Origin of the sequence: Micromonospora sp. NRRL B-16802, from assembly GCF_001279555.1 — a bacterium.
Lineage (GTDB): Bacteria > Actinomycetota > Actinomycetes > Mycobacteriales > Micromonosporaceae > Micromonospora > Micromonospora profundi.
In genome coordinates, this window is the sequence record NZ_LGEB01000110.1 from 115,344 (window position 1) to 171,986 (window position 56,643).

The 56,643-nt window shown below is 70.7% G+C and carries 54 protein-coding genes (2 of these 54 running past the window's edge); 26 read left to right on the forward strand and 28 right to left on the reverse strand.

Features of this window, described 5'->3' with window-relative positions; all coding sequences use genetic code 11:
- A protein-coding gene (locus ADK66_RS27480) for a pitrilysin family protein (RefSeq protein ID WP_082377700.1) crosses the window boundary here: on the reverse strand, nt 1–241 show its beginning. It extends 1,067 nt beyond the left edge of the window; 241 of the gene's 1,308 nt are visible here — the first part of the coding sequence; it begins with the start codon at nt 239–241; the stop codon falls past the left edge of the window.
- Nucleotides 242–482: 241 nt separating this feature from the next.
- Between ADK66_RS27480 and ADK66_RS27485 the strand changes: the two genes are divergently transcribed.
- The 4 genes from ADK66_RS27485 to ADK66_RS27500 are packed head-to-tail and all read left to right on the forward strand — an operon-like array spanning nt 483 to nt 3,663.
- A complete protein-coding gene (locus tag ADK66_RS27485; RefSeq protein ID WP_053660361.1) occupies nt 483–1,547 on the forward strand; it encodes an ABC transporter substrate-binding protein in 1,065 nt (354 codons plus the stop codon).
- Nucleotides 1,544–2,323, forward strand: a complete 780-nt coding sequence (locus ADK66_RS27490) for an ABC transporter ATP-binding protein (RefSeq protein WP_053660362.1) — start codon at nt 1,544–1,546, stop codon at nt 2,321–2,323. The genes ADK66_RS27485 and ADK66_RS27490 overlap by 4 nt, the downstream gene beginning before the upstream one ends.
- Nucleotides 2,313–3,197: an ABC transporter permease gene (locus ADK66_RS27495; protein ID WP_053660364.1), complete on the forward strand. Its 885-nt coding sequence runs from the start codon at nt 2,313–2,315 to the stop codon at nt 3,195–3,197. Before ADK66_RS27490 ends, ADK66_RS27495 begins: the two co-directional genes overlap by 11 nt.
- Before the next feature lies 1 nt (nt 3,198).
- Nucleotides 3,199–3,663, forward strand: coding sequence for an Rrf2 family transcriptional regulator (locus ADK66_RS27500; protein WP_053660366.1), 465 nt, complete (start codon nt 3,199–3,201; stop codon nt 3,661–3,663).
- Between the two features lie 125 nt (nt 3,664–3,788).
- Here the strand turns inward: ADK66_RS27500 and ADK66_RS27505 are convergent, their stop codons facing one another.
- The 7 genes from ADK66_RS27505 to ADK66_RS27535 all read right to left on the reverse strand — a co-directional run bounded on the left by ADK66_RS27505 (nt 3,789) and on the right by ADK66_RS27535 (nt 14,920).
- Entirely contained in the window at nt 3,789–3,989 is a 201-nt protein-coding gene (locus ADK66_RS27505; RefSeq protein WP_053660369.1) for a hypothetical protein, read from the reverse strand.
- Between the two features lie 336 nt (nt 3,990–4,325).
- A complete protein-coding gene (locus tag ADK66_RS27510; RefSeq protein ID WP_053660371.1) occupies nt 4,326–5,639 on the reverse strand; it encodes a DEAD/DEAH box helicase in 1,314 nt (437 codons plus the stop codon).
- 222 nt (nt 5,640–5,861) lie between these two features.
- On the reverse strand, nt 5,862–6,065 hold the full coding sequence (locus ADK66_RS27515; protein ID WP_007464836.1) for a cold-shock protein: 204 nt from the start codon (nt 6,063–6,065) through the stop codon (nt 5,862–5,864).
- Between the two features lie 227 nt (nt 6,066–6,292).
- Nucleotides 6,293–9,658: an ATP-dependent DNA helicase gene (locus ADK66_RS27520; RefSeq protein ID WP_053660373.1), complete on the reverse strand. Its 3,366-nt coding sequence runs from the start codon at nt 9,656–9,658 to the stop codon at nt 6,293–6,295.
- A gap of 28 nt (nt 9,659–9,686) precedes the next feature.
- Nucleotides 9,687–13,361: an ATP-dependent DNA helicase gene (locus ADK66_RS27525; protein WP_053660375.1), complete on the reverse strand. Its 3,675-nt coding sequence runs from the start codon at nt 13,359–13,361 to the stop codon at nt 9,687–9,689.
- A gap of 132 nt (nt 13,362–13,493) precedes the next feature.
- A complete protein-coding gene (locus ADK66_RS27530; RefSeq protein WP_053660377.1) occupies nt 13,494–14,039 on the reverse strand; it encodes a TIGR00730 family Rossman fold protein in 546 nt (181 codons plus the stop codon).
- Nucleotides 14,039–14,920 (reverse strand): TIGR00730 family Rossman fold protein, encoded by an 882-nt coding sequence (locus ADK66_RS27535; protein ID WP_053660379.1) that lies wholly within the window; start codon nt 14,918–14,920, stop codon nt 14,039–14,041. The genes ADK66_RS27530 and ADK66_RS27535 overlap by 1 nt, the downstream gene beginning before the upstream one ends.
- Nucleotides 14,921–15,074: 154 nt before the next feature.
- On the opposite strand from ADK66_RS27535, the gene ADK66_RS31700 reads away from it, so the two are divergent.
- Complete coding sequence (locus ADK66_RS31700; protein ID WP_157552980.1) at nt 15,075–15,239, forward strand: hypothetical protein; 165 nt, start codon at nt 15,075–15,077, stop codon at nt 15,237–15,239.
- Between the two features lie 35 nt (nt 15,240–15,274).
- On the opposite strand, the gene dapE is transcribed toward ADK66_RS31700, so the two are convergent.
- Nucleotides 15,275–16,348: a succinyl-diaminopimelate desuccinylase gene (gene dapE, locus ADK66_RS27540; protein WP_053660381.1), complete on the reverse strand. Its 1,074-nt coding sequence runs from the start codon at nt 16,346–16,348 to the stop codon at nt 15,275–15,277.
- A gap of 122 nt (nt 16,349–16,470) precedes the next feature.
- On the opposite strand from dapE, the gene dapD reads away from it, so the two are divergent.
- Nucleotides 16,471–17,430 carry a 2,3,4,5-tetrahydropyridine-2,6-dicarboxylate N-succinyltransferase gene (dapD, locus tag ADK66_RS27545; RefSeq protein ID WP_053660382.1) on the forward strand — a complete coding sequence of 320 codons (960 nt, stop codon included), beginning with the start codon at nt 16,471–16,473 and terminating at the stop codon, nt 17,428–17,430.
- Nucleotides 17,431–17,481: 51 nt separating this feature from the next.
- On the opposite strand, the gene ADK66_RS27550 is transcribed toward dapD, so the two are convergent.
- Nucleotides 17,482–20,847, reverse strand: a complete 3,366-nt coding sequence (locus ADK66_RS27550; protein WP_053660384.1) for a S8 family serine peptidase — start codon at nt 20,845–20,847, stop codon at nt 17,482–17,484.
- Between the two features lie 140 nt (nt 20,848–20,987).
- Here ADK66_RS27550 and ADK66_RS27555 point away from each other — a divergent pair, with 140 nt between their 5' ends.
- On the forward strand, nt 20,988–21,545 hold the full coding sequence (locus ADK66_RS27555; protein ID WP_053660385.1) for a sugar O-acetyltransferase: 558 nt from the start codon (nt 20,988–20,990) through the stop codon (nt 21,543–21,545).
- A 16-nt stretch (nt 21,546–21,561) separates the two neighbouring features.
- Here the strand turns inward: ADK66_RS27555 and ADK66_RS27560 are convergent, their stop codons facing one another.
- The 5 genes from ADK66_RS27560 to fdxA are packed head-to-tail and all read right to left on the reverse strand — an operon-like array spanning nt 21,562 to nt 25,344.
- Entirely contained in the window at nt 21,562–22,209 is a 648-nt protein-coding gene (locus tag ADK66_RS27560; RefSeq protein ID WP_053660387.1) for a nucleoside/nucleotide kinase family protein, read from the reverse strand.
- On the reverse strand, nt 22,209–22,859 hold the full coding sequence (locus ADK66_RS27565; protein WP_053660389.1) for an SIMPL domain-containing protein: 651 nt from the start codon (nt 22,857–22,859) through the stop codon (nt 22,209–22,211). The genes ADK66_RS27560 and ADK66_RS27565 overlap by 1 nt, the downstream gene beginning before the upstream one ends.
- 10 nt (nt 22,860–22,869) lie before the next feature.
- Nucleotides 22,870–23,898 (reverse strand): prephenate dehydrogenase/arogenate dehydrogenase family protein, encoded by a 1,029-nt coding sequence (locus tag ADK66_RS27570; protein ID WP_053660391.1) that lies wholly within the window; start codon nt 23,896–23,898, stop codon nt 22,870–22,872.
- A gap of 16 nt (nt 23,899–23,914) precedes the next feature.
- On the reverse strand, nt 23,915–25,021 hold the full coding sequence (dapC, locus tag ADK66_RS27575; protein ID WP_053660618.1) for a succinyldiaminopimelate transaminase: 1,107 nt from the start codon (nt 25,019–25,021) through the stop codon (nt 23,915–23,917).
- Nucleotides 25,018–25,344, reverse strand: coding sequence for a ferredoxin (fdxA, locus tag ADK66_RS32505; RefSeq protein WP_030490464.1), 327 nt, complete (start codon nt 25,342–25,344; stop codon nt 25,018–25,020). The genes dapC and fdxA overlap by 4 nt, the downstream gene beginning before the upstream one ends.
- Nucleotides 25,345–25,423: 79 nt before the next feature.
- Here fdxA and ADK66_RS27585 point away from each other — a divergent pair, with 79 nt between their 5' ends.
- Entirely contained in the window at nt 25,424–26,527 is a 1,104-nt protein-coding gene (locus tag ADK66_RS27585) for an N-acetyltransferase (RefSeq protein WP_053660393.1), read from the forward strand.
- A 22-nt stretch (nt 26,528–26,549) separates the two neighbouring features.
- On the opposite strand, the gene ADK66_RS27590 is transcribed toward ADK66_RS27585, so the two are convergent.
- The 3 genes from ADK66_RS27590 to mshB form a co-directional block, all read right to left on the reverse strand.
- Nucleotides 26,550–27,014, reverse strand: coding sequence for a hypothetical protein (locus tag ADK66_RS27590; RefSeq protein WP_053660396.1), 465 nt, complete (start codon nt 27,012–27,014; stop codon nt 26,550–26,552).
- An 81-nt stretch (nt 27,015–27,095) separates the two neighbouring features.
- Nucleotides 27,096–27,551, reverse strand: a complete 456-nt coding sequence (locus tag ADK66_RS27595; RefSeq protein ID WP_369814839.1) for a hypothetical protein — start codon at nt 27,549–27,551, stop codon at nt 27,096–27,098.
- A complete protein-coding gene (mshB, locus tag ADK66_RS27600; RefSeq protein WP_053660398.1) occupies nt 27,548–28,465 on the reverse strand; it encodes an N-acetyl-1-D-myo-inositol-2-amino-2-deoxy-alpha-D-glucopyranoside deacetylase in 918 nt (305 codons plus the stop codon). Before mshB ends, ADK66_RS27595 begins: the two co-directional genes overlap by 4 nt.
- A gap of 94 nt (nt 28,466–28,559) precedes the next feature.
- Between mshB and ADK66_RS27605 the strand changes: the two genes are divergently transcribed.
- The gene (locus ADK66_RS27605; protein ID WP_053660400.1) at nt 28,560–30,704 is read left to right on the forward strand and encodes a prolyl oligopeptidase family serine peptidase; all 2,145 of its coding nucleotides are present in this window, start codon (nt 28,560–28,562) and stop codon (nt 30,702–30,704) included.
- 287 nt (nt 30,705–30,991) lie between these two features.
- On the opposite strand, the gene ADK66_RS27610 is transcribed toward ADK66_RS27605, so the two are convergent.
- The gene (locus tag ADK66_RS27610) at nt 30,992–31,555 is read right to left on the reverse strand and encodes a TetR/AcrR family transcriptional regulator (RefSeq protein ID WP_053660402.1); all 564 of its coding nucleotides are present in this window, start codon (nt 31,553–31,555) and stop codon (nt 30,992–30,994) included.
- An 81-nt stretch (nt 31,556–31,636) separates the two neighbouring features.
- Between ADK66_RS27610 and ADK66_RS27615 the strand changes: the two genes are divergently transcribed.
- The 3 genes from ADK66_RS27615 to ADK66_RS27625 all read left to right on the forward strand — a co-directional run bounded on the left by ADK66_RS27615 (nt 31,637) and on the right by ADK66_RS27625 (nt 34,371).
- Nucleotides 31,637–32,521, forward strand: coding sequence for an NAD(P)H-binding protein (locus ADK66_RS27615; protein WP_053660404.1), 885 nt, complete (start codon nt 31,637–31,639; stop codon nt 32,519–32,521).
- Nucleotides 32,522–32,677: 156 nt separating this feature from the next.
- On the forward strand, nt 32,678–33,085 hold the full coding sequence (locus ADK66_RS27620) for a nitroreductase family deazaflavin-dependent oxidoreductase (RefSeq protein WP_053660406.1): 408 nt from the start codon (nt 32,678–32,680) through the stop codon (nt 33,083–33,085).
- 428 nt (nt 33,086–33,513) lie between these two features.
- Complete coding sequence (locus tag ADK66_RS27625; protein ID WP_157552982.1) at nt 33,514–34,371, forward strand: ATP-grasp domain-containing protein; 858 nt, start codon at nt 33,514–33,516, stop codon at nt 34,369–34,371.
- A 6-nt stretch (nt 34,372–34,377) separates the two neighbouring features.
- Here ADK66_RS27625 and ADK66_RS27630 read toward each other — a convergent pair whose 3' ends face one another.
- Nucleotides 34,378–34,902 carry a YfbM family protein gene (locus ADK66_RS27630; protein WP_053660410.1) on the reverse strand — a complete coding sequence of 175 codons (525 nt, stop codon included), beginning with the start codon at nt 34,900–34,902 and terminating at the stop codon, nt 34,378–34,380.
- A 281-nt stretch (nt 34,903–35,183) separates the two neighbouring features.
- On the opposite strand from ADK66_RS27630, the gene ADK66_RS27635 reads away from it, so the two are divergent.
- Together ADK66_RS27635 and ADK66_RS27640 are read left to right on the forward strand one after the other, a co-directional pair.
- Entirely contained in the window at nt 35,184–36,047 is an 864-nt protein-coding gene (locus tag ADK66_RS27635) for an alpha/beta fold hydrolase (protein WP_053660411.1), read from the forward strand.
- A gap of 80 nt (nt 36,048–36,127) precedes the next feature.
- Entirely contained in the window at nt 36,128–36,706 is a 579-nt protein-coding gene (locus tag ADK66_RS27640; RefSeq protein ID WP_053660413.1) for a DinB family protein, read from the forward strand.
- Nucleotides 36,707–36,859: 153 nt separating this feature from the next.
- Here ADK66_RS27640 and ADK66_RS27645 read toward each other — a convergent pair whose 3' ends face one another.
- From ADK66_RS27645 to ADK66_RS27670, 6 genes are all read right to left on the reverse strand, one after another.
- Nucleotides 36,860–37,546, reverse strand: a complete 687-nt coding sequence (locus tag ADK66_RS27645; protein WP_053660415.1) for a uridylate kinase — start codon at nt 37,544–37,546, stop codon at nt 36,860–36,862.
- 388 nt (nt 37,547–37,934) lie between these two features.
- Nucleotides 37,935–39,677, reverse strand: coding sequence for an ABC transporter substrate-binding protein (locus tag ADK66_RS27650; protein ID WP_053660417.1), 1,743 nt, complete (start codon nt 39,675–39,677; stop codon nt 37,935–37,937).
- Nucleotides 39,678–39,823: 146 nt separating this feature from the next.
- Nucleotides 39,824–40,810 (reverse strand): ABC transporter permease, encoded by a 987-nt coding sequence (locus tag ADK66_RS27655; RefSeq protein ID WP_053660419.1) that lies wholly within the window; start codon nt 40,808–40,810, stop codon nt 39,824–39,826.
- 8 nt (nt 40,811–40,818) lie between these two features.
- Entirely contained in the window at nt 40,819–41,826 is a 1,008-nt protein-coding gene (locus ADK66_RS27660; protein ID WP_053660421.1) for an ABC transporter permease, read from the reverse strand.
- Complete coding sequence (locus tag ADK66_RS27665) at nt 41,823–42,929, reverse strand: ABC transporter ATP-binding protein (protein ID WP_231640219.1); 1,107 nt, start codon at nt 42,927–42,929, stop codon at nt 41,823–41,825. Before ADK66_RS27665 ends, ADK66_RS27660 begins: the two co-directional genes overlap by 4 nt.
- Nucleotides 42,926–43,981 carry an ABC transporter ATP-binding protein gene (locus ADK66_RS27670; RefSeq protein WP_053660423.1) on the reverse strand — a complete coding sequence of 352 codons (1,056 nt, stop codon included), beginning with the start codon at nt 43,979–43,981 and terminating at the stop codon, nt 42,926–42,928. Before ADK66_RS27670 ends, ADK66_RS27665 begins: the two co-directional genes overlap by 4 nt.
- 276 nt (nt 43,982–44,257) lie before the next feature.
- Between ADK66_RS27670 and ADK66_RS27675 the strand changes: the two genes are divergently transcribed.
- From ADK66_RS27675 to ADK66_RS27700, 6 genes are all read left to right on the forward strand, one after another.
- Nucleotides 44,258–44,806, forward strand: coding sequence for a Uma2 family endonuclease (locus ADK66_RS27675; protein WP_053660425.1), 549 nt, complete (start codon nt 44,258–44,260; stop codon nt 44,804–44,806).
- Between the two features lie 33 nt (nt 44,807–44,839).
- On the forward strand, nt 44,840–46,276 hold the full coding sequence (locus ADK66_RS27680; protein ID WP_053660427.1) for a TldD/PmbA family protein: 1,437 nt from the start codon (nt 44,840–44,842) through the stop codon (nt 46,274–46,276).
- A gap of 58 nt (nt 46,277–46,334) precedes the next feature.
- Nucleotides 46,335–47,732 carry a TldD/PmbA family protein gene (locus ADK66_RS27685; protein ID WP_082377702.1) on the forward strand — a complete coding sequence of 466 codons (1,398 nt, stop codon included), beginning with the start codon at nt 46,335–46,337 and terminating at the stop codon, nt 47,730–47,732.
- Between the two features lie 262 nt (nt 47,733–47,994).
- Nucleotides 47,995–48,801 (forward strand): hypothetical protein, encoded by an 807-nt coding sequence (locus tag ADK66_RS27690; RefSeq protein WP_053660429.1) that lies wholly within the window; start codon nt 47,995–47,997, stop codon nt 48,799–48,801.
- A gap of 12 nt (nt 48,802–48,813) precedes the next feature.
- Nucleotides 48,814–50,742, forward strand: a complete 1,929-nt coding sequence (locus ADK66_RS27695; RefSeq protein ID WP_053660431.1) for a fumarate reductase/succinate dehydrogenase flavoprotein subunit — start codon at nt 48,814–48,816, stop codon at nt 50,740–50,742.
- Nucleotides 50,739–51,803: a succinate dehydrogenase/fumarate reductase iron-sulfur subunit gene (locus tag ADK66_RS27700; RefSeq protein ID WP_053660433.1), complete on the forward strand. Its 1,065-nt coding sequence runs from the start codon at nt 50,739–50,741 to the stop codon at nt 51,801–51,803. Before ADK66_RS27695 ends, ADK66_RS27700 begins: the two co-directional genes overlap by 4 nt.
- 150 nt (nt 51,804–51,953) lie before the next feature.
- Here ADK66_RS27700 and ADK66_RS27705 read toward each other — a convergent pair whose 3' ends face one another.
- Complete coding sequence (locus ADK66_RS27705; RefSeq protein WP_053660435.1) at nt 51,954–52,394, reverse strand: (deoxy)nucleoside triphosphate pyrophosphohydrolase; 441 nt, start codon at nt 52,392–52,394, stop codon at nt 51,954–51,956.
- A 183-nt stretch (nt 52,395–52,577) separates the two neighbouring features.
- On the opposite strand from ADK66_RS27705, the gene ADK66_RS27710 reads away from it, so the two are divergent.
- The 3 genes from ADK66_RS27710 (at nt 52,578) to ADK66_RS27720 (ending at nt 54,247) form a co-directional block, all read left to right on the forward strand.
- Entirely contained in the window at nt 52,578–52,886 is a 309-nt protein-coding gene (locus tag ADK66_RS27710) for a 4a-hydroxytetrahydrobiopterin dehydratase (protein WP_053660437.1), read from the forward strand.
- A 48-nt stretch (nt 52,887–52,934) separates the two neighbouring features.
- On the forward strand, nt 52,935–53,297 hold the full coding sequence (locus ADK66_RS27715; RefSeq protein ID WP_030337500.1) for a PH domain-containing protein: 363 nt from the start codon (nt 52,935–52,937) through the stop codon (nt 53,295–53,297).
- Nucleotides 53,298–53,512: 215 nt separating this feature from the next.
- On the forward strand, nt 53,513–54,247 hold the full coding sequence (locus ADK66_RS27720; protein ID WP_053660438.1) for a class I SAM-dependent methyltransferase: 735 nt from the start codon (nt 53,513–53,515) through the stop codon (nt 54,245–54,247).
- Between the two features lie 39 nt (nt 54,248–54,286).
- Here the strand turns inward: ADK66_RS27720 and ADK66_RS27725 are convergent, their stop codons facing one another.
- Entirely contained in the window at nt 54,287–54,613 is a 327-nt protein-coding gene (locus ADK66_RS27725; RefSeq protein WP_053660440.1) for a hypothetical protein, read from the reverse strand.
- Between the two features lie 79 nt (nt 54,614–54,692).
- Between ADK66_RS27725 and ADK66_RS27730 the strand changes: the two genes are divergently transcribed.
- The 3 genes from ADK66_RS27730 to ADK66_RS27740 all read left to right on the forward strand — a co-directional run.
- Nucleotides 54,693–55,067, forward strand: coding sequence for a VOC family protein (locus tag ADK66_RS27730; protein WP_053660623.1), 375 nt, complete (start codon nt 54,693–54,695; stop codon nt 55,065–55,067).
- A gap of 195 nt (nt 55,068–55,262) precedes the next feature.
- Entirely contained in the window at nt 55,263–56,477 is a 1,215-nt protein-coding gene (locus ADK66_RS27735; protein ID WP_053660442.1) for a PP2C family protein-serine/threonine phosphatase, read from the forward strand.
- Nucleotides 56,478–56,576: 99 nt separating this feature from the next.
- A protein-coding gene (locus tag ADK66_RS27740; protein WP_053660445.1) for an AraC family transcriptional regulator crosses the window boundary here: on the forward strand, nt 56,577–56,643 show its 5' portion. The gene runs 803 nt beyond the window's last position; only the first 67 of its 870 coding nucleotides appear in the window; it begins with the start codon at nt 56,577–56,579; the stop codon falls past the right edge of the window.

A 56,643-nucleotide genomic window follows, 5' to 3' on the forward strand; every position in this document is an offset into this window, starting at 1 on the left:
GTACGTGCCGGAAGTGGGCAAGCTTCTCGAGGTTTTCCGAGCCCTGGAACATCAGGTGTTCGAAGAGGTGAGCGAAGCCGGTGCGCCCCTCCGGTTCGGATCTGATGCCGACGTCGTAGACCACCGCCACCCCGATCACCGGGGCACTGCGATCGGGCGTGAGGACCACCCGCAGGCCGTTGTCGAGGGTGAACCGCTCGACGGGATATTTCGTCGCTGGAATTCTGGATCTCCGCGCCACGTGGTCGACCCTAGCGCGCCGGCACTGCCACCACGGGCGACCTGCGGGGAGCGCCACCGGTCGGCGACACGGGCAGCATCTGCGCGGCAGCCGTGCGGGGCGGCCAGTCCCATCAAGCTGGTAGGAAATGCCGACATAACTGAGACGCCCCTTCCCGACATGTGGATGGGCCTTGACGCTGGCCCGACCCTGGCCCACTCTTCCTACCAACTAAGTAGGAATACTGCGGATTGGATGGACGATGAGACGCCTCCCCCTGCGCCGGATGGTCACCCTGGCCACCCTCGCCGCCGTCGGCGCGGCCGCCCTGGGCAGCACCGCCGCGTGCGGCGACGACAGCGAGGGCGCGGGCGGCAGCTCTGGCCCGGTGACCCTCCGGCTCGGCTACTTCCCCAACATCACGCACGCACCGGCGGTGGTCGGTGTCGAGAAAGGCATCTTCGCCGAGAAGCTCGGCGCCGACGTGAAGCTGGAGTCGAAGACCTTCAACGCCGGCCCGGCCGCCATCGAGGCCATCTTCTCCGGCGCGCTCGACGCGACCTACATCGGCCCGAACCCCACAGTGAACGCGTTCTCCAAGTCCAAGGGCGAGGCGGTCCGGGTCATCTCCGGCGCGGCCTCCGGAGGCGTGGCACTGGTGGTCAAGCCGGGCATCAACGGCCCGCAGGATCTCAAGGGCAAGAAGATCTCCACCCCGCAGCTGGGCAACACCCAGGACGTGGCGGTCCGCTACTGGCTCAAGCAGCAGGGGCTGACGACCACCAAGGAGGGCGGCGGCGATGTCAAGATCGTCCCGCAGGAGAACGCCCAGACGGTGGAGACTTTCAACAGCGGTGCCATCGACGGCGCCTGGGTGCCCGAGCCGTTCGTCTCCCGCCTGATCAACGCCGGCGGCAAGGTGCTCGTCGACGAGCGCGACCTGTGGCCGGACAAGAAGTTCGTCATCACCAACCTGCTGGTCAGCACGAAGTTCCTCAAGGCGCACCCGGACGTCGTGCAGAAGCTGGTCGAGGGCCAGGTCGCCGCGAACGAGTTCGTCAACACCAAGCCGGACGAGGCCCAGCAGGCCATCTCCGAGGCGATCGGCAAGATCACCGGCAAGCCGCTGGACCCGAAGCTGATCAAGCAGGCGTGGCCGACGTTGGAGTTCACGAACGACCCCATCCCCTCCTCGCTCAAGGCCGGGCTCGACCACGCCGTCGAGGTCAAGCTGACCGACCCGGTGAGCCTCGACGGCCTCTACGACCTGACGTACCTCAACAACGCGCTCAAGGCGCAGGGCAAGCCCGAGGTCGTCCAGCCATGACGTCGACCACGACGACGCCGGGAAGCGCGACCACCTCGGTCGCGCTCTCCGACGTAACAAAGGTGTACGGACGCGGCGAGAGCGCCGTACTGGCTCTCGACGGGGTGTCCCTGGACGTGGCGCCTGGCGAGTTCGTCTGCCTGGTCGGCGCCTCCGGCTGCGGCAAGAGCACCCTGCTGAACCTGGTGGCCGGCCTGGACCGGCCCACCGCCGGGCAGATCGACCTCGCCGGCGACGCCAACCCCGGGCTGATGTTCCAGGAGCCGGCGCTCTTTCCCTGGCTGACCGTCGACGCGAACGTCGAGATGCCGCTGAAACTGCGCGGCCTGCCCCGGGCGCAGCGACGCGAGCGGGTGGCCGAGCTGCTGCGCACTGTGCACCTTGGCGAGTTCGGCCGCAAGCGGCCACACGAACTGTCCGGCGGCATGCGGCAGCGGGTCGCGCTTGCCCGCACCCTGGCCCTGGACACCCCGGTGCTGCTCATGGACGAGCCGTTCGGCGCACTGGACGCGATGACCCGGGACATCCTGCACGACGAGCTGGAACGCATCTGGTCCGAACGCAACCTGTCGGTGCTGTTCGTCACGCACAACGTCCGCGAGGCAGCCCGGCTGGCCGACCGGATCATCCTGCTCTCCAGCCGCCCCGGTCGAATCATCTACTCCACCGAGGTGAACATCCCGCGGCCACGGCGGATCGACTCCCCCGAGGTCGCCGCCATCGCCGCCGACGTCACCGAACGGCTCCGTACGGAGGTGGGCCGCCATGGCCAATGACACCCTGACCAGCACGGCGCGGACCGACGCGCAGATCTCCGGGCTCGACGCGCTGGAGATCGCCGGTCGGGAGAAGGAGGTCTCCCGGGGCAACCGGCTCTGGGCTGCCACCTGGCCCAAGCTGGCCGCGCTGGCCATCGTCATCGCTGCCTGGCAGCTGGTGGTCTGGTCGGGTTGGAAGCCGCCGTACTCGCTTCCCGGCCCACTTGTCGTCGGCCGCGAACTGCTCAACCAGGCCCAGGGCCCGCAGCTCTGGGAGGGCCTGGTCACCACGCTGCGGCGGGCCGCCCTCGGGTACATCTTCTCCGTCGCCGTCGGTCTACTTGTGGGTCTGGCGGTGGCCCGGTCCAAGGTCCTCCGGGCTGCCATCGGCTCGATGATCACCGCGTTGCAGACCATGCCGTCGATCGCCTGGTTCCCGCTTGCCATTCTGCTGTTCGAGCTGAGCGAGAAGGCGATCTTCTTCGTGGTGGTGCTCGGCGCCGCGCCGTCAATCGCCAACGGGGTCATCTCCGGTGTGGACTACGTGCCGCCGCTACTGCTGCGCGCCGGCCGCAACCTGGGGGCTCGCGGGCTCAACCTCTACCGGTACGTGATCGCGCCGGCCGCGCTGCCGGCGATCGTCGCGGGTCTCAAGCAGGGCTGGGCGTTCTCGTGGCGAAGTCTGATGGCCGGCGAGCTGCTCGTGGTCGGCATCTCGCAGACCTCGCTCGGCGCCCAGCTCACCTACTCGCGCGAACTGTCCGACGCGCCCTGGCTGCTCTCCACGATGATCGTCATTCTGGTGCTCGGCCTGGTGGTGGACGCGGCGTTCGGCGCTGCGGACAAGTCGATCCGCCGGCGCTGGGGCGTACTGGATCAGGCTGGTCAGTGACGTGTACGTCTCCGCGCGCAGCGACTACGCGCTCCGGGCCATGCTCGCTGTCGCCGCCGCCGTCCACGGCGGCGGCGACGCGGGCAGCGGTGGTGACGGGGGCGAGTTGGTGAAGGCGGCAAGCCTGGCCGAGGTGCAGGGGATCCCGCTCAGTTTCCTCCAGGGCATCCTTCTCGACCTGCGCCGGGCTGGTCTGCTGCACAGTCATCGCGGTGCCGACGGCGGGTACGCGCTGGCCCGGCCACCCGAGGACATCACCGTCGGCGACGTGCTGCGCGCGGTCGGCGGATCGCTGACCACCGTACGAGGGCTGCCCGCCGAACGGGCCAGCTACCACGGGGTGGCCGCCGGCCTCACCGACGTCTGGCTAGCCGTGCACGGGGCGATCGCCACGGTCGTCGACAGCACCACTCTCGCCGACCTGCTCGATCGCGAATCGACCGACCGCGCGACCACCGCATCGTGACCGCCTGATCTGGCGCTCCACTGGGGAGGCGGTGTGGTCGGGCCGGTGCCCCGCCGACCCGACCACACCTCGTACCGATTCGACCGGGCCTGCCCCTCCGCCGGCACCGGTCGGCCGGTCGCTGCTCAGCCCACGTGCGGAACCGTCGGGCCAGAACCCAGATCGCCGGGGCTGTGCAGCTCCACCAGGCCGGCGGGAGCGTTGCCCGCCGGGGTGGCATGCCAGGGCGTGAAGGCCGCAACCATGGCGAGCAGCAACCCGGCGAGCGCGACCGCGACCACCAGGGTCAGTTCCCGCAGCGTCCCCGAGCCGGCTTCGCCCGCCATGGCCACCCCTTCCGCGCCGGGCCCCCCGCCCGGCGTCCCCCCGGTGGTCAGTTTTGACCACATCGGGCCGGAAAACAGTCGGCCAGGCGACCCAACCGAGGCTGATTACCGACTCAGCCGAACAGCCAGATGCGCTGGCGGCATCGGCGGTGTCGGCCGCGCTGGCGGCGCCAACCCCAGGGCCAGTCGGGCACCTGCCGTCTCCCCCGGGCGCCCTCCCCCGGGCGCCGCAAGCCGACTGCCGGTCCCGGGCACGGACAAGGACCCCGCGTGAGGGTCGCAGACGAAACCGACCCGCGCCGCCGAAGCGGTGCGGGTCGGTCAGGGTCGAGAAGCTCAGACGGTACGGGGGCGACGCGGCCGGCGGGACCGACCCGACGCGCGGTGCGCCGGCCGGGCCGCGCCATCGGCGACCGGACCACCGGGGCCGCGGCCCCGGCCAACGGCCACCGGCGGGGCCACGATGGTCACCGGAACGCCGGAGGGCTCGCGAGCACCGGTCACCCGGGCCAGCGACCCGTCACCCGGGCGGACCTGGACCGATTCGGGCCGGATGCCGGCGATGGACATCAGCCGGGACACGTCCCGCCGCTGCTCGGGCAGGACCAGGGTGACCACCGAGCCGGACTCACCGGCCCGAGCCGTCCGTCCACCCCGGTGCAGGTAGTCCTTCGCCTCGGTCGGCGGGTCCACGTTGACCACCATGTCGAGGCCGTCGACGTGGATGCCCCGGGCAGCCACGTCCGTGGCGACGAGGGCAGTCACCTGGCCGTTGCGGAACTGCTCCAGGATCCGGGTGCGCTGCGGCTGGGACTTGCCGCCGTGCAGCGCGGCCGCGCGTACCCCCTTGGAGAGCAACTGGCGGGCGAGCCTGTCGGCGCGGTGCTTGGTCCCCATGAACAGGATGGTGCGGCCCTCGCGGGCGGCGATCCGGGTCAGCGCGTCGGGCTTGTCGATCGCGTCGACGTGCAGCACGTGGTGGGTCATCGCGGTGACCGTGGCGGTGCCCGGGTCGACCGAGTGGGTCACCGGGTTACTCAGGAAGCGGCGGACCAGGCGGTCCACGCCACCGTCCAGAGTGGCGGAGAAGAGCATCCGCTGCCCCTGCGGCGCGACCTGCTCCAGCAGCTTGGTCACCTGCGGCAGGAAGCCCATGTCGGCCATCTGGTCGGCCTCGTCCAACACGGTGATCTCGACGTGGTCGAGCCGTGCGTCACCGCGGTTGATCAGGTCGTGCAGCCGGCCGGGGGTCGCCACGACCACCTCGGCGCCGGCGCGCAGCGCGTCCGCCTGGCGCTGCAACGACAGGCCACCCACGACGGTGGCGCAGCGCAGTCCGACGGCGCGGGCGTACGGGGCCAGTGCGGTGGTCACCTGCTGGGCCAGCTCGCGGGTCGGCACCAGCACCAGGGCCAGCGGGCGACCCGGCCGGGCCTTCTGTCCGGCGGTACGCGAGAGCAGCGGAAGCCCGAAGGCGAGAGTCTTGCCGGAGCCGGTGCGGCCCCGTCCGAGCACGTCCCGGCCGGCGAGCGAGTCGGGCAGCGTGGCCGACTGGATCGGGAACGGCTCGTTGATGCCCTGTGCGGTCAGCGCGCTCAGCAGCGCCGGGGCCAGACCGGTGTGGGCGAAGGACGGAATAACTGTGGTCACGCAGAAGCCTTCCTCGACGCGGCACGTGTCGAGGGAGGGCGCCGAAGTCGGCGCTGTCACCAGCGGAAAAGGCCGCCAGGACTCACAAGCACGAACCGATTAGGGTACGGGCCGGCCCGCCGCCGGGCCGCCGCCTGCCAAAGCAGGTCGACAGCGGGGCGGGCCGGTCCCGTCACCGTCACACCCGGAGGGCGCGACGGGTAATACCGACCGATCCGAAGATCAGAGCGGGCGGATGTTCTCCGCCTGCGGGCCCTTCTGGCCCTGGGTCACCTCGAACTCGACCCGCTGGTTCTCGTCCAGGCTCCGGTAGCCGGAGGACTGGATCGCCGAGAAGTGGGCGAAGACGTCAGCGCCGCCGCCGTCCGGGGTGATGAAGCCGAAGCCCTTGTCAGCGTTGAACCACTTCACGGTGCCAATAGCCATGTGTTTCGTCTCCTTGACGGAACGTCGGACCCGCACTTGTTGCCGGTCCGAAGAGGAGCGCTCCGCGCGGGAATGCGCGAATCGCCTGTCGCTTCTGGTCGCCCCGCCCGGAGAGCTCCGGACACAACAAAGAGCGCCTGGGGCCACAATTCCCGCCAGGCGCACACAGAGTCTCTGGTAACCAAAACTGCAACGTGTTCAACCTACCATGGATCTCCGGGCAGGAGTCAATCTTGGGCAGAATTCTCTGGCAACTGCGCGATCAGGGCGGTGAGCCCGGTCACGTCGAGCAGGTCGGCAGGCCGGACCGTCGCCCCGTCTCGCACGTAGTGGAACGCCGCGCCCACCCGATCGACTGGCACACCCGCCAACTCCGCCCACGCCAGCCGGTACACGGCCAACTGCACAGCGGCGACCTCCGCCGCCGGGCCGACAGGCTGCGCGCCGGTCTTCCAGTCGACCACGTCGAACCGGCCACCCGGGCGGGCGAAGACCGCGTCCATCCGCCCCCGCACCACCACGCCGGCGATCACAGTGGCGAACGGCACCTCCACCTCCACCGGCACCCGGTCGGCCCACTCGCTGGCCAGGAAACGTTCCTGGAGTTCGGCCAGCGCCTCGTCCGGCGCCGCGTCCGCGTCCGCCGCGCCGGGAAGCTCGTCCAGGTCGAGCAGCCGGTCGGCGCCGAAACGCTGCTCCAACCAGGCGTGGAAGGCGGTGCCCCGGCGGGCGTACGGGTTGGGCTCGGTCGGCACCGGGCGGCGCAGCGTACGGGCCAGCGCCGCCGGGTCACGGCGCAACGCCACCAACTGGGTGACGCTCAACTGCCCGGGTAGAGCCACCTCCACCGCCCCCGACAGGCGGGTCAGCTCGGCCCGCTCGGCCAGCAACAGATCCGCCTCCCGCCGCCAGCGGGCCACCTCCGGATCGTCGGGCCCACCGGCGACCACCGCCTCCGCCGGGCCGTCGGACATCAACCGGCGGACCAATCCCGCCGCCTCGGCCAGCTCCGGCCGGCGCCCGCCCAGCGGATCGGCCGGCCACTCCGCACGCAGCACCACCTCCGCCGTCGGGTTCGTGGCGTCCGGCGTCGGCTCCGGCGCCCAGGCGTCGACCAGATGCCCCGGGCCGCCGTCCAGGCAGGTGTCGTACACCTCACTCAGGAAGACCGACGGGCCACGCGGGCGCTTCGTCCCCTCCCCCCACCAGTACCCGGAGCAGAGCAGCAGCCGACGTGGTCGGGTCACCGCCACGTACGTCAGCCGGCGCTCCTCCCGCTCGTCGTGCGCCCGCCACGCGTCGGTGAAGTCGGTAAGCGCCCGGGCCACAGCCCGCTGGTCCGCAGCCTCGTCGAGCGCCAATTCGGGCAACCCGTCGACGTCGCCCCGCAGCGGGAACGGCAACACACCCAGCCCGCCCAACCAGTGGTCGGAGTTGCGTACCGGCCCGGGCCACAGCCCGCGGCACAGCCCGGCCACCGCCACCACGTCCCACTCCAGCCCTTTCGCGGCGTGCGCCGTCACCACCTGCACCGCGCCGTCCACGACCTCGACCTCACCCGGGGCGAGACCACGCTCCTCGTCCTCGGCGGCGGCCAGGTAGGACAGGAAGCCGGACAGGGTCGCACCGGGCGTCTCCCCGCTGAACCGGGCCGCCACGTCGCCGAGGGCGTCCAGGTGACCCCGGGCCAGACCGGCATCGCCGGCGCCGTCCCGGCCGGCCCGTACCGCGACCTCCACATCCAGGCCGATGGTCCGCTCGATGTCCGCGATCAGGTCCGGCAGGGCCTGGTCCAGTCGGTACCGCAACAACGCCAACTCCCGGCCGTACGCGCGCAGCCGCGCGAAGCCCTCTGCCGAGTACGCCTGCGCCGGTCCGAGGTCGGCCAGCGCCTCCACCAGGGTCGCCTCGTCCAGCAGGTCAGGGCTGATCTCGGAGTTCTCGTCGGCGGCCACCTGACGCCGAGCCCTGGCGATCGCCCTCGCCCGCCGGTGCAATGCCACAAGGTCACGCGGCCCGATCCGCCACCGCGCGCCGGTGAGCAGCCGCAACAGCGCCGCCCCGTCGGTCGGATCGGCAAGCACCCGCAACGTGCACACCACGTCCCGCACCTCCGGGGTGTCCAGCAGGCCACCCAGGCCCACCACCTCCACCGGCAGGCCACGCTCACGTAACGCCGACTCGATCGCCGGGATCTGGCTACGGACCCGGACCAGCACCGCAGTGGTCGGCCGCTGCACCACCGGAATGTGTTCGGGGGCGGCACCCGGCATCCGCGCCGCGCCACGCCACGCGGCGAGCACGCTGTCGGCGATCCACGCCGCCTCGTCGGCGTACGTCGGCAGCAGCGCGCAGTGCACGGTGCCGCCGGCCGCCCCTCCGGGGCTGCGGTGCGGGATCGGGTCGCGGACGGTGAGCGCGGACCGCAACTCCGGCACGCGCGCGCCGGCCGCCCGCAGTGGCGTCGAGAGCGCGTTCGCCACCCGCAGGATCTCCGGACGGTTACGCCAACTCGTCGTGAGCCCCAACGCCACGGCCGGCTCCCCGTCGGCCCTGGCGAACTCGGTGGGAAAGCGATCGAGGGTGCCAGCACTGGCCCCCCGCCACCCGTAGATCGACTGGCACGGGTCACCCACCGCCGTCACCGGATGCCCGCCACCGAACAGCGCGTTGAGAAGCACCACCTGCGCGTGGCTCGTGTCCTGGTATTCGTCGAGAAGCACCACCCGGAACCGGTCCCGCTCGATCTCGCCCACCGCCGGATGATCCCGGGCCACCCGCGCCGCCCGGGCCAACTGGTCGGCGAAGTCCATCGCCTCGAAGTCCTCCTTGCGCCGCGCGTACGCCCGCACCAGCGGCAGCAGGCGCAGCCGGGTCTGCTGAAGGGTGAGCGCCTTGCGCACGTCCGCGTAGACCCGACCCGGTCGGGACTGCACCTCCGCGAAGAACCGACCAGTCCAGGCGGCCAACTGGTCCGGGGCGACCAGATGCTCGTCCAGCTCCCCGGCGAGCGCCAACACCGCGTCGGTGATGGTGCTCGGCATCCGGTCCACCTCGGACATGTCGCCGTCGTAGTTGCGCACCAGCAGGTCGACCAACTGCCAGCGGGAGGCCTCGGTCAGCAGCCGCGTGGACGGCTCGTAGCCGGCCCGCAACCCGTGCTCGCTGACGATCCGCCCGGCGTACGAGTGATAGGTGGAGACCGTCGGCTCACCGGCGAGCGGGTCGTCCAGTGGATCCCGCCCCTGCCGGCCGAGCCGGCGGATCAACTGGTCGAGCCGGGTCCGCACCCGATGGGCGAGCTCCCCCGCCGCCTTACGGGTGAACGTCAACCCGAGGATCTGCTCCGGCCGCACGTACGAGTTGGCCACCAGCCAGACCACCCGCGCGGCCATCGTCTCGGTCTTGCCCGACCCCGCCCCCGCGACCACGAGCAGCGGCTCCACCGGGGCGGCGATGATCGCGGCCTGCTCCCGGGTGGGCGCCGGCAACCGCAGCAGTTTCGCCAGCTCCACCGGGGTGTACCGAGGGCCGGAGTCGGCAAGCCGCGGCGTCGGCGCCGGACCGGCCCCGAAAAGGGTCGGCTGACTCACGGTGTGGTCTCGGCTCGCAACACCCGGCTCACTCCTCGCCCTCACTGCTGCGCCGGACCGTCGGAGGCTCGACGACCTGGCGCCCCTGCCCGGACACCGGGCAGCTGGTGCGCACCGGGCAGACCCGGCACTTCGAGTTGGCCACCGCGGCGAACGTGGCGGCTGCCATCGTATCGGCGGTCCGCCGGACCAGCGCCGTCGCCCAGCCGGCCGCCGGACCCTCGCCCGCCGCCGGCTGGTTCTGCTCCCGGGCGTCCTTCGCCGAGGTGCCGAGCTGCACCAGCGCGGCGCCACCGGACTCGTCGCCGAACTCGGCGAACGCCCCCGCCTCCACCGCCGCCTGGTAGGCGCCGAGCTGCGGATGCTCGGCCAACTCGGTGCCGGTGACAGCCGTCGACTTGCCGGTCTTCAGGTCGATGACCACGAGCCGACCGTCCTCGTCGACCTCCAGCCTGTCGACCCGGCCGGTCAGTTCGATGGGCCGGGTCGGATCGTCCAGCCGCACCGCGAACTCGTGCTCGATGGCTAGCAGCCGACGCGGGTTGGTGGCCAGCCAGCGCAGCAGCTTGTCGACCATGGCCTCGGCACGCTCGCGCTCCGGGCCGGCCATCCACCGGGCGGCCAACTCGATCGCGTCGAACCGGGCCGCCACGTAGTCGAGCAACGCCCCCCGGTCGGCGCTGGCGTCCTCGGCAAGCATCGCGGCGGCGTGCACCAGGTTGCCCACCCCCTGCGCCGTGCTTGTCGGACCGCTGCCGCCGTGCCGTTCCAGCAGCCACCGCAGGCTGCACCGCAACGCGCTCTCCATGGCCGACGGGGTGACCCGGACCGGTTCGCCCTCGTCGACAAGCGGCCTGTCGTCGGAGAGCGCGCGCAGCCCCCACCAGTCGTCGGGGTGCGCGCCCGGCACGCCCGCGGCGGCGAGCCGCGCCAGCTCGGCCGCCGCCGCGCGCCGCCGGCCCGCCGGCGCAGCGGGGTCAGTGATGGCGGTACGCAGTTCCGCGACGAGCGCCGGCAGTGTGAGCGCCCGTGGTGGACGGGTCACCGGCAGTGCACCAGGCCGATCCGGCGCATCGTCGCCGTCACCACCCGCGTCACCGCCGGCCGTACCGGCCTTGTCCGGCGCTCCGCTCTTGCCCGAAGCGCCGTCCCTGCCTGGCGCACCGTCCCTGCCGGCGACGCCGCCGGGCGTGGCGTGCGGATCGTCGCCGCCGGGGGGACCAGCGGTCGGCGGGCCGGTACGCGGGCCGGGCGTCGACGGCGGATCCGCCGGCCCGGAGCCGTCCGGCGGGGCCGGTCGGTCGGTCGGGAGCAGCTCGTGGAGGAAGCGGCTCGGCTGCTCCTCGTGGTCGTCGCCGCCCACCGCCGCCGACGCCACCGCACTTACCAGCAGCCTGTGCCGTGCCCGGCTTATCGCGACGTGGAACAGTCGACGCTCCTCGTCCAGCAGCGCCGACGTCTGTCCCACCACGTTCGCCACGCGGGCGCCCCCCACGAACCGGCCGGCGAGCACGTCGACAAGCCGTTCCGAACCGAGCAGGCTGCCACGCAGTCGCAGGTCGGGCCAGATGCCCTCCTGCACTCCGGCCACCGCGACCAGGTCCCACTCCAGGCCCTTCGCGGCGTGTGCGGTGAGCAACCGGACCGCCGCGCCCCGGTCGGCGGTCGGCGCGATGGTGTCCGCCGGGAGGTCCTGGGCGAGCACGTGGTCGAGGAAGACCTCGGTACGGGCGCCGGGCAGCCGGTCGGTGAAGCGGGCCGCCGCGTCGAAGAGCACAAGCACGGCGTCCAGGTCCCGGTCGGCCGCCTCGGCGCGACGCCGCCGCGCCAGGTCTCCCTCACCGGCCTCGGGCCGCCCCTGGCCGATGGCACCCGCCCAGCGCTCGGCCAACCCGCTGCCGTGCCAGACGGCCCAGAGCACCGTCTCGGCGGTCGCCCCGGGCCGGGCAGCGGCATCGCGGGCGGTGGCGAGCAGCCCGGCCACCGCCTGGGCCGGCTCCGCCCACCGCCGGTCGATGCCGGCCAGCTCCGCCGGGTCGCTCAGCGCCTCGACAATCAACTCCCCGGATGGGCGCCGGTCGCCACCGGCGAGTGCCATCGCGCGCAGGCCCTGCCGCAGCCGCCGCTCGGCCAGCGGGTCCGCCCCGCCCAGCGGCGAGTGCAGCAGCGCTACCGCCGCCTCCTCGTCCAGCCGCTCCGGCTCCAGCGCGCAGCGCAGCAGGAGCAGCAGCGGCGCCACTGCCGGTTGCAGGTGCAACGGCAGGTCCTCGCCGTGCACCACTGTCGGTACGCCGGCCGCGTGCAGCGCCCGTTGCAGGGTCGGCAGCTGCAACACTGTGGAACGCACAAGCACCGCCATCCGCGACCACGGCACGCCGTCGAGCAGGTGAGCGGAGCGCAGCGCGTGCGCCAGCCAGGCCGCCTCACTTGTCGCCGAACGGAACGTGTGCACCTCGACCACCCCCGTCGGGGCATCGGGTAGCGGGCGCAGCCGGCGGTGCGCTGCGGGACCGCGCAGCCGGCGACCCAGCCGGGCGATCGCGGCGAGCAGGCCCGGCCCGGCCCGGTACGAGGTGGTCAGCAGCACCTGCGCGGCCGGTGCACCGGAGGCGGTGCGGAATCGGTGCGGAAAGGTGCTCACCCCGGCCGGGTCGGCACCCCGGAAGGCGTACGTGGAGGAATCCGGGTCAGCGAAAGCGACAAGCGAGGTGCCGCCGCCGGCGATCACCGACAGCAGTTCGAGCTGGGCGGGGTCGGTGTCGGCAAGCTCGTCGACGTACACGTGGGCGAGTCGGCGGCGCTCGGCGGCCAGCAGGTCCTCGTCGTCGCGGAGCAGCCCGGTGGCCGCGCGGACCAGCTCCGCCGGGTCGTACGCGATGGAGCCCCGGTTGCTGACGTCGCGCAGCGCGAGCACGGCGACGTACTCCCGCAGGAAGCGCGCGGCGGCCGGCCAGTCGGCGCGGCCGAGCTTCTCGCCGAGCCGGGCCAACTCGACGGGCCCGACACCGCGCTCGGCGGCGCGCATGAGCAGGTCGCGCAACTGACCGGCGAAGGCCCTGGTCCGCAGGGCTGGGCGCAGATCGGTAGGCCAGCCGACCGGGTCGTCCTCGGGCTCCTCGCCCACCACGTCCAGCAGCTCGCGGATGATCAGATCCTGCTCGGGGCCGGTGAGCAGTCGGGGCGACGGCTCGCCGCGTTCCGCCGCGGCACGGCGGAGCAGACCGAAGGCGTACGCCGGGAAGGTGCGTACCAGCGGCTCGCGCAGCACCCGGTGGCCGTCCTGCGCGACTCGGGCCTCGATGCGTTGGCGCAGCTCGGTCGCACCACGGCGACCGAAGGTCAGGATGAGGATCCGCTCCGGATCGACGCCCTCGGCCACCCGGGCGGCGACCGCCTCGACGAGGGTGCTGGTCTTGCCGGTGCCGGGACCGCCGAGCACCAGCATCGGCCCGTCGGTGTGCCCGATGACCTCCGCCTGCGCCGGATCGACCTGCCGCCCCAGCCCTCCGACGGCCCGCGCGGCCTCGGTGGCCCCCGCGGTGCCGCCGGCCTCGTACTTCTCCAGCTCGGACACAGCGGTGCCCTCGGAGACAGCATGGTCCGCGGGCGCACCGCTGCCGGCGGGCACGACGCCGCTGGCCGGCGCGCCCTCGCCCTCCGGTGCCGGCCCGCCGGACCGCCGCACCAACCGGTACGCCTGCATCAGCTCATCCCATCACGCCCATACGACACCCACCCACCCCACCTACTACCGGCGATCATGAAGTTAGCGGAGCGACACGCCGACAACGGCGCGGCCAACCTCATGATCGCCGGAGCGAAGGGCGGGGCGAGGTCAGATCAGGTGCGCTTCGAGGGTGTTCAGGGCTTCCGGGACGGTGGGGGTCACGGTCAGGAGGTCGCGGCCACCGGGCTTGAGGAACTGCTGGTCGGTGATCGCGTCGAGCCAGGCCAGTAGCGGGCCGTAGAAGCCGTCCGTGTCGACGAGCACCATCGGCTTGCGGTGCAGGGCGAGGGTCGCTGTGGTCCACACCTCGAACAACTCGTCCATGGTGCCCAGCCCGCCGGGCAGGGCCAGGAACGCGTCCGACTTGTCGATCATGACGGTCTTGCGGCTGGCCATCGAGTCGGTCACCAGCAGCTCGTCCGAGGCCAGGTCGGCGACCTCCAGATCGACGAGTGCCTGCGGGATCACGCCCACGGTGCGCCCTCCGGCGGCGCGGGCACCGTCGACCAGGGCGCCCATCATGCCGACACGGCCGCCGCCGCTGACAAGCGTGTGGCCGCGCCGGGCCAGCTCCGCGCCGGTCTCTGTGGCGAGGTCCAGCCAGCGCTGGTCGAGGGTCCGCGACGAGGCGCAGAAGACGCAGATGGCCGCCATCAACCCTCCTCGGCCTCGTCGGCGGTGGACTGTGCGGCGGGCGACTGCGCGGCGGCAGCCTGCTGGTCGGCGCCGGTACGCGCGACGGCCTCCTCGCGGACCGCCTCCTGCTCCACCGAGAGCGCCGCCTCGGCCTCGACGATGTGCCGTACCGCCGCGTTGACGTCGTCGGTGAGGCAGATCAGGTCCAGGTCGACCGGCCCGATCTTGCCGTCGGCCGCCATGGTGTCGCGCAGCCAGTCGATCAGGCCCTGCCAGTAGGCGACGCCCATCAGCACGACCGGGAACCGGGTGACCTTGCCGGTCTGCACCAGGGTGAGCGCCTCGAACAGCTCGTCCATGGTGCCGAAGCCGCCGGGCAGCACGACGAACGCCTGCGCGTACTTGACGAACATCGTCTTGCGGGCGAAGAAGTAACGGAAGTCGATGGCCAGGTCGACCCAGTCGTTGAGGCCCTGCTCGAACGGCAGCTCGATGCCGAGCCCCACGGAGAGGCCGCCGGCCTCGCTGGCGCCCCGGTTGGCGGCCTCCATCACGCCCGGCCCACCCCCGGTGATCACCGCGTAGCCGGCGCGGGCCAGCGCGGCACCCACCTCCTCGGCGAGCTGGCATTCGGCGCTGTCGGGGCTGCTGCGCGCGGAGCCGAAGACGCTCACCGCCGGCGGCAGGTCGGCGAGGGTGTCGAAACCCTCGACGAACTCGGAGAGGATGCGCAGCGCACGCCAGGCGTCCCTGGTCTTCCAGTCGCCCCGGCTGCGCGAATCCAGCAGCCGCTGATCGGCGGTGCTCGTCGGAATCGCCCCTCGACGTAGCGTCACCGCACCCCGGTGCCGCTCCTGACCTGGACCGCGGCCGGCCTCCCGCCCCTTGCTCTGGCTCATGCAGCAACCGTAGTGGAGCCGCACCCGCCCGGTACGCGGGGCGGGGACGCCGAGAAAAACTTCTCGATCATGGGCAACTATTTGACTTCCCCGCACGTCTTACTATTCACATACCGGGTATGCCCCGGCGCGCGCCTTCGGGGGAGGAGACAGCGTGATCAGCAACAGCGAGATGATCCGGATCCGTCGGCAGATGCAGCGACGGATCCGAGACGTGGTGGCCGAGCGTCGCCGCGCCCGTCAGCTGGACCCTGTCCTGTCGCCCGCCACCACCGGAGCCGATCAAGAGGTTCGCGCCGCCGACAACGGGCCAGGCTGACGCGAACCTCTTGATCACCGGGAGCGGGTACCCGGTCAGGCCGAGGCGAGCCAGCGGTGCAGTGTCGCGGCACCGTCGCGGATCTTGCTGATCTCGACGTGCTCGTCCGGGTGGTGGGCGAGGTTGGGATCGCCGGGGCCGAAGTTCAGCGCGGGGATCCCCATGGCCGCGAACCGCGCCACGTCCGTCCAGCCGAGTTTGCCGATCGGCGCCGCACCGACAGCGGCCAGGAACTCCTTCGCCGGGGCCGCGTCCAACCCGGGCAGGGCACCGGGTGCCGTGTCGGTGACTGTCAGCTCGAAGCCGGCGAAGACCTCACGCAGGTGCGCCTCCGCCTCGGCCGGAGTGCGATCCGGCGCGAACCGGTAGTTGACCTCGATCTCGCAGCGGTCCGGCACCACGTTGCCGGCCACCCCGCCCTTGATCCGCACCGCGTTCATGCCCTCGCGATAGTCGCAACCGTCGATGGTGACCCGACGCGCCTCGTACGCCTGGAGCCGCTGCAACACCTCGGCGGCGGCGTGGATGGCGTTCACCCCGTGCCAGGAGCGCGCCGAGTGGGCGCGTACGCCGGTCGTGGTGACCACCGAACGCATGGTGCCCTGGCAACCCGCCTCGACGATCCCGTACGTCGGCTCCAGCAGCACCGCGAAGTCCGCCTCCAGCCACTCGGGGAACGCCTGGGCGACGAGGTTCAGCCCGTTGTACCGGGACTCGATCTCCTCGGCCTCGTAGAAGAAGTACGTCACGTCGTAGCGCGGTTCGGGCAGCGTCACGGCCAGGTGCAGCGCGTACGCGACGCCGGACTTCATGTCGGAGGTGCCGCAGCCGTACATCAGGTCGCCGCGCATCGTCGACGGGAAGTTGTTGTTCAGCGGCACCGTGTCCAGGTGGCCGGCCAGCACGATGCGCTGCGATCGACCGAGGTCGGTACGCGCCATCACGGTGTTGCCGTGCCGGTGGGTGGACAGGTGCGGTACGCCCCGCAGCACCTCTTCGACGAAGTCGGCGATCGCCTTCTCGTTGAGGGACACGGACTCGATGTCGACCAGTACGCGGGTCAGCTGCACCGGATCGGCGAGGACCTCGGGGGTCAGCGGGTTCTCCATGGTTCGCACGGTACCTTCAGGTCTGTCGGCGCGAAGAGCGAGCTTACGGGCCACCGAGGCGAGCGTGAGCGCCCCGCAGTCGTGCGCAGAGGCCGACCCGGCCGCGACCGAGAGGTGAAACAGTGACGTCCGCAGATTCCGCCTGGGGCATCGGCCTGGCCACGGTGACAGCAGACGAGCAGGTGCTCGACACCTGGTACCCGACCGGCAAGCTGGGCCTGGGTGACCTGCCGCTGGTCGCCGGTGAGGACCAGTCGGACGTGCTCGACCTGCCCCCGGCCGCGCTCGGGGACCGCCCGCTGCCCGGTCTGCGTACCGTGCAGGTGGTCACCGTGATCGGCTCGCTGGACGACCCGATCAAGGACGCCCCCGACGCGTACCTCCGGTTGCACCTGCTGTCCCACCGCCTCGTGCGACCCAACCAGCTCAACCTCGACGGCATCTTCGGCAAGCTGGCGAACGTGGCCTGGACGTCCGCCGGGCCGTGCCCGCCGGAGCGGGTGGACGAGCTGCGGGTGATCGAGCGGGCCGCCGGTCGCCACCTGGCGGTGTACGGGGTGGACAAGTTCCCCCGGATGACCGACTACGTGGTGCCCTCCGGGGTGCGGATCGCCGACGCGGACCGGGTCCGGCTCGGTGCGCACCTGGCCGCCGGCACCACAGTGATGCACGAGGGCTTCGTCAACTTCAACGCCGGCACCGTGGGCACCTCGATGGTGGAGGGCCGGATCGTGCAGGGCGTGCTGGTCGGCGACGGCTCCGACGTCGGAGGTGGCGCCTCGATCATGGGCACGCTCTCCGGTGGCGGCACCGACAAGGTGAGCATCGGCGAGCGGAGCCTGATCGGCGCGAACGCCGGCGTCGGCATCTCCCTCGGCGACGACTGCGTGGTGGAGGCGGGCTGCTACATCACGGCCGCGTCCAAGATCACTCTGCCGGACGGCCGGGTGGTGAAGGCCCGCGAGCTGTCCGGCGTCGACGGGCTGCTGTTCTGGCGCAACTCGGTGACCGGCGCGCTGGAGGCCCGACCGCGCACCGGCCGGGGCATCGAGCTCAACGCCGCCCTGCACGCCAACGACTGACGTACCCGCCGGGTCCGTGGCCCACGACCACGGACCCGGCGAGGGTACGCGTCAGCGCAACCGGTACGCCTGGATGATCCGTTGGGTCACCGTGTTGCCGGCGGCGTCCCGGGCGGTGGCCCGCAGGGACGCGTAACCGGGCCCGGCCGGGTGCCGGACGGTGGCCGTCCAGCCGTGCCCGCCCTTGCGGACCTGGGCGGCATGCCAGGTCTTGCCCCCGTCGTAGGAGATGTCGACTGTCAGCTTCTGCACCCGGGCGGCCGGCGCGCCGGGCTGCGGCTCCACCCGCACCGGGACGACGAAGCTCCGCCCGGCCGGAGCGCTGTTGTCGACCCGCAGCGGCGGCGCGAAGCGCACCGCCATCAGAGGCAACCGGACCGGCACGTCGCCAGCGGCGTGCCGCGACCGGAAGGTCCAACTGGACTCCACAGCGGTGCTCAGATCGGTGAAGCTGCGCGTAGCAGACGTGCTGAGCCGGTAGTCCGCCGCGCCCGGCGGCACTGCGAACTCGCCGTAGCCGGCGTACTCGCTCTCGCCGACGAGCTTCCCGTTGCGCCAGAGCGCGGTCCGCTCGGTGTCGGCGAGCGACCCGCCCGCATGCCCGGCGGCGTCACTGAACATCGGCAGCCAGACCAGGATGGTGTCACCGGTCCTGGTGACGCTCTGCTCGGGCCAGCGCGGGGCCGGGAACGACGGCCCGTACGGCGCCTGGTTCCAGTCCTCTCCGACGGTCCGTCCGGCCCGGTACGCGGTGGGTGTGGAGGAGAGCAGCGCCTTCAGGTTCAGCCAGCCGTCCTCGTCCCGCGTGCCGAAGCCGATTTCGGACTCCCACTTCACGCCCCTGGTGTTGTAGTGCTCGACCCGCTGACCGGGTACGGGAGTGGGTAGGGCCAGCGCAGAACTGCCGGTGTTGTAACCCAGCTCGGCGAACACCAACCGTTCGGCCTCCAGCCCCGGGTAGCCGCCCCGGAACCGGTGCACGACTGTGGCCAGGTCCCGCCGCGCGTAGTTCCGGACGAAGCCGGTGGGCATCCGGCCCGGGACCGCTTCGGCAAGCGCGTACAGGTAGGGGCTGGGCGCTGTGCCCGGCCTGATCCATTGGCTGCTGACGGTGGCCACGAACCGGGCCGAGGAGACCGGCTTGCCGATCTGGCCGGTGGTCAGGCCGGTGAAGGTGTCCGTCCAGATCCCGATGCCGTACACGCTGCCGTCGTCGGCGCTGAAGACCGAGCTGACATCGATCAGCTCCGGGGTGGCGCCCCGTTCCGGGATTGTCGTCCGGACCGGCTTCGTCCGGCGGGCGTCGATGGTGATCCGCGTATCACGCTCCACTGTCAGCTCGGGCTGCGCCAGCATGGACAGCCCTGCCGGCTCGCCGTCCGGTTCTCCTTCGAAGATCAGGCTGCTCAGGCCGTAGCGCCCCTTGGGCAGTCGTACCGTGGCCACGCCGTCGGTGCCGTAGACGTCCCAGAAGCCGAAGCCCCCAAGCCCGACCAGGGTCGTGGAGTGGCCCGCCGTTCGCTCACCGGCGCGGTTCAGGTGCTCCACCGTCAGCGTGTAGCTCTCCACCTCCCGGTGCACGGCCAGCGGCGTGACAGCGACCGTCGCCCCGGAGCGGGCCACGACCCGGCCGGTCCAGTAGCCGTCGACGTCGCCGAGCCGCGTGTCAGCTGTGACGGTGGTCGCGGCGGTGCCGCCCGCCGGCACTGTGAGCTGGTTCGTGCCGAGCTGGAACATGCCGGCCGGAAGCGTCCGCCCGTCGGGGCCCGCGCCCTCGACGCTCAGGTCCAGGATGACCGGGTCGGGACCGTCGTTGCGCCACGTCACAGTGCGGTTGATCGGGGCGTCGTCGCCATGCGGCCAGAGGGCGCGCCCGAACGAAACGCTCACCGGGTCGGTGCTGACCAGTTGGGTGATCGCGTGAGCGACGTCGACCCGACCGGCGCCCTGCTGGTAGGCGGTCTGCGTCGGGTGCGGCTTGGCGGCGGCCATCAGTGTCGCCTTGAGCCGATCGGCCCGCCAGCCCGGATGCCGCTGGGCCAGCAGCGCCGCCGACCCGGCCACGTGCGGGGTTGCCATTGAGGTGCCGGAGATCGCGACGTAGCGCTCCCCCACCGGGTCGCCGATCACGCCGTTTGCGGCCCGCGCGGCGACGATCTCGACGCCCGGCGCGGTGATGTCCGGCTTGAGCGCGTCGTCCCCGACGCGAGGGCCCCGGCTGGAGAAGTCGGCGAGCTCGTCGTCGCGGTCCACCGCGCCCACCGCCAGCGCGGCGTCCGCGCTGGCCGGGGAGCCGACCGAGCCGTCCGCGCCGTCGTTGCCAGCGGCGGTGACGAAGAGCGTGCCGGCCTGCGCGGTGAGGGTCTGCACCGCCTCCTCCAGCGGGTCGACCTCCGGGGTGTCCCAGCCGCTGAGGCTCATGTTGACCACGGATGCCTTCTTCTCCACCGCGGCCCACTGCATCCCGGCGAGGATCGCCGACTCGGAGCACCCGGAGTCCTCGCAGACCTTGCCGTCAAGCAGCGTCGCGTCCGGTGCCACGCCCCGGTACCGGCCGTCGGAGGCCGCGCCGCTGCCGGCGATGGTCGAGGCCACGTGGGTGCCGTGGCCGACCATGTCCCGACCGTCGGTGACCTCGGTGAAGTTGCGCGCCTCGGCCACCTTTCCGGCCAGGTCCGGATGGGTAGCGTCGACGCCGGTGTCCAGCACGGCCACTGACACGCCCTTTCCGGTGAGCCCGGCCGCCCACGCGGCGGGCGCACCGATCTGCGGCACGCTGTGGTCGAGGGTCACCCGACGGCGACCGTCCAGCCAGATCCGCTCGACGCCCCCCGCCGCGCCGAGCCGGGCCGCGCTGGGGCCGCTGGTGATCGTCGCCCAGACCGCGCCGAGGGAGGACTTGCCGGTGCTCAGGGCAGCGCCTCGGATCGCCGGCAGGTCGCGGGTCACCCGGGCACCGGGCAGCGCGCCGGCGGCACTTCGGGCGGTGCCCGCCGAGCCGTACGAGACGAGCAGCGGCAGGGTGTCCCGGTGGACGTCGTCGTAGCCCGCATCGACCAGCTCGGTGACGTCGAAAAGGCGCGGGTCGACCCGGCCCGCGCGCAGCAGTGGCAAGGCGTCCTGCGGCGTCACCGACAGGTGGCCGCGCTCGCGTCGAACGAGGAACCGTACGTCCTCTCGGCCGACGCCCGGTCGGACAGCGGCGGCGGACCCGGTGACTGTCACCCGGTCACCGGTGATCAGTGTGACGGTGGCCGACCGGTCGGCGTTTGGCGCACCGGGGACGGCCGGGCGGGCTGACAGACCCGCTCTGTCCGGCGTACCGGGCACAGCGCTGGAGGCGGAGGCGGGGACCGGCGCGGAGAGCGCCAGCACGGACACGAGGCCGAGAGCGGCAAATCTTCTTGCGTGGTGCAACGGATCCTCCTCGATGGAACGTCATTACCACGGGAGACGCATTGACGGTCATCAGAATTGCATACCGAGTATGCAGAAGGAAGTCCCAAATATGACGATCTGAACAACCGTCGCGGACCAGGGACGGCATCATCGACCGCGTGACCTCGATGAAGGACAAGATGCTGGCCGGCGAGCTGTACCTCGCCGACGACCCGGAGATCACCGCCGACAGGGCCCGGGCCGCCCTGCTGATGGAACGCTTCAACACCAACCCCGCAACCGATCCGCAGGCGCGCCTCGCGGCGCTGCGTGAACTGCTCGGCGAGGTCGGCGAGGGCACCTGGGTCCGCCCACCGTTCTACTGCGACTACGGCTGGCAGATCCGGATCGGCCCCCGCAGCTTCGTCAACTACCAGTCGGTCTTCCTCGACGTCGCCCCGATCACCCTCGGCGCGGACGTCCAGGTCGGCCCGAACGTGCAGCTGCTCACCCCCACCCACCCGGTGGAACCCGGGCCACGGCGCGACAAGTGGGAGGCCGCCAAGCCGATCACCATCGGGAACAACGTCTGGCTCGGTGGTGGCGCGATCGTGCTGGCCGGAGTGACGATCGGCGCGAACACCGTCGTCGGCGCTGGCGCGGTGGTCACCCGGGACCTACCGGCGAACGTGGTAGCCGTCGGCAACCCGGCACGACAGGTACGCGAGCTGACCTGACAGCCGGTGCCGGCGATCAGGCCTCCGGCTGCTCGGGCAGGCGGACCACCAGGTCGGCACGATCGGCGGTGGGGGTGATCAGGGCCGTGTTGGCCTCGTCGCTGCCCAACGCCCAGGCCCGCGCCTCCTCCGGCGAACGCCCGAACGCCTCGTGCCGGGCTGTCAACCGGCGCAGGCGCAGCTCGGCGTCCAGGTCGAGGAACCACACCTCGTGCAGCAGCGACCGGACCTCCTGCCACGGGAAGTCCGGCAGCAGCAGATAGTTGCCCTCGGTCACCACCAGGCGGACCGACGGCGGCACCTCGATCGACCCCGCCACCGGCTCCTCCAGCTCACGGCGGAACTCCGGCGCGTACACCGATGTCGGCTCCAGGCGGTGCAGCCGACGCAGCAGCGAGACGTAGCCATTGGCGTCGAACGTGTCGGCCGCGCCCTTGCGGTCAGCGCGGCCCAGCCGGACCAGCTGCGCCTGCGCCAGGTGGAAACCGTCCATCGGCACCAACCGCGCGCTCGGCCCGATCTCGGCGACGATCCGCTCGGCGAGCGTGGACTTGCCGGCACCGGGTGCCCCGGTGACGCCGAGCAGCTGACGCGGACCGGCGTCGGCCAGGTCCCGCGCCCGTGCCACCAGCTCGTCGAAGGCCAGCACCCGCGCCGGGGTCATCAGCCCAGCACCGGTTCGCTGATCGTGAACCGCGCCTGCACGGCCGCCTGCACTGTCTGCGGCTGCGGGTCCAACTCCAGATCCGGCACACCGCCACCTCCGCCCTCGCCGACCTCGAACGCCGCGCGGGCGAACATCGGCCGGTCCATCGCTCCGGTGTCGGCCAGCTCGATCAGCGCGGTGACCCGGGCACCGAGCGCCTCGGCGTACTCCCTGGCGCGCAGCAGCGCGTCACTGATCGCGGCGTGCCGTGCCGCGCGATACGCAGGGCTGTCGGGGCGCAGTTCCCACCAGGGCCCGGCCACCTCGACCTGGTCCTGGTCGGCCAGGCGGAGCATCAGCTCACCCAGCGCGGTGAAGTCGGTGACCGTGACAGTGGTGGTGACGCTGCCGTGCCAGGCCACCACGCGCTCGCCCGAGCGTCGGGTTTCCGGCCGGACCCGCAGGTCACCGGTCTCCCGCCGGGCCACCGACGGCTCCGCGCCGTCCAGCAGCACCCGCACGGCGGCGGCCCGTTCGGCCAGCCGGGCCAGCGTCGCTTCCCGGTCCTTGTCGCGGGCCGTCACGGTGACAGCGAAACGGGCCAGCTCGGGCGGTACCTCCTGGTGTGCCTCACCGCGTACCTGCACCACCGGGCCGTCCGTCGCCATGACTGTCAGCCTAGTCAGCCGCCGGCCGCCACGCGGTGTAGGAGACGGCACCCGAGTCGATCCGGCAGTCGGTCAGGTGCCCGCCCGCCGCGCCCAACCCGCACAGCCAGGCCACCTCGGCGGCATGGTCACCATCGGCCGGGAAAGCCTGCTCCAGATCGACGAACCGGCGGTCGCGCAGCGCCGATCGGGCAGCCCGTGCCTCCGCGTACCCGCCGGTCAGGGCCGTCGCGTCGCCGGCCCGCAGCGCGGCGGCAAGCTCATCCAGGAGTACGCGCACCTCGGCCAACTCGTGCAGCACCCGGTCACGGTTGCCGAGCAGCATGTTCGCGGTCCGCTCAGCCGGCGTGCCGGCGACCCGGGTGCCGTCGGTGAAGCTGCCCGCGGCAAGCGCCAGCACGGCGTCCCGCAGCGGCGACCGCTGGACCGCCCCGGCCAGCGCACCGGCCAGCAGGTGCGGCACGTGCGAGGCGAGCGCGGCAACCGAGTCGTGCTCCGGCGCGGACATCGGCACCACCCGGGCACCGAACACCTCCACCAGCAGACCGGTCAGCCAGCGGAAGGCGAGCGTCGCGGGACCCGGCGCCGGACAGAGCACCCAGGCCGCGCCAGCGAGGAGTGTCGTTGAGGCGGCCGTCAGGCCGGCGGACTCCGCGCCGGCCATCGGGTGCCCGGGGACGAACCGGTCAGTGAACCCGAGACGGTCGGCCGCCTCGGCCACCTCGGCCTTGGTGCTGCCGACGTCGGTCAGCACACAGCCCGGCGCTGTCAGTTCGGCCACCTGTGCCAGCGTCCGGGGCAGTGTGGGTAGCGGGCCGCAGAGGAAGACCACGTCCCGACCGGCGACGGCCTGCTCGACCGTCTCAGGGGCCGTCAACCCGCGCTCCCGGGCCCGTTCCCGTGTCACCGGGTCCGGGTCCCAGCCGGCCACGTCCAGGCCGGCGTCGGCGAGACGCAGCAGCACCGAACCGCCGATCAGGCCGGTGCCGAGCACCGCCGCCCGCACTCCGGCGTACCGCCCGGTCGTGCCGTCGGTCATCGCCGGCCGCCCCGGGTCAGGCCCGGAGCCGGTCGGCGACCGCGGCGACGTGCTCGTCGGACTCGGTGAGCGCCACTCGGACGTACCGCTGGGCGGTGGGACCGTAGAAGACGCCGGCCGCGACCAGGATGCCGCGCCGGGCCAGCCAGTCGACGGTCGCCCAGCAGTCCTCGTCCCGCGTGAGCCAGAGGTAGAGGCCGGCCTCCGAGTGCTCGATCGTGAAGCCGGCGCCGGTGAACGCGGCGGTCAGCACCTCACGTCGCGCGCGGTAGCGCTCGCGCTGCTCGGCGGCGTGCTGCTCGTCCCGCAGGGCGGCCACCATGGCGGCCTGCACCGGCGCGGGCACGATCATGCCGGCGTGTTTGCGGACCTTCAACAGCTCGGCGACAAGCGCCGGGTCACCGGCCACGAACCCGGCCCGGTAGCCGGCGAGGTTGGACCGCTTGGACAGCGAGTGCACGGCGAGCACGTTGGCGTAGTCACCGCCGCAGACCTGCGGGGACAGCACCGAGACCGGATCGGCGGACCAGCCCAGCGGCAGGTAGCACTCGTCGCTGGCGACAACCGCGCCGCGCTCACGGGCCCAGTCGACAACCTTGCGCAGGTGCGCTGCGGGCAGCACCTGCCCGGTCGGGTTGCCCGGCGAGTTGACCCACACCAACCGGACGCGGGAGGTCGGCCCGACAGCTGTGAGCGAGTCGGCGCGGACCACTGTGGCACCGGCCAGTCGAGCCCCGTCCTCATACGTGGGGTACGCGATCGACGGCACCACCACCACGTCGCCCGGGCCGATGCCCAGCAGTGTGGGCAGCCAGGCGACCAGTTCCTTGGAGCCGATGGTCGGCAACACGCCGAGCCCGTCGACCCCGGCACCACAGGCGCGGGCCACCCAGGCCGCGATCGCGTCACGCAGCACCGGAGTGCCGGCGGTCAGCGGGTAGCCGGGAGCGTCGGACGCGTCTGCGAGCGCCTGACGGATCACCTCGGGTACCGGGTCGACAGGCGTACCCATGGAGAGGTTGATCAGGCCCTCCGGATGCGCCGCGGCCAGGGTGGCCGCGGCGTCCAGGGTGTCCCAGGTGAACTCGGGCAGCCGCGACGAGACCGGCGCGGGCCGGTTCAGTGGCCCTCGCCGCGCGGCGGCTGCGCGGCGACGAACGTGGCGTCCTTCTCCACCTTGCCGACCTTCGAAGCGCCACCGGGCGAGCCCAGGTCCTCGAAGAACTCGTAGTTGGCGCCCGTGTAGTCCTTCCACTGCTCCGGGACGTCGTCCTCGTAGAAGATCGCCTCCACGGGGCAGACAGGCTCACAGGCACCGCAGTCGACGCACTCGTCGGGGTGGATGTAGAGCATCCGGTTGCCCTCGTAAATGCAGTCGACCGGGCATTCCTCGATGCATGCCTTGTCGAGCACATCCACGCACGGCTCGGCGATGATGTAGGTCACCGGTCTTCTCCTCCGCAAGACGCGCCGCGATCTCCCGCGACGGTAAGAGCCTAGTATCTCGCCGGGGAGGGGGTCGATCGTGCTCCGACAGCAGGATGTGGGACACCGTATCGTGGTCCGCCGTATTGTGGGGATTCGCGAAGGTCGCCCGCTGTTCTCCGATGCCCTCGGTGAGCTGGTGGAGTTGAGCGAGACCCATCTCACGCTTGCCACCGCAAAGGGCAATCTGAGAGTGCCGGTGGCGCAGGTGCACCGGGCCAAGCGCGTACCGCCGACCCGCAGGCCAACCGCCGCAGCGGTGGTGGCGCTCGAACGGGCCGCCGACGAAGCCTGGCCCGCGCCCACCCGGGGCCAGCTCGGCGAATGGCTGCTGCGCTCGGCCGAGGGCTGGACCGGCCGCGCCAACTCGGCACTGCCGATCGGCGACCCGGACCGTCCGCTGCCCGCCGCCGTGGACGCTGTCGAGCAGTGGTACGCCGAGCAGGGCCAACCGGCGATCATCAACACGCCGCTGCCGCTCGCCGCGCCCGTCGGTGCCGAACTGGACATCCGAGGCTGGACCACCCGCCCGCCGACACTCGTCCAGACCGCGCCGCTGCCCCTGTCATCCGTCGCCGCCCCCAAAAAAGGCGACACATCCGGTGCGGAAGGCCGGGACGACGAGCTTGCGCAGAACGGTGCGGACGGCGGGCCCGCGCTGGACGGCGCGGACGACGGGCGGCACCGCGCGGATGGCAACGGGCGGCACCGCGCGGATGGGGACGTCGGTGGGCTGGGCGACGCGGTCGTCGACCTGGCGACCGCCCCGAGCGAGGAGTGGCTGGCCATCGCCGCCGGTCGCAAGGGCGGCCTGCCGGACGCCGCCCGACACGTGCTCACCGCCGTGGACCAGGTCCGCTTCGCCCACGTGTACGCCCACGGCACGCTCGTGGCGATCGGCCGGGGCACGGTGACCGGCCAGGGGCGCTGGTTGGGCCTCAGCCTGATCGAGGTGCTCCCAGCTGTACGCCGGCAGGGGCTGGCCCGCCGCGTGATCGACGCGCTCGCCGAATGGGGGTCATCGGCGGGCGCGACGCACGCGTTCCTCCAGGTGGAGCAGCGCAACACTGCCGCAGTGGCGCTCTATCGACGGCTCGGGTTCACCACGCACCACACGTACCTGACCCGGGTCGCCCCGCACTGACCTCCGACCAGTTTGGCGGCGGTCAGCGGCGCACGACGCGGCGCGGCTTGGCGGCCTTGACCTCGGCGAACCGCTTGAGCTGCTGGGAGCGGTAGTCACGACCCAGGGCTGTGGCGACCAGGTAGCCGACAAGCGTCCCGGCACCGGTGGCGAGCAGGTAGAGCCAGATCTGGGCGAAGAACGTGCCGGCGCCACCGGCGAACGGGTTGTGGCCGACAAGCAACGGCCCGACCAGCACGGTAAGCGTCATCGCCACCAGCACCACGACGACGATGTCGCCCGCCCAGTTGCCCAGCGGCCGGCGGCACCCCCAGCGGAAGGCGACCACGGCCAGGATCAGGCCGATCAGCAGGAACATCACAAGCGACACCCGGTCGGCTGCGGCGTCGTCGCCGTCGAAACCGAACCGCGTGACCAGTCGGGCGACGACGTTGACCGCGAACAACGCTCCCGCCAGCACGCCGACGTCACGCCACCGTCTGTCCATCGGACGACCTCCTGCCGTACGCCCCGTCGCGGGGCCGCTTCCCTGGCAGGAATATCTACCACCCACACATGGGTGGCGTCATCAGCCGCCAGGGCTGGGAGGTGGGGCGAGGATCTGCCGGAAGCCCATCACGGCGAAGGTCATCGCGCCGGCCACGATCATGGCCAGGCCGACCCAGTTGTCGCCGGCCAACAGGAGGTCGCCCTCGCTGGTGCGGACCGCTGCCACCGCCATCAGGGCAAACCACGGTACGGCCGGCAGCGCCACCGCCCACCGGCGACCGACTGCCTCGTGCGCGAACCAGCTCAGCGCGATGTTCGCGCCGATGGCGAGCACAACCGAGACACCGACAAGCTGGCCGCCGATGCGGAACGTGGCGAGCAGCAACTCCAGCACGCCGGTCACCACACCGGCCACCACCGCGACGATCCCGCCGGTCAGTCGAAGGCCCAGATCCAGCAGTCGCGGCGGCGGCCCCGCCTCGGGCGGGGTCTCCTGGTACTCCACGACCGGCACCGGGGCGGCGGGCAGGGTCACCGGAGGCCGGCTGCCGCGACCGGCGACCGATCCGGGCCGGCTTCCTCGGGCAGCCCGGCGAACAGGTCGTCCTCCCAGCCGTACGGGCCGGTGCCGGGACCCTTCTCGCCGACTGCGAGGGTGAAGAACTCCACCCCCATGAACTCGCCACCGAAGTTGCCGGCGATCGAGTAGAGCCACGAGGTCGCCGGGATCTGGGTTGCATGCGCCCGCATCGCCGCTTCCTTGGCGGTGTGCTGGTCCGTGCCGTCGATCCGCGCGGCGATCTGGTCGTCAGGGGTGCCGAAGGGCAGCTCGGCGGCATCCTTGATGTTGGCGAACGGGTTGTCGGAGGACTCGGCGAAGTGCGTCAGGCCGGCTTCCAGCACGCTCAGCGGCATGGCCGTCCAGTAGACCTTCAGCGGCGCGCAGCCCTCGGCGGCTGCCAGTTCGACAGCGCGCATCGCCACCCGGTGCGCCTGGATGTGGTCCGGGTGGCCGTAGAAGCCGTTCGGGTCGTACGTGATCAGCACCTGCGGGCGTACCTCCCGCATGATCTCCACCAGGTGCCCGGCGGCCTCGTCGAGGTCGGCCTGCCAGAAGGCGCGGGGGTGCTGGTTGGTGGCGAGGCCCATCATGCCGGAGTCGCGGTAGCGGCCGGCGCCGCCGAGGAAGCGGTGGTCGGTGACGCCGAGCGCGGCGCAGGCGGCGGCCAGCTCGGCGATCCGGTAGCCGCCCAGCTGGTCGGCCTCGGCGGCGGCGAGCTGCGACAGAGCCGGTACGTGGATCTCGCCCTCCTCACCGAGGGTGCAGGTCACGAGCGTGACGTGTGCGCCGGCCTCGGCGTAGTGGGCCATCGTCGAGCCGGTGCCGATCGACTCGTCGTCAGGGTGCGCGTGGACCAGCAGCAGGCGGCGGTCGGGCAGCGTCGTCACGCGGTCACTCTAACTGGCGGTTCCATCGGGGCATCGTCAACGCGTCCGCCCAGGTCGGCCACATCACGCCCGGTGCGGCTCTACGATTTGGTCTGTGGACTTTCCGGAACTGGCCGCCCGCACCCGCCGGTTCAGCCACGGCGCGCCACGCGCGGTCTCGGTGGCCGAGGACGGCTCCCGGGTGATCTTCCTGCGCTCCGCCGGGCCGGAGGATCCGGCGGACGCGCTCTGGCTGCTGGACGTGGCGACCGGCGAGGAGCGGCTGGTGGCCGACCCGGCGACCCTGCTCGGCGCCGACGGTGACGTCCGGGCGCTCTCCGCCGGTGAGCGGGCGCTGCGCGAGCGGCTGCGGCTCACCGCCGAAGGCATCGGCTCGTACGCGCTTGACGCCGCCGGCCGGGTGGCGGTGTTCGCGCTGGCCGGGCGGTTGTTCCGGGCCGATCTGGTGCACGGCGACGTGGTGGAGGTCGAGGCCGTCGGCCCGGTGCTCGACCCCCGTCCGGATCCAACCGGGCAGCGGCTGGCGTACGTGACCGACGCGGCCGAGGGCGTACGCCGAGGTGAGCTGCGGGTGATCGAGGCCGACGGCACCGACACCCTGCTGGCCGGCGAGGACGCCGGGGTGAGCTGGGGGTTGGCCGAGCACATCGCGGCCGAGGAGTTCAGCAGGTACCGGGGCTACTGGTGGGCGCCGGACGGCCGGATGGTGCTCGCCGCCCGGGTGGACGAGTCCCGGCTGGAGCGCTGGCACCTGCACGACCCGGCCGAGCCGGGCAGCGCGCCGACAGCCGTCGCGTACCCCCGTGCCGGTGGGCCCAACGCCGAGGTCAGCCTGCACCTGCTGGACCTGGACGACGGCTGGGTCGACGTGCACTGGGACCGGGAGACCTACCCGTACCTGACCGGGGTCAGTTGGGGCGAGGGCAGCCCGCTGATCACCGTGCTGCGCCGTTCGCAGCAGCACGGGCTGGTGCTCGCCGTTGATCCGCGTACCGGTGAGACACAGGTGCACGCCGAGCTGGCCGACCCGCGCTGGGTGGAGCCGATCGCCGGCACCCCGGCGCACCTGCCGGACGGCCGGGTGCTGGTCGGCGGGGAGTTGGCCCACGACGGGTACGACGCGCGCTGCCTGTTCGCCGACGGCACCCTGCTCACCCCGCCGTCGCTGTACGTGCGGCGGGTCGTGGGTCGGCTGCCGGCGAAGAGCGGCCCGGCCGACCTGCTGGTCGAGGCGAGCGACGGTGAGCCGAGCGAGCGGCACCTGTTCCGGGTCCGCACCACGATCGGCGGCGGGGTGGACGCCCGGCGGATCACCACCGACTCGGGGTGGCACACGGCGGCCGTCGGTGGGGACGTGCTGGTGATCGGGACGGCGTCGCTGGACCACGCCGGCGTGCGGTGGACGGTGTCCCGCGCCGGGCAGCAGGTCGCCGAACTGCTGTCGCTGGCCGCCACCCCGCCGTACTCTCCGCTGCCGCTGCTGGAACGGGTGACCGACCGGCGGCTGCCGGCGGCGGTGCTCTACCCCGACAACCACGTGACGGGCCGCCGGCTGCCGGTGCTGCTCGACGTCTACGGCGGCCCCGGCCACCAGGAGGTCGTGGCCGCCCGCGCGGCCTGGCTGGAGCGGCAGTGGTGGGCCGACGCCGGCTTCGCGGTGGTCACCATCGACAACCGGGGTACGCCCGGAGTGGCCCCGTCGTTCGAGAAGGCGATCCACCGGCGGGTGGCCGACGTGATCCTGACCGACCAGGTGGACGCGCTGACAGCCCTCGCCGGCAAACACCCGGACCTGGACCTGAGCCGGGTCGGCGTGCGCGGCTGGTCGTTCGGAGGTTGGCTGGCCGGGTTGGCGGTGCTGCGCCACCCAGAGCTGTTCAAGTGCGGGATCGCGGGCGCCCCGGTGACCGACTGGGCGCTGTACGACACGGCGTACACCGAGCGTTATCTGGGGATGCCGGAGGACGGCATGGACGTGTACGCGCACCACTCGCTCATCGAGTTGGCCGCCGAACCGGTCACCAGCCGGGACCAGGCGCGCCCGTTGCTGCTGGTGCACGGCCTGGCCGACGACAATGTGGTTGCCGCGCACACGCTGCGGCTCTCGGCGGCGCTGCTCAGCACCGGCCGGCCGCACGCCGTACTGCCGCTGACCGGGGCCACACACATGGCCGCGAACGGCACCGCCGAGCGGCTGCTGCCGCTGGAGCTGGACTTCCTGCGTACCCACCTGCTGTAGCCCGCATTGCGCTGGCTGGCCGCTCCGCTCCGCCGCGCTACGCCGCGCCGTGCCGTGCCGTGCCGCGACGTGCCGCGCCGTGCCGTGCCGCGACGTGCCGTGCCGTGCCGCGCCGCGCCGCGCCGTGGATCTTGGACACTTTCCGTTCGCGCCTGACGGAAACTGTCCAAGATCTCCTGGTGGCGCAGCCTGGACTGGCCGATGGGCGCGTATCGCGGCCAGCGGTCAGCGCCTCGCGGCCAGCGGCCAGCGGTCAGCGCCTCGCGGCCAGCGCTCGCGGTCAGCGGTCAGCGGTCAGCGCCGCGGATGCCGTCGAGCAGGAGGGCCACGTACCGACGCCAGTCGTCGGTACCTGTCATGTTCGCCATGGCGCCACGGCTGATGAGGACGAAGTCGTCAGCGAGGAAGTCGGCACGGAGGTGACCTGCGGCAACGGCGCGCTGAACGATGCGTTCGATGATCGTCGCGAACTCTGTCTTCTGGGCGTCGATGTCCGCCCAGTTCGGCTCTTCCGGACCGAGGATCGCGACGCGAAACGCGGCGTCGGTCTGCGCGGCTTCCAGATAGCCCAGTAGCAGGGCCTCGAAGGCGGTCCACGGGTCCGCGACATCCTCGGCGGCGCGAGCCAGCGTTGTCATCGCCGTGAACCGGCGACCGATGATCGCGGCGAGTAGCGCCTGCTTGTCGGCGAAATGCCGGTACAGGGTTCCGACGCCCAGGCCGGCGCGTTCGGCGATCTCGTCCATCTGCACCGCGTCGCCCCGCTGGGCGAACAGTTCACTGGCGGCGTCGAGAACGGCTTCGCGGTTGCGTCGGGCGTCGGAGCGCAGCGAGCGGTCGGGAGCAGTCATGGCAGCCCCATCGTAATTGACGTTCAAGGTCGGACGGCGTTAGATTCGGAACCGGAATTCACCTTCAGCTTAGGAGTTCTCATGATCGTGGTCACTGCGCCGACCGGACAGATCGGCAGCCAACTCGTCCGACAGTTGCTCGACCGGGGCAGCCGCGTCCGAGTGATCGTCCGCGACGTCACACGCCTGGACGCCACCGTCCGCGAGCAGGTCGAGGCCATTGAGGGCTCCCACGACGACCCGACTGTGCTCGACCGGGCGCTGCCCGGAGCCGACGCATTGTTCTGGCTGGTCCCGCCGAACCCGCAGGCGCCGAGCGCCGAGGAGCACTACCTGACCTTCGCCCGAGCCGGCGCCGCCGCCATTGCCCGCCACCAGGTGGGCCACGTGGTCGGGGTGACCAGTGCCGGGCACGGCTGGTCCAACCCGGCCGGCGTTCTGTCCGCAGCCTTCGCCATGGATGCCGAGCTTGCGAAGTCGGGTGCCGCCTACCGGGCCCTGGCCATGCCCTTCTACATGGAGAACCTGCTCGGACAACTCGATGCGATCCGCGGGCAGGGCACCTTCTCTCTGACCTGCGCCGGCGACCTTCCGCTTGCCACGGTTGCGACGCGCGACATCGCCGGCGCGGCTGCCGACCTGCTCACGGACCTGTCCTGGACCAGACAGGAGACCCTCCCCCTCTTCGGACCAGACCGCCTCACCCCGGACGACATGGCCGAGGTGATCAGCCAGGAACTCGGCCGGCCAGTCACCTACCGCCGGACGGCCCTGGAGGACTTCGCGGCGATGCTGCGCTCCCGGGGCGCGAGCGATCAGGCGGTCAAGGACCTGACCGAGATGTTCACCGCCCAGGACGACGGCATCTATGACGTCGATTGGGCTCGCGCGAAGCCCGCGCCGACAGACTTCCGGACCTGGTGCAGGCAGGTGCTGACACCTGCCGTCAACTCCCGGGAATCCTGACCCGGCCGGATTCTCAATCGCCGGGAAGGACCGCCGTCTGCGACTCGAGCGCTACGTGCCGTCGTCGCCGGGCTTGCTGAAGCCCAACGCGTGGCACGTTCTGGCCGAGACTGTCAGGATTCGTTGTCGAGTGTCGATGCATGGGCAGGAGAACCGATGAGCGGCTGGAATGACAAGGTCATCGAAGAGTTTCGCGCCAACGGTGGGCAGGTCGGTGGTCAGTTCGCTGGCGCGCCGCTGCTGCTGTTGCACACCGTCGGCGCCAAGAGCGGCCAGAGTCGCGTGAACCCGATGATGTACCTGAAGGTGGACGGCGGCTACGCCGTGTTCGCGTCCAAGGGCGGTGCACCCACCAGTCCCGACTGGTACCACAACCTGCTCGCCCAGCCTCGGGTGCGCGCGGAGATCGGCACGGAGACTGTCGAACTGGTCGCCAGGGTTGCCACCGGGGATGAGCGGGAACGGATCTGGAACGCGCAGAAGGCCGCGTATCCAGGCTTCGCCGACTACGAGCAGAAGACGACCCGACAGATCCCAGTCGTCGTACTCGAACCCGCGCCGTAAGACCGACAGGGCCCAAGCGCCCGCCGGCACGGGCGCGCTCCCAGGTCCTGGCGGAGCCGGACGAGTGCCGGGCCTGGCCGGACGATGTGCACGTGATGACGGGCTCCATCGGTCAACCGTTGACCTCCGCGGAGGTCTTCGCCGACGTGGACGCCATCTTCTTGGCCGGTGCAGGTCCCTCGACTGTCGAAGCGTCGTTGGCGCTCGCCCGTGACGCCGGCGTACGGCGGATAGTGCTCCTGTCTTCCCACGGACCGGAGTACGAGCAGTGGAACCCGCACGTACGACGAATGGGTCGTCGAGAACGTTCACCTGTTTCGCTGACCAAGGGAGCACGCCGCAGGCGGGGCGGTGCACTCTCGTGCCGCTGACGGCGCGGGGCTGGATAACCGTTGGTGGCCATGGCGTGGGTCGGGCAGCATCGGGGCATGATGCTTCTCGTTCCCTGCGACCCGCTGCGGCCGCGCCGCCCGGATGAGCATTTCGCGTCGGAGGTGCAAGCCGCTCGAGAAGCTGGCCTGACTGTCGCTGTGGTCGACCACGACGCGCTGGCCCGAGGCGACGACGTGGGACGGGCGGTGGCGTCCGTGCCCAGCGGCGGCACGGCCATCTATCGAGGCTGGATGCTGGGCAGTGAACGGTACGCCCGCTTCACGCAGGTGCTCGCTGAGCGGGGCGTGACGGCCCGTACGACGGATGAGCAGTATCGGCGGGCGCACGAGTTGCCCCGCTGGTATCCCGTGCTGGCGGCGGTCACGCCACGCTCGACATGGACCACGACCGCAGACCGGGCGGACTTCGACAAGGCCCGGCTCGCTCTCGGTGCGGGCCGGGTCGTCCTGCGCGACTACGTGAAGTCGATGAAGCACTACTGGGACGAGGCCGCCTTCATTCCGGACATCGCAGATGAGGACGCCGCGTGGAAGGTCGCCAGCCGGTTACGGCAACTGCGTGATGACGACTTCGTCGGCGGCTTCGTGCTGCGCGAATTCGAGTCGTTCACCTCAGCGGAGGTACGGACATGGTGGGTGGATGGCCGGTGCGTCCTGATCGGGCCGCATCCGGACACCCCGTACGACAAACCGCCAGGTGACATCGACCTGCACTGGCTCACTCCGCTGATCGGCGCTCTGGGCCTGCCGTTTGTGACCGCGGACCTGGCGCTGCGCGCCGACGGCGTGTGGCGGGTCGTCGAGGTGGGCGATGGGCAGGTCAGCGACAGACCCATCAGCATCGATCCAGCCATGTTCATCGCGGCAATGGTTGGAGCGGTGCGCGCGGGATGAGAAGCCTCAGTCGAGCCAGCAGATCACCGCGTCACCATCTCTGGCGGCTGCCGCGAAGAAGCTCCGGATGTCGGGCAGGTAGTGGGCCGCCCACACAAGTTCGTCGAGGCTTTCCCACGGCCCGGGGTAGACGTCGGCCCGTTTCAACTCCTGCGGGTCGACACCCCGGATGAGGTCGTCTTCGGTGAGCGCCGCCAGCTGCGACGCCGCCGTCGCTACCTGGGCCGGTGTCAGGTACGAGGGCGGCCCGTAACCCCAGTCATCTTCGAGGTTCTCCAGGAAATCGAACATCTCCTCGCTGTCGGGTTCGACGTCTGGAAACTCCACGAAGCTCTCCGCGCCGAGGACCAGCGGAATCTCGAAGCCCAGCCGATCGAGGAGGAAATCAAGCGCGTTCCATGCTTTGTCGGTGCCGGCCCAGCGCCCGGAGTCGCCGTCCCGTTCCGTCATGGCGAGTTCGTATGCCCAGTTGAGGTCAGCCCTCGCCTGTTCCAGTTGATCCGGCGAAACGCGCAGCCAGTTGCCGTTCATGCTCACCCCGACAGGCTAAGTGCTTGTTACGACAGCCCTCGTTACCGACGGGTCGACACGGCCGCCAGCCAGGCGTGTCCGGGATGTACCCGCATAAAAAAGGCGGGGCAGCGAAGTCCAGCATCCCGCCCAACGGGCTTCGAGCGCCGGAAGGTCACCCGGCGATGCCCGGATACCTCCGCCTGGCAACCGGCCACTCATCGCACGAACCTGTCCGGGACCACTGCCTGCCTCGGCGGAGTGGACGTTTGCCTGACGGGCCTTCTGGACACTTGTCGCTCATGTTCGAGGGCTTCGCGGACGAGCGGATCGACGTCGGGGAGGTGGAACTTCGGGTCCGGCACGCGGGGCGAGGACACCCGGTCCTCCTCGTCCACGGGCATCCGCGTACCGGATCGACGTGGCATCGGGTCGCACCGCAGCTTGTGGATCGCGGGTTCACAGTCGTCTGCCCTGACATGCGCGGCTACGGGCAGTCGGGGAAGGCGCGGATCCTCTCCGACCACTCACAGCAGTCCAAGCGGACCGTCGCGGCGGACCTGGCCCGGCTGATGAACGCCCTCGGCCACCCGACGTTCTCCGTCGTCGGACACGACCGCGGCGCGTACGTCGCGCTGCGCCTGGCACTGGACCATCCCCGCGCGGTCATCCGCCTGGCCGTTCTCGACGGTGTGCCCATCAGCGAGGCCCTCGCCCGATGCGACGCCACATTCGCCCGCGATTGGTACCACTGGTTCTTCTTCGCCCAGCCGGACACGCCGGAGCGGGTGATCAACGCCGATCCCGACGCCTGGTACGCCAGCAAGGCTCGGCCCGAGATCATGGGAGCCGAGAACTACAGGGAGTTCCGGCAGGCCATTCACGATCCCGCCACCGTCCGGGCAATGCTGGAGGACTACCGCGCCGGCCTCGGCGTCGACCGGGAGCACGAGGAGGCCGACCGGCGCGCCGGCCGCACAGTCGGCTGCCCGATGCTTTTCCTCTGGTCGACGGAGGACGACATGGAGAAGCTGTACGGTGATCCGCTCGCCGTCTGGAGGCAGTGGGCCACCGATCTCAGTGGCCACCCGATCGAGTCCGGACACCACGTCGCTGAGGAGAATCCCGACGACCTGACCGCGGCGCTGCATCACTTTCTCACCTGACCGTCCGGCCCGCCACCGTCCGCCCATGCCACTTCGCGCGGGGCACACGGAGGTATCGCGGGGATGGAATCCTGGGCGGCATGACGGACCTCGACGCCAAGGCGAATCTCCATCTGTACCTACGGGAGGCACGCGAGGCGCTGCTCGGAAAGCTCGACGAGCTTTCCGAGTACGACGTACGGCGCCCGCTCGTGCCGACCGGCACGAACCTCCTCGGGCTGGTCAAGCACGTGACAGCCATGGCCGCCGGGTACTTCGGTGAGACGTTCGACAGCCCCTTTCCCGAGTTCGTCCCGGGCCTGGACGAGGACGCCGAGCCGAACGCGGACATGTGGGCCACAGCCGACGAGTCCCGCGACGATGTCGTCGGCCTGTGGCACCGAGCCTGGGCGCACGCGGACGCGACGATCGACACGCTTGCGATCGACGCGCCCGGCTCGGTGCGGTGGTGGGGCCACACACCGGTGACCCTGCACCACATCCTCGTGCACATGCTCGCCGAGGTGAACCGGCACGCCGGGCACGCCGACATCGTGCGTGAGCTGGTCGATGGCCAGGCCGGCTGGCGGCGGCCCGGCGACAACGTGGTCGAGGGCGACGAGGCGTGGTGGACCGCCTACCGAGAGGGGCTGGAATCGACCGCCCGCAAGTTCCTTTGAACGACCGGCAGGTCCGACCATTCGGGAAACTGCTCGTCGATCAGGGCGCGTACCTGCTCAACAGCCGATCATGACCGATGGCTCAGATGCCGATAACCTCCACGGCCATCAGACCATGGTCAAGAAGCTCCATGAAAGCGTAGGTGGCTCAGGTCAGCGTGTTTGGCTCTCCCAGACCGGCTGCTGAGGCTCGTCGTTGTGCACGACGATGTCGACGTGCTCGGTCGGGCGCACTGTGTCGAAGTAGAGCTGTTGGGAAGGGATGTACCGCTCGCGCCAGCGCCGTTCGATGTCGGCCCGAGATGACACCCGCCGCTCTCGGATCACGGCACGTTGCACGGTCTTCTCAAGCGCGATCGACACAAGGATTCTCAGGTCCCACCGATCAATCAGCTCCGGACGCATGAGAAAGACGCCGTCGAACACCAGCACGGCGTCGGCGGGGGCTGTGTTGACCGACGGGGACAGCACAGCATCGGCGGTGCGGTCGTACGCCGCGGGTTGGAAGTTTCGGTCTCCGCCCGGGCCGAGAGGATCGAGCAAAACACGGTTCAGCGCGCCGTAGTCGTGGGCGTCGAAGTAGCAGCCTTCGGCCGAGTACTCGCCGCGCGGATAGCGTTGCGCCCGGGGGAAGAGGAAATCGTCGATCGTGGCACGGATGACGTCGCGGCCCTGTTCGCGCAGGACGACGGCCAGTTCATCGGCGAGGGTGGTCTTGCCGGCGGCGGGCGGTCCGTCGACAGCTACCCGTACCGGGTGGGCGACGGTGACGGACCCGACGGCCTGACACAGGCGGCCGAGCAGCTCCGCGCGGCGCGACCCAGGCCGCTTCTCACTCACCGCAACTGGCAATCTTGGACAGTTTCCGTCATCGCCTGACGGTAAGTGTCCAAGATCTGCCCCGCTGTTCTCCCTGTGCTCGTCGAGCGACAGGTCGAGAGTCGGACTCATTCCGAATCCGTAGCCGGGGTTCGGCCCGCTGAGCCACGTGTAGTCGGTGCCGTTGCACTCGTTTCGGCGGAGAGCGAACGTCTCTCCATCGACGGCAAGAGTGAGCGACGTGGCACCTCCAGTCTCGGGGCGCAGGCCGGGCACAGCCTCCGCAGGGATCCCCTGGTCGCCGTCGCCGTCGCCGCCATCTGGGTAGATCGCCTTCACAAGGCCATCTTCACAGCAAGGTCCCCTCCCGACGACGTGTCGGGAGGGGACCCGCTTGCGGTGCGAGAACTTACGGCTTGACGTACGCGTTGACGAACGACGGGTAGCCGAAGACGCTGGAGATGAAGACACCGCCGGCCTTGGACCCGTGCACGTTGTAGGCCACGTCGACGTACAGCGGCACCACCGGCGCGTGCTCCTTCATGATCCGCTCGTCGAGCTTGGCCCACTCCGGGCCCTGCTCGGACGGGGCCAGCGCCAGGATGCGGTCCATCTCGGCGTTGATCGTCGGGTCGTTGAAGTAGGACTGGTTGCTGTTGCCCGCGGCCTTGATGGTGCGGCCGTCGTAGAGCACCGGCAGGATCGATGCGCCGCTCGGCCAGTCCGCCGCCCAGTTACCGATGTACAGGTCCCAGGGGTTGTCCTTCTTCTTGATCTCGTCGAGCTTGGCGTCGTCGGAGATGTTCCGCAGCGTGATCTTGAAGCCGGCCCGCTCCAGGTTGGCCTTGAGCTGGGCGCCCTGCTGCTGCTCGGTGGTGTTGTCGGCGACACCGAGGACCAGCTCCGGCGTCTGCCCGCCGAGCAGCTCCTTGGCCTTGGCGACGTCACCGTTGGGGCCCGCCGGGTACGCCTCGTACGCCTTGTAGCCGATGGTGGCCGGCGGCATGAGCGTGGTCAGCGGCGCGGCGACGGTCTGCCCGCCGAGCGCCTTGATCATGCCTTCGCGGTCGATGGCGTAGTTGAGCGCCTGGCGGATCTTCAGGTCCTTGACCCGCTGGTTGTTGATGACGAGCTGGTTGGCGCTCGGCGTCGGCGACAGGATGCTGCGCGACTTCAGCGAGGCGTCACCGACCACCTTGGCGACGAGCGAGGCGGGTACGGCGTTGAAGGCGAGCGCGCTCTGGTCGGCGCCGTTGTCGGCGATCACCCGGTTGTTCGCGGCGTCGGCGGTGGGGCCGAAGGTCCAGACGAACTGGTCCGGGTACTGGTGCCGCACCGGGTCGGTGTTCGGGTCCCAGTTGGGGTTGCGGTCCAGTGTGATCTGCACGCCTACCTGGTTCTTGGCGACCTTGTAGGGGCCGGAAGAGAACGGCTGCTTGTCCAGGTCGACACCGGTGTCCTTGTCCGGCGGCAGCGGCGCGGTGGTCGGCAGCGAGACCGCGAACGGCAGGTCGCAGCGGGGCTTGGCGAACTCGAAGCGCAGCGTCTTGTCGTCCGGCGTGCTCAGGCCCGGCGGCAGCGACGTCTTGTTCTTCTTGAAGTCCCACTTGGTGTCGAACTGCGGGCTGTCGGCCAGCCACTCCTGGATGTAGGTGGGGCCGCCGGACAGGTCCGGGTCGAACGAGCGGGCGATGCCGTACGCGATCTCCTTGGAGGTGATCGGCCGGCCGTCCTCGAACTTCACCCCGTCCTTGACAGTGAATTCCCAGACCTTGCAGTCGTTGTTGACGTTCTTGCCCGGGGTCTCGGCCAGGTCACCGACCAGGACCAGGCCGCCCTTGCCGTCGTCCTTCCAGGTGGTCAGGTAGCGGGCGAAGAGCGGGTTGGCCATCAGACCGGCGAACGAGTACGTCCGCTGCGGGTCCAGGTGGGAGATCGGCGACTCCCGGATGATGGTGAAGGTGCCGCCCTTCGCGGCGCCCTCGACCTCGGCCGCCGGCCCCTGCGAGTCCTTGGGGTCGGTCGCGATGACCCCGGTCTGCTTGCGCTCGGTGTCCACAGTGGTGCCCTCGCCCGTGTTCTTCGAGCACGCACCCAATGTCACAACCAGAGCGATCGCGCCGCCTGCGGCAGCCACCACGCGTGGTCTCATGAAGTACCCCCTTCACCCATGTGCCGTGCGGTTTCGTCGGGGCGAGAACCGCCGACGTCCCGAGGATCGTATGGAAGAAAACCTACGAGTTGTGTAACAGTTGTCGATAAATTTCGCCATCGGGCGGCGCGGCGGGCAGCCGACCGTCACCGCAGTCGTACCCGGGGATCGATGGCCGCGTAGAGCAGGTCCACAAGCACGTTCGCCAACACCACGAAGACGGCCGCGATCAGCACGGTGGCCATGATGGTGGGCAGGTCGCCGGAGCGGACGGCGTCCACCGCCGTACGCCCCAACCCCTGGATGCCGAACGTCGTCTCGGTGATCACCGTGCCGCCCAGCGCCCCGCCGACGTCCATCCCGGCGATGGTCACCACAGGGGTGATCGCCGCGCGGAGCGCGTGCCGCCCGTACACCTTGGGTTTGGCAAGGCCCTTGGCCCGTGCCGTGCGGACGAAGTCCTCCGACAGCGTCTCCAGCATCTGCGCCCTGGACAGGCGGGCGTAGATGGCCGAGAACAGGAAGGCCAGCGCCACCCAGGCGAGCACCAGCCCATTGGCCCACTTCACCGGATTGTCGAAGATCGACGTGTAGCTAGGCACCGGTAGCCACCGCAGGTTGTAGACGAACACCAGCAGCAGCACCGCGCCCACGAAGTAGAGCTGCAACGAGGCGCCGGTCAGCGAGAAGCCGATGGCGGCCCGGTCAAGCCAGGTGCCCCGACGCAGCGCGGACACCATGCCCAGCCCCACACCGAGCAGCAGCCAGAGGATCGCCGCCGGGATCACGATGCTCAGCGTCACGGGCAGCACCCGGGCGATGGTGTCCGAGACAGCCTCGTTGGTGACGTACGACCAGCCCAGGCAGGGTGCGTCGCACCTGCCGCCCTGGGCGCTGCCCAGGTCCCGTCCGGTGACGATGCCCTTCATGTAGCCGGCGTACTGGCTGATCAGCGGATCGTTGAGGCCCAGGTCGTCGCGGACCCGCTCCAACCGCTCCGGGTTGCAGTTCTTGGAGCAGATGCTGCTCACCGGGTCGCGCGGCAGGGCGAAGAACATGAGGAACGTCAGCACGCTCACCGCGAAGAGGGTCAGCACCGCCGAGAAGAGTCGCTTGATCAGAAATCGCGTCATGGGGACCCCTACCGGGACGACTTCGGGTCGAGCGCGTCCCGCAACGCGTCGCCGAAGAGGTTGAAGGCGAACACCAGCGCGAAGATCGTGATGCCCGGGAAGAACACGTACGCCGGGTCGGTCTGGAGGAAGTCCAGACTGCGGTAGATCATTCGGCCGAAGCTCGGCGTCTCGTCGCTCAGACCGACGCCGATGAAGGACAGCGCGGCCTCACTGGTGATGAACTGCGGCACGGCCAGGGAGAACGACACCAGGATCGGCGCCCAGATGTTCGGCAGGAGCTGCCGGAAGATGATGTGCCCCAGCCCTGCCCCGCTGGCCTTGGCCGCCTCCACGAACTCCCGCTCGCGCAGCGCGATCACCTGCCCGCGTACCAGTCGGGCCGTGCTGGTCCAGCCGAAGACGGCGAAGACGGCGATCAGCACACCCACGCCGAAGGCCGCCGACACCTGCCCCCGCTCGCCGTAGAAGCGCAGCGTGAGCGTGGGGGTGAGGGCCAGCGCGATGATCAGGAACGGCATGGCCAGGGTCAGGTCCGTGATCCAGTTGATCACCGCGTCGAGCCAGCCGCCGAGGTAACCGGCGAGCGCGCCGAGCACGACACCTATCGTCGCGGTGATCAGGGCCGCCGCGAGCGCGATGAACAGCGATGTCCGCAGCCCGTAGATCAGCCGGATGAAGATGTCACGACCCAGCCCCGGCTCCAGACCGAACCAGTGGTCCCCGGTGACCCCGCCGGCGTACCCCAGCGGCATGCCGAAGCCGTCCAGCAGATTCTGGAACTGCTCGCGCGGGCCGACGCCGTAGGCCATCTCGATCAGCGGGGCGGACAACCCCAACACCATGAAGAAGATCAGGAGTACGCCGCTGACCACGGCAGTCCGGTCACGGCGCAGCCGCAGCCAGGCGAGCTGGCCGGGCGAACGGCCCACGACACCCTTCGCCGCGGGCTCCCCCGGGTCACCGCCGGACTCGATCTCGGCCAGCGCCACACCCTCCACCGGCGACAGGCTCACGACGACACCTCCTCGATTGCCGCTGCGGTCCCGCGACCCTGCGCGCCGGCCCCGCCGGCCGCTTTCCCTGGGCCGGCCGCCGTCGCCGGACTGGCTGCGGCCTCCGCGCCGGCTGCCTCCGGGCCGGCGCCCGGTGGTTCCGGGAAGTGGCAGGCCGTGGCCTGGTTGCCGCCGTCGCGCGGCACCAGCGCCGGCTCCTCGGTGGCGCAGATGTCCTGCGCCTTCCAGCACCGGGTCCGGAACCGGCAGCCCGACGGCGGGTCGAGCGGCGTGGGCACGTCGCCGGTCAGCCGGATCCGGCCCGCCGGGCCGAGCTGGGTGACGTCCGGGATCGCCGAGAGCAACGCCCGGGTGTACGGGTGCTGCGGGCGCTCGTAGATGTCGGCCCGATCGCCGATCTCCACGATCCGACCCAGGTACATCACCGCGACCCGCTGGCAGAAGTGCCGCACCACGGCCAGGTCGTGGGCGATGAACACGAACGCCAGGCCCAGCTCCCGTTGCAGGTCGCGCAGCAGGTTGACCACCTGCGCCTGGATCGAGACGTCCAGCGCGGAGACCGGCTCGTCGGCGACGATCAGCTTCGGCCGCAGGGCAAGCGCGCGGGCGATGCCGATGCGCTGGCGTTGACCGCCGGAGAACTCGTGCGGATACCTGTTGTAGTGCTCCGGGTTCAACCCGACAAGCTCCAGCAGCTCCTGCACCCGGGCTTTGATCCCGCCCGGCGGCTTGATCCCGTTGACCTGCAACGGCATCGCCACGATCCGGCCGACTGTGTGCCGCGGGTTCAGCGAGGCGTACGGGTCCTGGAAGATGATCTGTAGTTCCTGGCGCAACGGGCGCAGCTCGCGCCGCCCGGCGTGGGTGATGTCCCGCCCGGCGAACTCGATGGTGCCCGACGTCGGTTCCAGCAGCCGCACGAGCATCCGGCCGGTGGTGGTCTTGCCGCAGCCTGACTCCCCCACCAGCCCGAGCGTCTCGCCGGGGCGCACGTCGAAGTCAAGCCCGTCGACGGCCCGCACGAGGCCGGTGTCGCGCAGCCCTTGGCGTACCGGGAAATGCTTGGTCAGACCACGGACCCGCAGCAGCGGCTCCTCGCTCATCGCGCCACCCCCACGGATGCGACGTCCTCGGCGTAGCGCTCGGCGCGCTCCTGGGCGCTCAGGTGGCAGGCGACCAGGTGGCCGTCCGCGCCGGCCGGCAACAACTCGGGCACCTCGGTGCGGGACCTGTCGCCGTTGCGGCCCGCGTACCGGCAGCGCGGGTGGAAGGCGCAGCCGGACGGCAGGTTGATCAGGCTGGGCGGGTTGCCGGGGATGGGCAGCAGGTCCGCGTCCGCGTCGCCGTGCAACGACGGCACGCTGGAGAGCAACCCCCAGGTGTACGGGTGCTGCGGCGAGCGGAGCACCTGCTCGACGCTGCCGTGCTCGACGGCCCGCCCGCCGTACATGACAAGCACCTCGTCGGCGACCTGGCCGACCACACCGAGGTCGTGGGTGATCAGGATGATCGCGGACTGGAACTCGGCCTGGAGGTCGGCGAGCAGATCCAGGATCTGCGCCTGCACTGTGACGTCGAGCGCGGTGGTCGGCTCGTCGGCGATCAGCAGCGCCGGGTCGTTGACCAGCGCCATAGCGATCATCACGCGCTGGCGCATGCCGCCGGAGAACTCGTGCGGGTACTGGTCGAAGCGCCGCGCCGGCTGCGGGATGCCGACCCGGTCCAGCATGTCCACGGCCCGCTGGCGGGCCTCGCGCCGGTTGGCCTTCGGGTGGTGCACCCGGTACGCCTCGGCGATCTGCCGGCCCACCGTGTAGTACGGGTGCAGCGCCGACAGCGGATCCTGGAAGATCATCGCCATGTCCCGGCCGCGCAGCCGGCGTACCTCCTCGTCGGCAAGGCCCACCACCTGCCGGCCGCCGACGGAGATCTCCCCGGTGATCGTGGTGCGCTTCGGGTCGTGCAGACCGAGGATGGCCAGCGAGGTGACGCTCTTGCCGGAGCCGGACTCGCCCACGATGCCGAGGGTGCGACCGCGCTCGACGGCGAACGACACCCCGTCGACCGCACGCACCACGCCGTCGGAGGTGTCGAACCGGACCCGCAGATCACGTAACCGCAGGTAGGCGTCCTGGTCGTCGCGCTGCGCCGGCACAGCGGGATGGTCGTCCGGTCTCCCGGACGGCGCCGGAGTCGAGCTGTCCACGGCAGCCTCCCTCAGTGACGAAGAGAACTTACAGGAAGGTTCTGAGGGTGAAAATAAGCTACGGGCCGGCACGTGTCAGCGGGCCAGAGCGTAACGAGTCGGCATCGGCCCCGCAGTCCCGTCACCTCGCCATCCACGGCCGTTCATCCCGAATCCGCACCCCAGGTGCGACCATGGCGAGAGGAGCCAGCAGAGGATGCCCGTGGCACGAGGTGGAGGTGACCCATGACCGCGGCGGTGTTCGATCACGGAGGTCCGTGGACCGAAGAGGAGTTCCTCGCCCTCGGCGAGACGCAGGATCGCGTCGAACTCTTCGACTGGAGCCTCCACGTGACCCCAGGACCCACTCCACGGCATCAACGAATCTCCCGCAAGCTCGGCAACATCCTGGAAGCAGCCGCGGAGGTGGCCGACCTTGAGCTGCTGGAGGCGGTGAACGTCCGGCTCCAGCCAGGTCGAATACCAATTCCCGACCTCGTCGTGACCAACGCAATCGATCTCGACGAGCCAAACGTCGAGTCATCTGACGTGCGACTGGTGTGCGAGATCATCTCGCCGAGCAACGCGTCCACCGACAAAGTCCTGAAGATGCACTACTACGCCGCAGCCGGCATCGAGTGGTACCTGCTGGTGGAGCAGACGACGGGCGCAATGCGCCTTTACCAGCGGCAGGGCGGCCACTACGTGGAGAGGGCGACGACGAAGCGCGGCGAGGTTCTGGAGTTGACGGAGCCGGTGCGGGCCACGATCCGGCCGGAGGATCTCGTCCCCTGACGGGTGTCGGTCGGCTGGCCTAGGGTCGGTCGCATGACCGAGTTCGACGCGGCAAGCGCCGCCGTGCAGGCCGCCCTCGACGCGGGCGCCCGCTACGCCGACGCCCGGGTGATGCACCGCCGCTACGAGTCGATGACGGCGCGCAACGGCGACGTGGAGGAGCTGACCCAGGACGAGAGCATCGGTCTCGGCGTCCGGGCGCTTGTCGGGTCGAGCTGGGGCTTTCACGCCGTACCCGATCTGTCGGACGCCGCCGCCCGCGACGCCGGCCGCCGCGCGGCCCGGACGGCCGCGGCGAGCGCACGGGTGCCCGGCCCGCCGGTGGACCTGGCGCCGGTCGAGGCGGTGACCGCGAGTTGGGCCTCCGACTGCCGGCTCGACCCGCTCGGGGTTCCGTTGTCGGACAAGGGCGACCTGCTTGTCGAGGCGACACGCACGATGGTCAGGCATGGCGCCGACCTGGCCGAAGGGCTCTACCAGATCTGGGACACCGCGAAGTGGTTCGTGTCCAGCGAGGGCCACCGGATCGACCAGCGGATCCGTGAGTGCGGCGGTGGCATCTCGGCCACGTCGATCGGCGACGGCGAGACGCAGCGGCGTTCCTGGCCCAGCTACCGGGGGCAGTACGGCACCACCGGTTGGGAGCTGGTCGAGTCACTCGACCTTGGAGCGCACGCCGCGCAGATCGCCGAGGAGTCCCGGGCGTTGCTGACCGCACCGCCCTGCCCGGCCGGCGAGACCGACCTGATCCTCGGCGGCGAGCAGTTGGCGTTGCAGATCCACGAGTCGGTCGGGCACGCCATCGAGCTGGACCGGATCCTCGGCTGGGAGGCAGCGTTCGCCGGCACGTCCTGGCTTGACCTGGCCCAACTCGGCTCGCTGCGTTACGGCTCCGGGCTGATGAACATCACCATCGACCCGACCATCCCCGGCGCGCTGGGCAGCTTCGGCTTCGACGACGAGGGCTCCCCGGCGGTGAAGCGGGACGCGGTCCGCGACGGTCGCTGGGTGGGTGTGCTCGCCGGCCGGGACTCGGCCGCCATGGCCGGCCTCGACTACGGCGGGAGCGTCCGCGCCGACGGGTGGGCGCGGCTGCCGATGGTGCGGATGACGAACGTCGGCCTGGAACCTGGCCCGCACACCCTGGAGGAGATCATCGCTGCCACCGACGACGGGGTGCTGATGGATCTCAACCGGTCCTGGTCGATCGACGACAAGCGGCTCAACTTCCAGTTCGGCTGCGAGGTCGGCTGGGAGGTCAAGAAGGGTCGGCGGGGGCGGATGCTGCGCAACCCCACGTACACGGGGATCGGCCCGCTCTTCTGGCGTTCGATGGACATGCTCTCCGGCGAGACGGTGTCCTGGGGGACGCCCAACTGCGGCAAGGGCCAACCCGGCCAGACCGGGCACACAGGCCACCCGGCCGCGCCGGCGCGCTTCCGCGGCGTCCGGGTGGGGGTGTCGGCGTGAGCGCGAGGAGTGAGCCGGGTTTGCGAGCCCCGCAGTCGCGAACGAAAGGAGCCGCGGCGTGAGCGAGCTGGAACTGGCGGGGCAGGTCGTCGAGTTGGTGCGGCGGCTTGGTGGTCCGGGGGTGCAGGCCGAGGCGGTCGTGACGCGGGCGGATCTGGCGCTGACCCGGTTCGCCAACTCGGCCATCCACCAGAACGTCTCGGAGTCGACCGTCGGTGTCCGGCTGCGGCTGCACGTGGACGGGCGTACGGCCGCCGGCAGCGGCAGCGTGGTCACCGCGGACGGGCTGCGGGCCCTGGTGGAGCGCACCCTGACCGCGGCACGGCTCTGCCCGCCCGATCCGGGCTGGCCGGGCCTGGCCCCGCCCGTACCCGTGCCGGACGCCCCGCCTGTCGACGAGGCCACCGCGCACGCCGAGCCCGATGAGCGTGCCGATCGGGTACGCGCGTTCGTGGCCGCCGCCGGTGACCTGACCACCGCGGGTTACTGCCGTACCTCGCATCGCTCGTCTGCGTTCGCCAACTCGGCGGGGCACACCGCGTACGGCAGCTCTGTGGAGGCGGCGATGGACGGCATCGCCCGTCGCGACGGCGCGGACGGGGTGGCACGGCGCTGCGCGGACCGGCTGGCCGACCTGGACGGCGCGGAGTTGGGCGCGCACGCGGCCGCGAAGGCGCGGGCGGCGGCCGACCCGGTCGAGTTGCCGCCGGGGCGCTACGAGGTGGTCTTCGAGCCGGCCGCCGTGGCGGACCTGCTGCAGAACCTGTCCTGGTACGGCTTCAACGGCAAGCGGTACGCCGAGCGGCAGTCGTTCGCCGAGCCCGGGGTCGCCCAGTTCGATCAACAGGTGACAGTGGTGGACGACCCGTTGGGCGCGTCGGGGTTGCCGTTCGACGCGGAGGGCACCGGCCGGCGGGCGCTGACACTGGTGGACGCGGGCACCACCCGGGCGGTCGCCCACGATCGGCGGACGGCCGCCGACGCGGGTGCGGAGTCCACGGGGCACGCGATCGCGGGCGGTGCCACCTGGGGTCCGATGGCGCGCAACCTGCGTCTCGCGGGTGCCGTGGCCGGCCCGGCCAGTGCTGTGGGTCGGAGTACCACGGGCACGGCGGCCGGCGCGGTCGTCGACACGGACACTGCCGCGCTGGTCGCCGGGATGCGGCGCGGACTGCTGGTCACCGATCTGTGGTACACGCGTGTCCTCGACCCGAAGAGCCTTGTCGTCACGGGGTTGACACGTAACGGGGTATGGCTCGTCGAGGACGGCACTGTCGTGCGGGCGGTACGCGATCTCAGGTTCACCGAGTCGTACCCAAGGGCGCTCGGTCCGGGCGCGGTGCTGGCGCTCGGCGCGCGGCCCGTGCGTCAACCGGACCGGGTGGACGGTACGTGGTGGACGGCCCCGTCGGTGCGACTGGCGTCCTGGCACTTCACGGGAGGCGCCTCGGGCTGATCAGCCGGGCGGAGAGTGATCTTCTTAACATCGAGCCATTGATCGGCGTGCCAGGGCTTTTCCGCAGGCCAGACACACGGGACACTCCCTTGCGCGGACGGCCCGCAAAGATCGGCGTAACGTGTGTCACTTAGCTGCGCCGGTCATCCGGTGTGGTCGTTGGTGTGCGCATGACGTGGCAGCGGGTGCGGGTTCGCCGGGCCGCGTGCCGACCGGAAGAAGATCAGCCCGCCCGTACGGGCCCGTCGAGGAGACGACTCGAATGACTTCAACGGCAACGAGGCCGAGGGGGGCGCGGGCGCGCGCCGCCATCGCGGCGAAGACGTTGCGTACCGACCGCTGGTGGATCGCCCCGCTGATCACGGTGATCGGGCTGAGCGCCTGGGTCGCGTACGCGACGGTCCGGGTCTTCATGCACAAGTGGTACTGGGTCGACCAGTACCACTACCTGACCCCGTTCTACTCGCCCTGCGTCACCGAGCGGTGTGTCGAGAGCGCCTCACACTTCGGCCGGTTCCTGCCCGGCTGGTGGATCATCCCGGACGCGGCGCTGACCCTGCCGTTCCTGCTGCTGTTCCGGCTCACCTGCTACTACTACCGCAAGGCCTACTACCGGTCGTTCTGGCTGTCCCCGCCGGCCTGCGCCGTCCCGGACGGCCACAAGGAGTACAGCGGCGAGACCCGTTTCCCGCTGCTCGGCCAGAACCTGCACCGCTACTTCTTCTACGCCGCCGCGATCATCTCGCTGATCAACACCTGGGACGCGATACTCGCCTTCCACTCACCACAGGGCTTCGGCTTCGGGCTGGGCAACATCATCCTGTTGTTCAACGTGGTGATGCTGTGGGCGTACACGATCTCCTGCCACTCCTGCCGGCACATCATCGGTGGCCGGCTGAAGCACTTCTCCAAGCATCCCGTGCGGTACAAGGCCTGGACGTTCGTCTCGGCGTTGAACGTCCGGCACATGCAGCTCGCCTGGATCACCCTCGGCACCCTGGCGCTCACCGACTTCTACGTCATGGCGCTCGCGGCCGGCTGGTTCTCCGACCTGCGGTTCATCAACTAAAGGGCCCCCGACATGACCACTACCACTCGCATCGAACGACACCACTATGACGTCGTCGTCATCGGGGCCGGCGGCGCCGGTCTGCGCGCGGCGATCGAGGCCCGGCTCGCCGGCAAGAAGACCGCGATCATCTCGAAGTCGCTCTTCGGCAAGGCGCACACGGTGATGGCCGAGGGCGGCGCCGCGGCCGCGATGGGCAACGTGAACAGCCGGGACAACTGGCAGGTGCACTTCCGCGACACCATGCGCGGCGGCAAGTTCCTCAACAACTTCCGGATGGCCGAGCTGCACGCGAAGGAGTCGCCGCAGCGCATCTGGGAGCTGGAGACGTACGGGGCGCTCTTCGACCGCACCAAGGACGGCAAGATCTCGCAGCGCAACTTCGGTGGCCACGAGTATCCCCGGCTGGCGCACGTCGGCGACCGCACCGGCCTGGAGCTGATCCGTACCCTCCAGCAGAAGATCGTCTCGCTCCAGCAGGAAGACAAGCGCGAGTTCGGCTCGTACGACGCGCGGATCAAGGTCTTCTCCGAGACCACGATCACCGAGCTGCTGCTCGACGGTGACCGGGTCGCCGGCGCGTTCGGCTACTACCGGGAATCCGGGGAGTTCATCCTCTTCGAGGCGCCCGCCGTGGTGCTGGCGACCGGCGGCGTCGGACGCTCCTACAAGGTCACCTCGAACTCGTGGGAGTACACCGGGGACGGTCACGCATTGGCGCTGCGCGCCGGGGCGACTCTGATCAACATGGAGTTCCTCCAGTTCCACCCGACCGGCATGGTCTGGCCGCCCTCGGTGAAGGGCATCCTGGTCACCGAGTCGGTCCGCGGTGACGGCGGCGTCTTGAAGAACTCCGAAGGCAAGCGGTTCATGTTCGACTACGTCCCCGACGTCTTCCGCAAGCAGTACGCGGAGACCGAGGAGGAGGCGGACCGCTGGTACACCGACCCGGACAACAACCGCCGTCCCCCGGAGCTGCTGCCCCGCGACGAGGTGGCCCGAGCGATCAACAGCGAGGTCAAGGCCGGTCGGGGCTCCCCCGCCGGTGGCGTCTTCCTGGACATCGCGAGCCGGCGTTCGGCCGAGGAGATCCGGCGGCGACTGCCGTCGATGTACCACCAGTTCAAGGAACTGGCCGACGTCGACATCACGGCCGAGCCGATGGAGGTCGGACCGACCTGTCACTACGTGATGGGCGGCGTCGAGGTGGACCCGGATTCGGGTGCGGCCTTCGGCCACGTACGCGGGCTGTTCGCCGCCGGTGAGGTCTCCGGTGGCATGCACGGCTCCAACCGGCTGGGCGGCAACTCCCTGTCCGACCTGCTGGTCTTCGGTAAGCGGGCCGGTGGGCACGCGGCCAGTTACGCCGACGGGCTGGACGCCCGGCCGAAGGTCGCCGTGGACGCCGTCGAGGCGGCTGTGGAAACCGCTCTCGCGCCGCTGCAGCGGGACACCGGCGAGAGCCCGTACACCCTCCAGCAGGACCTCCAGGTGGTCATGGGGGATCTGGTCGGGATCATCCGTCGCGAGGGTGAGCTGGCCGACGCGCTCGTGCGGCTGGCCGAGCTGCGCGAGCGGGTGGCGAAGGTGAGTGCGGCCGGCGGTCGGCGCTACAACCCGGGCTGGCACCTGGCCCTGGACCTGCGCAACATGCTTGTGGTTTCGGAGTGCACCGCGAAGGCGGCGCTGGAGCGGCAGGAGTCGCGCGGCGGGCACACCCGGGAGGACTACCCGGCGATGGAGCCGAAGTGGCGGCAGGTCAACCTGGTCTGCTCGCTGGACGGCGACACCGTACAGCTGACCCGTAAGCCGCTGCCGAAGATGCGACCGGAGCTGATCGGCCTCTTCGACCGGGCGGAGCTGGCCAAGTACCTCACCGACGAGGAGCTCGCCGACTTCGACGCTCTCGTCGCCGACGCTGGAGAGGCGGACAACCGATGAGCGCGAAGCGTCAGTTCCGGATCTGGCGGGGCGACAAGACCGGCGGCGACCTGCAGGACTACATGGTCGAGGTGAACGAGGGCGAGGTCGTCCTCGACGTCATCCACCGCTTGCAGGCCACCGACGCGCCCGACCTGGCCTGCCGGTGGAACTGCAAGGCCGGCAAGTGTGGCTCCTGCTCCATGGAGATCAACGGCAAGCCGCGGCTGGGCTGCATGACGCGGATGTCGACCTTCGAGGAGACCGAGACGGTGACGGTCACCCCGCTGCGCACCTTCCCGATCATCCGGGACCTGGTCACCGACGTCTCGTTCAACTACGAGAAGGCGCGGGAGACTCCGGCGTTCGCCCCGCCGGCGGACGTCGCCCCGGGCGACTACCGGATGCAGCAGGTCGACGTCGAGCGCTCGCAGGAGTTCCGCAAGTGCATCGAGTGCTTCCTGTGCCAGACCGTCTGCCACGTGATCCGTGACCACGACGAGAACAAGCCGGCGTTCTCCGGCCCGCGGTACTTCATCCGGGCAGCGGAACTGGACATGCACCCGCTGGACGCCCGGACCGACCGCAAGGAGTACGCACAGGCCGAACAGGGCCTCGGCTTCTGCAACATCACCAAGTGCTGCACGGAGGTTTGCCCCGAGCACATCAAGATCACTGACAATGGGATCATCCCCATGAAGGAACGGGTCGTCGACCGCAGGTACGATCCCCTTGTGTGGCTTGGTAGCAAGATCTTCCGTCGGGGCGAGACGCCCCAGACCAGCGTGACCACCGCCCGTCAGGGCTCGGCGACGTCGCCGGGCGCGGCAAGGGGCGGGGTTCACTCGCACGCGGGTGGCTCGCACGACCCGCAGGCCGAGGCGCAGGCGCAGAGCGGCGTCAACTGGCACCGGGAGGTGCCCCACCCGACCGCCCCAGCGGTCGACGAGCGGGGCAAGCTGCCGCTCACCGAGTTGACGTTCGACAGGCCTGCCGCGCCGTCGCCGTTCGGCGACGACGTGACCTTCCCGCTGCCTCCGGACGAGCTCAACTTCGCCCACCCGGACCAGGACAAGCACTAAACGGACAGCACGAAGGGCCGGCGGCACAGCCGCCGGCCCTTCGCTGCACCCCGCCCTACCGCACTCCCCTGCGCCCGCGCTTGCGCGCCCTGCGCCCCTGCCGTTGCGCCCGCCGGAAGAGAGCGCCGGCCCCGGAACGGTGGTGCGGCGTTACGGAGTTTCGAGTAGGGGCCGTAGGGCCGCCACGATGGGCGCGTCGGCGGGGAGCCAGGTCACCGAGTCCAACTCGTCGGCGGTCAGCCAGCGCAACCCCTCGTGCTCCAGGGCCTGCGGCTGGTCGTCGCCCACCAGGCGCGCGGCGTACACCTTCAGCACCGAACGACCGTGGGCCATCCGCACGTTGCGGCCGACCCGTTCGCCGATCTCGACGCGTACGGCCAGCTCCTCGGCGCACTCCCGGATCAGCGCGTCGGTCTCGGTCTCCCCCGGCTCGACCTTTCCACCAGGGAATTCCCACATGCCGGCCACCTCCGGCGGGGCGGCACGCGCGCACGCGAGCACCCGCCCGTCCCGGATGATCGCCGCCCCGACGATCACTTTCAGGTCCCGTCGTTCGCCCTGCCCGCCACCACTCGCCCGTTCGGTCTGCACGGGCGTCCAGGGTGCCAGATCAATCGGCGGTTTGGGTGCCGTCGTCGTCCGCAAGGCCAACAGAACACGGAAGTGTGGGCGTGGACACCTCCCACGAGCGGGGACAAACTAGAGAGCACCGACAAGACACGGGATGGCGACGATTTGGCCACAAGCCGACAACGGCGCTTGGGGGGTGCGGTCATGCGGGTGTTGTTCAACAGCCGAGCCAAGCACGATTATCTGTCCGACGCGTTGACCCTGTTATCCGGGTGGACGCGGGAAGGCGAACAGATCCGGCGAACCCTCGTGATCGACGATACCCAACATGCGGCGTTGACAGAACGGGTGAAGGTGGTTGCGGACGCACTGCACCTACGCCCCGAAATCAGCCGTCGGTCCGACAGCACCCAGATCCGGGTCGGGCACGGCAACGGCGAGCCTCTGACCGAGGGCGAGGTCCTGCTGGCCGCCCGCATCGAGGACGCGTACCGGGCGGTCACCGAGTCCTGAGCCTGACCGCGCCACGGCGGCTGGCGCCGGTTTTCTAGCCTGGAACACATGGCGAACATCGCGTACGACCGCAAAGAGCAGGTCCAGCAGATCGAGAGCGGACTCCTCGAGGGCGAGCAGATCATCGCCGTCTACGACGCCGTGGGCACCGGCACCGGGTTCATCGGGCTGACCGACCGGCGGGTGATCATCCAGGACCGCTCCTTCGTCGGGAAGCGGTTCGCGATCACCAGCATCCCGTACTCGAAGATCACCAGCGTGAGCGTGGTCAGCAACAAGTCCTGGGGCGGGTCGTTCTTCTCCACCGGTGCGATAGCCATCCACGTCGGCACACACACCTACGAGGTGGAGTTCCGTGGCGCACAGAAGAGCCACCACGTACACAACGTGATCCTGCACCACATCTCCTGACCCACACGCGCTGCGGGGCCCGGCCGGCGTAATTGCCTTGCCGGGCCCCGGCCGTCTCTGGTGTCCTCACTCGACAGCCGCCGGAAGGGAGCAGCGACATGCCCAACACGACGAAGTCCCCCGAACCCACCGTCATCCGACTTGAGGAATCGAGACTTCGTGAGCAGACCTGCTCAGAGCACCTGTGACACCCTGACCAACCTCGGAGGCCGCTGATGTCGGTCTTCGATGATCCCGGCCTGTTCGGCCGGCTGTGGGCCGCCGACTACGACAGCGGCGACACCAACCCCGACCCGATGCCCGCCGTCGACTTCCTGGCCGACCTGGCCGACGGTGGCCCGGTCCTCGAACTGGCGATCGGCACCGGCCGGGTCGCACTGCCGCTGGCCGAGCGCGGCCTCACAGTGCACGGCATCGAGGCGTCCGAGGAGATGCTCGCCCAGATGCGTGCCAAGCCCGGCGGCGACCAGATCCCGGTGGTCGTCGGCGACATGGCGGACGTACCGGTGGCCGGTGAGTTCCGGCTCGCGTACCTGATCTTCAACACGCTGTTCAACCTGGTGGACGCCGAGCGGCAGGCGGACTGTTTCCGTAACGTCGCCCGGGTGCTGTCGCCCGGCGGCGCGTTCGTGATCGAGGCGTTCGTGCCCGACCCGCGTGACTTCGACGCCGACGAGCAGGTGCAGGTCCGTGCCGTCACCGAGGATTCGGCGACGATCCGGCTGCACTCCTACGACCGGCCGGCGCAGCGGTTCATCCGGCAGACCATCACGTTTGACGGTGACGGTGTGCACCTGAAGCCGTTCGCCATGCGGTACGCCTGGCCGCACCAGATCGACGAGATGGCGCAGCAGGCAGGGCTGCGGCTCACCGAGCGGTACGCCGACTGGCACCGGCGGCCGTTCGACGCGAGCAGCCCGACGCACATCTCCGTCTACCGCATGCGGTAGTGGCGGTTGGTCGAAGCCGGGCAGGAGAACGTCTGTGGATCAGGCGAGCGGACCGGGAAGCGGCGCTTCCCCCTTCATCGCCTTCTCCATCACATCGACGCGCTGCCGGTGCAGGACGGTGCCGTTCAGTGGTTCGCCCGGCACGTTGATGCAGCGCTGGCCAGGCACGGCATCGCAGACCGGGCAGGCGAGGAACAGCCCCCCGGCCGGCACCAGTTCGACCCCCTGAGCCAGTGCCGCTCTGCCGATCTTGACCAGCGCCCGGTAGAGGTCCTCATCCTGGTGCCGTGCCGCGGCGGCCGCGACATCGTGCATCCCTTCCCAGAACTGCTCGACGGCCCTTGGCTCGTAGATGTCGATACGCACGGCAGCGCATTCCCGTCTGCCGATCGATCAAACATTGACCCGAGCGGCTCCGTCAGACCCGAGGCGCACAATGCCGTGCATGTCTGAACCAACGCCACACGCCCACCACTCCATCGACTACGTGGAGTTCACGGTCACCGACCTCGAGCAGGCCAAGCGCTTCTACGCCAGCGCGTTCGGCTGGCAGTTCAACGACTACGGGCCGGGATACGCCGGCATCCGCAGCCCGCACGGCGAAGCCGCACCCGAGGTGGGCGGTCTGCGTGTGGACCAGGAAGTCCGGGCCGGCGGCCCGCTTGTGCTGCTCTATTCGAGCGACCTCGACCAGTCCGTGCAGGCAGTGAAGGAGGCCTGCGGTCACGTGGTGAACGGGCCGTACGAGTTTCCCGGCGGACGGCGCTTCCACTTCACCGACCCCAGCGGCAACGAACTGGGCGTCTGGTCGGAGCAGTAGCAGCTCAGACGGGCCTTCGCAGCGGCCGAAGGCCAGTTCGGCGATCGTCACCGGATCGCGAGGCCATCCGCGCGGCCGGTTCCGGACTGCCGGCCGGTGCCGCACCTCACCGGGTGCGATGCTGTCCGCTGCCCCGGGTCCAAGCTTGACCCACACGCGACCAGCAACAGCAGACTGCACGGCTAGGATCATCGCGTGGTTTCGACCAGCGGTGTCACGGACGCGGAGCGGTTACGCCGAATTGAGGCCGTGACCGACGCCACGCTGTCCCGGCTCGACGCCGCCGACCTGTTCGACGAGCTGCTCGACCGTGTCCGTGAGCTGCTGCGCGTCGACACCGCCGCCATCCTCCTTCTCGACGTCCACGCCCGGCAGCTTGTCGCGACCGCCGCCAAAGGGCTGGAGGAGGAGGTCCGGCAAGCCTTCCGGGTCTCTGTTGGCCGGGGCTTCGCCGGTCGGATCGCCCTGACCCGCCAGCCGGTGATCATCGAGCACGTCACCGCCCAGCAGGTGATCAATCCGGTCCTGCTGCAAACCGGTGTGAAGTCCCTGCTCGGTGTGCCGGTCTTCGCTCGCGGTGACCTCATCGGCGTCCTGCACGTAGGGACCCTCACGCCACGCCGATTCGTACCGGACGACGTCCGGCTGCTCGAACTCGTCGCCGACCGGATCGGCGTGGCGAACCAGGCCCGTGCACACAGCCTGGACCAGAGCGCCGCTCTCGCTCTGCAACGGAGCCTGCTCCCCACCGAGTTGCCCAAGGTGCCGAACCTGGAGATGGCCGCCCGCTACGTCCCCGGTCACGTCTCCGGCGTGGGCGGCGACTGGTACGACGTCTTCCCCCTACCGTCGGGGTGGTTGGGAGTGGTCATCGGTGACGTGTCGGGGCACGGACTCCAGTCGGCCGTGGTGATGGGCCGGATCCGGAGCGCGCTGCGCGCGTACGCCCTGGTGTCGCACGACCCCGCCGAGGCGCTGACCCTCCTCGATCGCAAGGTCAACCACTTCGAGACAGGCAGCCTCAGCACCGCGCTGTACGCCATGATCTCCCCGGACGGTGCGACCATCAAGGTCTCCCTGGCGGGGCACCTGCGCCCCGTGATGCTCGCGCCTGCGGAGCCCGCCGTCCTGCTTGCCGCCAAGGTCGACCCGCCGCTCGGCATCCGCCACCGGATTCCGCAGCGGCGCACCACGACTGTGGACTTCCCGCCCGGCGCGGTCCTGGTCTGCTACACCGACGGGCTCGTCGAGCGCCGTGGCGAATCGATCGACACCGGCATCGACCGTCTGGCGGCAGCCGTTCCGCTCGAACATGCCGACACCGTCTGCGCCTCAGTCATGGCGACCCTCGACACCGAGAACCCGAACGACGACATCGCCCTGCTTGTCATCCGTCGAACGGCGCCCTGACCGCTCACTGGCCACCACGGGCACCTGATCGGATCGGGCCTCTACGGTCGGGCGGGGCCGGGGCCCGTTCAGCCAAGCTCGATGGCGAAGGGAGGTCTCGTGATCGCGGCACTCAACCGACTTGTCGATCTGGTCGAGAAGCACCTCACCGAGGACGTCGACGTCA

Excerpts from the sequence above, each read along its gene's own strand:
- ADK66_RS27610 (WP_053660402.1), bottom strand. The coding sequence starts at position 31,555 with ATGACTGCTCCCGACCGCTCGCTGCGCTCCGACGCCCGACGCAACCGC.
- ADK66_RS27720 (WP_053660438.1), top strand. The coding sequence starts at position 53,513 with ATGTCGGTCTTCGATGATCCCGGCCTGTTCGGCCGGCTGTGGGCCGCC.
- ADK66_RS27490 (WP_053660362.1), top strand. The coding sequence starts at position 1,544 with ATGACGTCGACCACGACGACGCCGGGAAGCGCGACCACCTCGGTCGCG.
- ADK66_RS27525 (WP_053660375.1), bottom strand. The coding sequence starts at position 13,361 with ATGCAGGCGTACCGGTTGGTGCGGCGGTCCGGCGGGCCGGCACCGGAG.
- ADK66_RS27620 (WP_053660406.1), top strand. The coding sequence starts at position 32,678 with ATGAGCGGCTGGAATGACAAGGTCATCGAAGAGTTTCGCGCCAACGGT.
- ADK66_RS27505 (WP_053660369.1), bottom strand. The coding sequence starts at position 3,989 with ATGGCGGGCGAAGCCGGCTCGGGGACGCTGCGGGAACTGACCCTGGTG.
- ADK66_RS27570 (WP_053660391.1), bottom strand. The coding sequence starts at position 23,898 with ATGACCGACGGCACGACCGGGCGGTACGCCGGAGTGCGGGCGGCGGTG.
- ADK66_RS27630 (WP_053660410.1), bottom strand. The coding sequence starts at position 34,902 with ATGAACGGCAACTGGCTGCGCGTTTCGCCGGATCAACTGGAACAGGCG.
- ADK66_RS27565 (WP_053660389.1), bottom strand. The coding sequence starts at position 22,859 with ATGGCGACGGACGGCCCGGTGGTGCAGGTACGCGGTGAGGCACACCAG.
- ADK66_RS27700 (WP_053660433.1), top strand. The coding sequence starts at position 50,739 with ATGAGCGCGAAGCGTCAGTTCCGGATCTGGCGGGGCGACAAGACCGGC.
- ADK66_RS27530 (WP_053660377.1), bottom strand. The coding sequence starts at position 14,039 with ATGGCGGCCATCTGCGTCTTCTGCGCCTCGTCGCGGACCCTCGACCAG.
- ADK66_RS27625 (WP_157552982.1), top strand. The coding sequence starts at position 33,514 with ATGATGCTTCTCGTTCCCTGCGACCCGCTGCGGCCGCGCCGCCCGGAT.
- ADK66_RS27665 (WP_231640219.1), bottom strand. The coding sequence starts at position 42,929 with ATGAGCGAGGAGCCGCTGCTGCGGGTCCGTGGTCTGACCAAGCATTTC.
- ADK66_RS27680 (WP_053660427.1), top strand. The coding sequence starts at position 44,840 with ATGACCGAGTTCGACGCGGCAAGCGCCGCCGTGCAGGCCGCCCTCGAC.
- ADK66_RS27675 (WP_053660425.1), top strand. The coding sequence starts at position 44,258 with ATGACCGCGGCGGTGTTCGATCACGGAGGTCCGTGGACCGAAGAGGAG.
- ADK66_RS27640 (WP_053660413.1), top strand. The coding sequence starts at position 36,128 with ATGACGGACCTCGACGCCAAGGCGAATCTCCATCTGTACCTACGGGAG.
- dapE (WP_053660381.1), bottom strand. The coding sequence starts at position 16,348 with ATGGAGAACCCGCTGACCCCCGAGGTCCTCGCCGATCCGGTGCAGCTG.
- ADK66_RS27690 (WP_053660429.1), top strand. The coding sequence starts at position 47,995 with ATGACTTCAACGGCAACGAGGCCGAGGGGGGCGCGGGCGCGCGCCGCC.
- ADK66_RS27590 (WP_053660396.1), bottom strand. The coding sequence starts at position 27,014 with ATGGACAGACGGTGGCGTGACGTCGGCGTGCTGGCGGGAGCGTTGTTC.
- ADK66_RS27485 (WP_053660361.1), top strand. The coding sequence starts at position 483 with ATGAGACGCCTCCCCCTGCGCCGGATGGTCACCCTGGCCACCCTCGCC.
- ADK66_RS27560 (WP_053660387.1), bottom strand. The coding sequence starts at position 22,209 with ATGACCCCGGCGCGGGTGCTGGCCTTCGACGAGCTGGTGGCACGGGCG.
- ADK66_RS27710 (WP_053660437.1), top strand. The coding sequence starts at position 52,578 with ATGCGGGTGTTGTTCAACAGCCGAGCCAAGCACGATTATCTGTCCGAC.
- ADK66_RS27535 (WP_053660379.1), bottom strand. The coding sequence starts at position 14,920 with ATGAGCCAGAGCAAGGGGCGGGAGGCCGGCCGCGGTCCAGGTCAGGAG.
- ADK66_RS27730 (WP_053660623.1), top strand. The coding sequence starts at position 54,693 with ATGTCTGAACCAACGCCACACGCCCACCACTCCATCGACTACGTGGAG.
- ADK66_RS27635 (WP_053660411.1), top strand. The coding sequence starts at position 35,184 with ATGTTCGAGGGCTTCGCGGACGAGCGGATCGACGTCGGGGAGGTGGAA.
- ADK66_RS27715 (WP_030337500.1), top strand. The coding sequence starts at position 52,935 with ATGGCGAACATCGCGTACGACCGCAAAGAGCAGGTCCAGCAGATCGAG.
- ADK66_RS27615 (WP_053660404.1), top strand. The coding sequence starts at position 31,637 with ATGATCGTGGTCACTGCGCCGACCGGACAGATCGGCAGCCAACTCGTC.
- ADK66_RS27515 (WP_007464836.1), bottom strand. The coding sequence starts at position 6,065 with ATGGCTATTGGCACCGTGAAGTGGTTCAACGCTGACAAGGGCTTCGGC.
- ADK66_RS27695 (WP_053660431.1), top strand. The coding sequence starts at position 48,814 with ATGACCACTACCACTCGCATCGAACGACACCACTATGACGTCGTCGTC.
- ADK66_RS27650 (WP_053660417.1), bottom strand. The coding sequence starts at position 39,677 with ATGAGACCACGCGTGGTGGCTGCCGCAGGCGGCGCGATCGCTCTGGTT.
- ADK66_RS27655 (WP_053660419.1), bottom strand. The coding sequence starts at position 40,810 with ATGACGCGATTTCTGATCAAGCGACTCTTCTCGGCGGTGCTGACCCTC.
- ADK66_RS27495 (WP_053660364.1), top strand. The coding sequence starts at position 2,313 with ATGGCCAATGACACCCTGACCAGCACGGCGCGGACCGACGCGCAGATC.